This is a genomic window from Sinorhizobium terangae (genome assembly GCF_009601505.1).
GTDB classification, from domain to species: domain Bacteria; phylum Pseudomonadota; class Alphaproteobacteria; order Rhizobiales; family Rhizobiaceae; genus Sinorhizobium; species Sinorhizobium terangae.
Genome location: NZ_WITC01000100.1, coordinates 56,866 through 113,657 on the forward strand (window position 1 = coordinate 56,866; position 56,792 = coordinate 113,657).

A 56,792-nucleotide genomic window follows, 5' to 3' on the forward strand; every position below is an offset into this window, starting at 1 on the left:
ATCCGGAAGCTGAGTTCGAAGCCGAAGAAGAATAAGCTTCGCGGCAGACCCGAATCGAGAGGCCCGGATCCAGCGATCCGGGCCTCTGTCGTTTGTCGCGACTGCCTCTAGCAGATCACCACTATCTTTGTCGGATGCGCCGATCAGCTCGCGGATGCGAATGCCGCTCGCGGCTCTGCCGACTTGTCGACCTTCACGACGACTGAAAGTCCCGGCGCCAGCAAGGCCGCCAGCGGTTGACCCGGATCGACCGCGATACGAACGCCAAGGCGCTGGGCAACCTTGGTGAAATTGCCGGTCGCATTGTCGGGCCGGATGATGCTGAATTCCGATCCTGCGGCCGGAGAGAAGCGCTCGATATGGCCTTGCAGCACCTGCCGATTGAGGGCGTCCACGGAGATGGTCACCGCCTGGCCGATCTTCATGCCGTCAAGCTGTGTTTCCTTGAAATTGGCGACGACCCAGACGTCGCCCGGAACGATTGCGAGCAGACTAGTCCCGGCCGCGACATACTGACCGACGCGGGCGCCGATCTCGCCGAGCCTGCCGTCGCGCGGCGCCACGATCCGCGTATTGTCGAGATCGATCCGGGCTAGCTCGACCGCGGCCTGCGCGCCGGACACCGAGGCCTCCAGACCGGCGCGTGCCCCAAGCGTGGTCGCAAGTGACTGCCTCGACACTTCAAGATTCGCCTTGGCCTGATTGACGGCAGCCACTGCCTGCTCGAAGCCAGCGCGCGACTGGTCCGCGTCGCTGCGCGTGGCGACGCCCTTTTCGGCCAGGGGGCGAATGCGGTCCCACGACGCTTTCGCGGTAACCAGGGCTGCCTGAGCGCTGTCGAGTTGCGCTTCGCTGGCCTCGATCCCCGCCTTTGCCGACAGCTCCTGCTGGAACGAATTCGCGAGCGCCGCTCGCTGCGCCGCAAGCGTCGCCTTCGCCTGGGCGAGTTTTTGCGCGTAGATCCGATCATCGATCCTGACGAGAAGCTGGCCGGCCTTCACCTCCTCATAGTCCTTGACGGGCACTTCCGCCACGTAGCCGGAAAGCTGGGGGCTGACGATCGTCACATAGCCGCGGACATAGGCATTCTCGGTGGTTTCGACCGAGCTGTCGAAGGGCGGCAAACGCCAGGCGTAGAGAACGAGCGAGAGGCCGGCGAGGCCGGCAAGAAGGACGATAAGCGTGGTGGCAGAACGAAGATTTTTCAGCATGGTGGTGGTCTACTTGGTGGATCAGGATGTGGTCGCCGCCGCTGCAGGGAGGTTGCGTGCGGTGAGCCAATTGAAAGCGATATGCATGATGAGCACGACGAGCGCGCAAAGCGCGAGGATCGCCGTCAGCAGGAACGCGTCGTTATAGGCAAGAATATTGGCCTCGCGCGTAACCGTCTGCCCGAGCAGGGCCACGCCCTCCCCGTTGAGCAACGCCCTGTCGCCGATTGCCTTGGCATAGGCGCCCGACAGCTGGGCGAGGCGCTGGGAGACGAGAGGATTGGTGGCAACGATCTCATCGGCGAGGATGTTGGCGTGAAACTTCTCGCGGACCGTGACAAAGGTCCCGAAGGCTGCCGACCCCATCAGGCCGCCGATGCTCTGGGTGAAGAGAAAGACGACGATGAAGCTCACGATGTAGCTCGGTCCCTTGGCCAGCGCCGACCTGAACCCCCGGGCCATTGCCGGCGGCAGGAAAAGCGCCGTGCCGGCTGCTACCAGAGCCTGGCTGAGATACATCTGCTCCGGGCGCGTCAGGCTCGTCGCGTGACTGTCCATGTAGGCACCCGCGGCAAGCAGCGTCAAAGCAAGGACATGGACGGCGTCCGCATGGCCCGGCTGCATCAGAGCCGCACACAGCAGCCCGCCGCCGACGGATGCCGCCAGAATGATCCAGTAGAGCGTTGCGAGCTGATCGTACTGCAGGCCGAGCAGCTGGTAGAAGTTGGTAGCAATCGCCGACTGCTCCGACGCCACGAGGCGGAAGATCAGCAGCACGGTGGCAAAATGCAAGATCTCGCGCGACGCGAGCCAGCGCACGTCGATCAACGGCAACTCTCTGTTGAGCTCTATCAGCACGAAAGTGGTGAGAATCACGACCGAGGTCGCAAGCAAGACCCCGAGCCAAGGAGCTTCAAACCACCAGTAAAGCCTTCCCATCGTGAGGACGACCGCGATGCAACCGAATCCGGCGGCGAGCAGCAGATAGCTCACGATATCGGTGCGCTGGATGACCTTGGCATGAGGAACGGGTGTCAGCGGCAAAAGATAGATGATCGGCAACGCGATCAGCGCCAGCGCCATCTCGAGGGTATAGAGACCATGCCACTGGCCGTATTCGATGAGTTCCGGAGAGATCAGCCGCGTAATCGGCGCGGCGAGCGTCGTGCAAGTGAGCGCCAGCGCGAGCCCGACAGTCAGCTTGCGCGCGGGAGGAAAGGCTTCCAGCATGTAGAGGAAGCCGAGCGTCGACATCGGCGCGGCGGCAATGCCGCTGATGAAGCGCACGACGATCGCCGAGTGCAGGTCGGAAACGAAGACATTCAGCAGCGAGACGAAGACGAAACCGACGATGCCGATCTCCGCAAAGCGGCGCAGCCCATACTGTGCGCGGATCTTCACCAGAGCGGCCGAAAGGCTGACATTGGGCGCCATGTAGGCGGCCGACAGCCACGCGGCCTCCACCGACGTTGCCGATAGCGAACCTTGCAACTGCGTGAGATTGGCGAGCGCCAAGTTCATGCCGAGCCCCTGCGTCAGGAACAGGAGCACGGAGCAGGCAATATAGATGGCCGATTTGCCGAGGCCCATCGCCGGAGGCGCAGATGCGGACGCAGCCGGCTCGGGCCGTTCTTCGGCCGGTGTGCCTCTCGTCTCCGGCGGAGTGCCATGATTCTCATCGGCGGTGGGTTTGGCGAGCGCCTGCATCGGTCTTCATACCCTTGCGATCGACTGCACGTTGCTTGCGATTGTTGAGACGACCTTCAGCGCAACAGCGATTTCCTCCGGTTCAAGGCCGTCGAGGACGTCGTTTCGTATTTCGTCCGCAAGGTTCTGGATATCCCGGGCCACGGAGCGACCAAAGTCCGTCATGTGGATCTGCTTGGCGCGGCGGTCGGAGAGCTCCACACGGCGCTCGATGAAGCCTTGCTTTTCCATACCGTCCAGCAGACGCACGATGGTCGGCGTCTCGATCTCAAGTTCGTCTGCCAATTCGCGCTGGTTGATCCCGTCCTTCTTGGCGAGCATGAACAGCGCACGTGCACGCGGCAGCGTCAGTCCCCGCTCCTTCACCCGTGCGTCGAAGACCGCCCGCAGCTTGCGATTGACCATCGCCAGCGCGTCGAACAATTCGCGGTTTGCGTCTGAATCGCGCATTGGTATCTTTTCCATATTACTAGTATGCTAATTATTTTGCCCCTACTTAATGCAACTGCGGAGTTTTTTCAAGATGGCGAATGATGGGGGGGAAGCGACGGCGGGGTGCGAATCAGGTACCTTCGCCTTCGCTCGCGGCGTCAAACAAATTTGCCGGGGATGGAGCGCATTTCGACGCTTCGCTCCCGCCCCTGTGGATCAGTCGAACAACGGGCAAAGACGATCGGCACGTTTGGATGCCGCGGCACTGTTGCATGCCTACACTAGACTTGCCGGGTGACAGGAAGCAAATCGGGTAACTCACGGGATCACAGGCGGAAACGGAAAGACCATGAACGACGCAGCGCGCAAGCTCGCCCCCTTGGCCAAGGATCAGGCGGACCAGCACTACCGCGAAGCGCCGAACAACCTCGAGGCCGAGCAGGCGCTGCTTGGCGCAATCCTGGTCAACAACGATGCGTTCTACCGGGTTTCCGACTTCCTGAAGCCGGTACATCTGTTCGAGCCATTGCACCGCCGCATCTTCGAGGTTGCCGGCGAGATCATCCGCATGGGCAAGACCGCCAACCCGGTGACGATCAAGACCTTCCTCAAGGCGGACGAAAAAGTCGGCGACCTGACCGTTGCCCAGTACCTCGCGCGCCTTGCCGCCGAGGCCGTTTCGATCATCAATGCCGAGGATTATGGCCGCGCCATCTACGATCTTGCACTCCGCCGATCGCTGATCACCATCGGCGAGGACATGGTCAACATCGCCTATGACGCGCCGCTCGATATGCCGCCGCAGAGCCAGATCGAGGACGCGGAGCGGCGCCTTTTTGAGCTTGCCGAAACAGGACGCTATGACGGCGGCTTTCAGTCGTTCAGCGACGCCGTGACACTCGCCATCGACATGGCCGCGACGGCGAAGGACCGGGACGGCCATCTTTCCGGCATTTCGACCGGCATCCATTCGCTCGATGGAAAGATGGGCGGCCTGCAGCGTTCGGACCTGATCATCCTCGCCGGCCGCCCGGGAATGGGCAAAACATCGCTCGCAACCAACATCGCCTACAACATCGCCGCGGCTTACGAGCCCGAGGTGCAGCCCGATGGCTCCTTCAAGGCGAAGAACGGCGGTGTCGTCGGCTTCTATTCGCTCGAAATGTCGTCCGAGCAGCTCGCCACGCGTATCATCTCCGAGCAGACCGAGGTTTCGTCCTCGAAGATCCGCCGTGGCGACATTTCGGAAGCCGATTTCGAGAAGCTCGTCGCCTGCTCGATGATGATGCAGAAGGTGCCACTCTATATCGACCAGACCGGCGGCATCTCGATCGCCCAGCTCGCGGCACGCGCCCGTCGCCTCAAGCGTCAGCGTGGCCTCGACGTACTCGTGGTCGACTACGTCCAGCTCATGACCGGCTCCAAGAAATCAGGCGAGAACCGGGTGCAGGAAATCACCGAAATCACCACCGGCCTCAAGGCGCTCGGCAAGGAGCTGAATGTGCCGATCATCGCGCTCTCACAGCTCTCGCGCGCGGTGGAAAGCCGTGAGGACAAGCGCCCGCAGCTCTCGGACCTGCGTGAATCGGGATCGATCGAGCAGGACGCCGACGTGGTGCTCTTCGTGTTCCGCGAGGAATACTACGTGAAGAACATGGAGCCGCGCGACGAACTCGATCCGAAGTACGAAGAGTGGAAGATGCAGATGGACAAGGTCAAGGGCACGGCCGACGTGATCATCGCCAAGCAGCGCCACGGGCCGACCGGCACGGTGAAGCTCGCCTTCCAATCCGAATACACACGCTTCTCTGACCTGGCGGATCCGTCCTTCACACAGTACGAGCACTGAAACGCGGCTGTTCGCCACGCGTGAACTGCACGCCTCTGCCCCTCATCCCGCTGCCGCGACCTTCTCCCGTCTCGACGGGGAGAAGGGGCAAGCTGCACCCTCCCAGTCTCCTCGCCCTGCTTGCGTGGAGGGAGTGTAGTTGGCGCCGCTTGTCCCTTCTCCCCGTGCCCAAGGGGAGAAGATGGCGGCAGCCGGATGAGGGGCGGTAAAATCAGCCGACTGGAAGCGAAACACGTTTAATCCGGCAGTCACCCGGCACCAGCCGGCTCACGCTGCGATCACCACTCTCGCAGCGACCACAACGACGACGCCTGTCGCAACAGCGGGCATCCCGATCGCAGCAGATCGTTTGCGGCCTTCGCTGCTAGGATGTATTGCTGCTGTATCGTCCACTCAGAGCTTCCGGTATGCACGAACCAGAATTCCTCTCCGCCTCCAACAGGCTCACCATCGATCTTGCGGCGCTGGCCGACAATTGGCGCGCCATGAACGAGCGCTCCGGCACGGCTCGCGCGGCCGCCGTTCTGAAGGCAGATGCCTATGGGCTCGGCATTGCGCAGGCGGCCCCTGCCCTTTACGCCGCCGGTGCACGCGACTTCTTCGTCGCCAACGCGGAAGAAGGGGCGGAGCTCCGCCCTTTGGTTCCGGATGGGCGCATCTACATTCTGGCCGGCATGTGGCCAGGCAACGAGGAACTCTTCTTCGACTACGATCTAGTGCCGATCATCAACTCGGAGGAACAACTCGCCGTCTTCATGGCGTCGCTTTCCGAACGCGGCGACCACCCTTGCGTGCTTCACGTCGACACCGGCATGAACCGGCTCGGGCTATCGGTCGAGGAAGCCGTCACGCTTGCCAACGATCCTGCGCGTCCGGCAAGTTTCTCACCCGTGCTGATCATGAGCCATCTTGCCTGCGGTGATGATCCCAGACATCCGATGAACCTTTATCAGCTCGAGCGCTTCCGTGAGGCGGCCGCCGCCTTCGAGGGCGTCCCGGCGAGCCTTGCGAATTCCGGCGGTGTTTTCCTCGGCAAGGACTACCATTTCGACCTCACACGCCCCGGGATTGCAGTTTATGGCGGCGAGGCGGTGAACGGTGCGATCAATCCGATGAAGCCGGTGGTGACCGCCGAAGCGCGCATCATCCAGGTCCGCACAGTCCCCTCCGGCGCAACGGCGAGCTATGGCGCATCGGCACGCTTCGCCCGCGAAAGCCGCATCGCAACGGTCGCGATCGGCTATGCCGACGGATATCACCGCTCGGTATCCGGCGGCGGTGTGACGCTCAGGCAGGCGATGCCTTCCGGCGCCTATGGCTTCCTGCATGGCAGGAAGGTGCCGCATGTCGGCCGGGTCACCATGGACCTCAGCCTGTTCGACGTCACCGACCTGCCGGAAAAGGCCGTTCGCGCCGGCGACTATATCGAGCTTTTTGGGCGCAATGTCGCGATAGACGACGTCGCGCGCGCCGGCGGAACGATCGGCTACGAGCTGCTGACGAGCCTTGGCCATCGCTATCATCGAAGCTATATCGGCGGCGCTTGAACGCGGGGCCATTGCTGCTTCGACGGACAGTCGCCGAAAAACACCCTTTCGGGCAGCCTTTCGCGGCATTATGTGAACAGCGGCGGTGATTCTCGGAATCGCGGCCGTATTCACGCAGCCTCCCGCATATCCGAAAGCTAGTCTCGATGGCGAAAGCCCGCACCCAGTTCATCTGCCAGAATTGCGGCACCGTGCATTCCCGCTGGGCGGGCAAGTGCGATGGCTGCGGCGAGTGGAACACGATCATCGAGGAAGACCCGACGGCGGGCATCGGCGGCGGCCCATCGCGCGCGCCGAAGAAGGGTCGGCCTGTCGCGCTCACCACCCTTTCCGGCGAGATCGAGGACGCGCCGCGTATCGAGACGGGCATATCCGAACTCGACCGCGTCACCGGCGGCGGCTTCGTGCGCGGGTCGGCTTTGCTCGTCGGCGGCGATCCCGGCATCGGCAAGTCGACCGTGCTGATGCAGGCGGCAGCGGCCCTTTCCCGCCGCAAGCATCGCGTCATCTATGTCTCGGGCGAGGAGGCCGTCGCCCAGGTGCGTCTGCGTGCCCAGCGGCTCGGGGCGGCCGACAGCGACGTGCTTCTCGCCGCCGAGACCAATGTCGAAGACATCCTGGCGACGCTTGCGGACGGCAAGCGCCCTGATCTCGTCATCATCGATTCGATCCAGACGCTATGGAGCGACATCGTCGATTCGGCGCCCGGGACCGTGACCCAGGTACGCACCGGCGTCCAGGCGATGATCCGCTTCGCCAAGCAGACCGGCACGGCGGTCGTGCTCGTCGGCCATGTGACGAAGGAGGGCCAGATCGCCGGCCCGCGTGTCGTCGAGCACATGGTCGATGCTGTGCTCTATTTCGAGGGCGATCGCGGGCATCACTATCGCATCCTGAGGACGGTCAAGAACCGCTTCGGTCCGACCGACGAGATCGGCGTGTTCGAGATGTCGGACAGGGGCCTGCGCGAAGTCGCCAATCCGTCGGAGTTGTTTCTCGGGGAGCGCAACGAGAAGTCGCCGGGAGCCGCCGTCTTTGCCGGCATGGAAGGAACCCGGCCGGTGCTGGTGGAAGTGCAGGCGCTCGTCGCGCCGACGTCGCTTGGAACGCCGCGCCGTGCGGTCGTCGGCTGGGATTCCGCCCGCCTCTCGATGATCCTCGCCGTGCTCGAGGCCCATTGTGGCGTTCGCCTCGGCCAGCACGACGTTTATCTCAATATTGCCGGCGGTTACCGCATTTCCGAGCCTGCCGCCGACCTGGCGGTCGCTTCCGCGCTGGTTTCCTCGCTTGCCGGGCTTGCCCTTCCGGCCGATTGCGTCTATTTCGGCGAAGTCAGCTTGTCGGGCGCCATCCGGCCGGTTGCGCATACTGCCCAACGTCTCAAGGAAGCTGAGAAGCTCGGTTTCTCCCAGGCCGTATTGCCGTCTGCATCGACCGAGCTGCCGAAGAACGGCAACGGCCGCTGGAGCGAAATGGAGAGCCTGCCGGATCTCGTGGCGCGTATCGCCGGATCGCGGAGCGCTCTGAGGCAGACGGAAGGCGAAGACGAATGACCTCGGCGGGGATCGGCAAGAGCGTCCGCAGATGTGCGCCTTGACAATTGGTCGTGGAAAGACGTTCTGAGTGCGTGCAGACACGACCGACGGCGGATAAGCTTGGTGTGGCCCGGATCAAGACGGGGTCGGAGTAAAGACAACATGCCCATTACAATTCTCGATGGTATCGTTCTCGGCGTTGCGCTGTTTTCGGCCATCCTCGCCATGGTCCGCGGGTTCTCGCGCGAGGTCCTGTCGGTTGCGAGCTGGGTCGGCGCGGCGGCGGCCGCCTATTTCCTCTATCCCTTTCTGCTGCCCTATGCCTCGCAATACACCAGCAGCGACACGGTCGCGATGGCCGGCTCGGCCGCCGTGGTCTTCCTGGTGGCGCTGATCGTCATCTCCTTCATCACCATGCGGATCGCCGATTTCATCATCGACAGCCGCATCGGCGCGCTCGACCGGACCCTTGGCTTCCTGTTCGGCGCCGCCCGCGGCATCCTGCTCGTCGTCGTCGCGATGCTGTTCTTCAACTGGCTGGTGGCACCGCAGCAACAGCCGATCTGGGTTACCCAGGCGAAATCGAAACCGCTGCTTGACAATCTCGGCAACAAGCTGATCGCGCTTTTGCCGGAAGAGGCCGACGCCACGATCCTCGATCGCTTGCGCGGCAAGGACAACACGGGCGAAGGCGAACCGGAAACCCCGCCGGGCCCGGCCGAACAGCCCCCCGTCCAGGATGCGCCGACGAACGGCTGAGATAGAACATCAGTTTGCGACAAGGCCCGCTGCGCGGGCTTTGTCCATTTGGAAATAACGCTTGCTGCTGTTTTCGTTTAAGATCGCTTGAAGACGGGCAGCCTGATCACGATATGCGCACCGGCATGGAGCAAAAGGCGAACTTGTGATGACCGATCTTAGATCCCGTGAAATCCACGACGAACTCGATGGCGACACCCTGCACGAGGAATGCGGTGTCTTCGGCATTCTGGGACATCCGGATGCAGCCACACTGACGGCGCTCGGATTGCACGCGCTCCAGCATCGCGGCCAGGAAGCGGCCGGTATCGTCACCTTCGACGGCAAGCAGTTCTATACCGAAAAGCGCATGGGTCTCGTCGGAGATCACTATACCGACCCCGCCACGCTGGCCAAGCTGCCCGGCTTTATTTCCATCGGGCACACGCGCTACTCGACGACCGGCGAGGTGGCGCTGCGCAACGTCCAGCCGCTCTTTGCCGAACTCGAAGTCGGCGGCATCGCTATCGCCCATAACGGCAACTTCACCAACGGGCTGACGCTGCGTCGCCAGTTGATCGCCGACGGCGCGATATGCCAATCGACCTCGGACACGGAAGTCGTCCTTCACCTCATTGCCCGCTCCAAGCAGACCTCCTCCTCCGATCGCTTCATCGACGCCATCCGCCAGATGGAAGGCGGCTATTCGATGCTGGCGATGACGCGCACCAAGCTGATCGCCGCGCGCGACCCAATCGGTATCCGCCCCCTCGTCATGGGCGAACTCGACGGCAAGCCGATCTTCTGCTCGGAAACCTGCGCACTCGACATCATTGGCGCCAAATACATTCGTGATATCGAGAACGGCGAAGTGGTCATTTGCGAGATCCAGCCGGACGGCTCGATTTCGATCGACGCGCGCAAGCCGGAAGCACCGCAGCCGGAACGCCTCTGCCTCTTCGAATATGTCTACTTTGCACGCCCGGATTCGGTCGTCGGCGGTCGCAGCGTCTATGTGGCGCGCAAGAACATGGGCGTCAATCTCGCCAAGGAATCGCCCGTCGAGGCGGATGTGGTCGTACCTGTGCCCGACGGCGGCACGCCGGCTGCGCTCGGCTATGCACAGCAGAGCGGCATTCCCTTCGAATACGGCATCATCCGCAACCACTATGTCGGACGGACCTTCATCGAGCCGACGCAGCAGATCCGGGCGTTCGGCGTCAAGCTGAAGCATTCGGCCAACCGTGCCATGATCAAGGACAAGCGCGTGGTGCTCGTCGATGATTCCATCGTGCGCGGCACGACGTCGGTCAAGATCGTACAGATGATCCGCGATGCCGGCGCACGCGAGGTGCATATCCGTGTTGCTAGCCCGATGATCTTCCATCCGGACTTCTATGGTATCGATACGCCGGACCGCGACAAGTTGCTCGCCAACCAGCATCCCGATCTCGCGTCCATGTGCCGCTTCATCGGCGCTGACTCACTCGAATTCCTGTCGATCGACGGGCTCTACCGGGCTGTCGGGGGTGTAGCGCGCGACCCGCAAGCGCCGCAATTCACCGATCATTATTTCACCGGGGACTACCCGACGCGCCTGCTCGACCAGGATGGCGCAAGCAATGTCCGCAAACTCTCGGTTCTCGCCAGCAACGGATAAAAGACAATCAAATGACGCCCAATCTGAAAGACCGGGTCGCCCTGGTCACCGGCGCATCGCGCGGCATCGGCTATTTCACTGCCCTCGAATTGGCTAAGGCTGGCGCGCATGTCATCGCCTGCGCGCGCACGGTCGGTGGCCTTGAGGAACTGGACGATGCCATCAAGGCGGTCGGCGGTTCGGCGACGCTCGTCCCCTTCGATCTCGCGGACATGGCGGCAATCGACAAGCTCGGAGGAGCGGTCCACGAGCGTTGGGGCAAACTCGATATCCTCGTTGCCAATGCCGGTGTGCTCGGCACGATTTCGCCAATCGGCCATGTCGAGGCCAAGGTGTTCGAAAAGGTGATGACCATCAACGTCACCGCGACCTGGCGGCTGATCCGGTCGGTTGAGCCGCTGCTCGTCAAATCCGACGCGGGCCGGGCCCTCATTGTCTCATCGGGCGCAGCGCACAAGTGCAAGCCCTTCTGGGGCCCCTACTCCGCCTCCAAGGCGGCCGTCGAGGCGCTGGCACGCACCTGGGCGCACGAAACCCAGCGCCTGCCGCTCCGCATTCTCAGCGTCGATCCGGGGCCGACCCGCACGGCAATGCGGGCCCAGGCGGTACCCGGCGAAGATCCGGCAACCGTGCCGCATCCGTCCGAGGTCGCGGCCGCGCTGATGCCGCTTCTCGGGCCAGACCAGACCGAGACCGGCAAACTGTTCCTGGTTCGCGAAAACAGGATCGTCGACTATCGGATGCCGGAATAACCGGAGCAATTCCGGGAAATTCAAGCGAAAAAGAAAGCCACCACGGTCATCCGTGGTGGCTTCTTCTTTTATTACGAGGCCCTTTTTACGAGGCCTTCCTGTCAGTCGTTATCGCCCGGCAGTCCATCGCCCCCCTGCGCCGGGTGTGCCGGCCAGTCGCCATATTTGCGCTGCCAGGAGCGGGCGCCGAACGGCAGGCTGATCAGATAGGCGAGCGCCGTCACCACCATCGTTTCCCATGTATAGGTCATCAGCGTCGCGACATAGAAGACGACGACGAGGATCGCCGGCAGGACGAGATCGCGGCGCACGCGGTTCTCCGACTTGCCGGACCAGACCGGCAGGCGGCTGACCAGAAGGAAGGCGATCAGCACTGTATAGGCCGACGCGATAAGCGCAAACAGCCGATCCGGCGCAAGGCCGAGCAGACCGAGATAGACCGGCAGCAACACCAGCATGGCGCCGGCAGGTGCCGGAACGCCGACGAAGTATTCCGACTGCCAGGATGCCTTGACCTGGCGCTCGGCCATGACGTTGAAGCGTGCCAGCCGCAATCCGGTAGCAATCGCGTAGATCAGGGCGGCGATCCAGCCGATCGACCGCGCCTGATCCAGCACGAAGACATAAAGAACCAGTGCCGGCGCGACGCCGAAATTGATGATGTCCGCGAGTGAATCCATCTGGCCGCCGAAGCTCGACGTCGCCTTGAGCAGCCGCGCGACCCGTCCATCGATACCGTCGAGGAACGCTGCAAACAGCACCATGGCGACGGCCAGTTCGACGCGGTTCTCGAAAGCGAGCCGGATGCCGGAGAGGCCGGCGCAGATCGCGAGCACAGTGATCATGTTGGGGATCATCAGGCGCAGCGGAATTTCGCGCAGGCGCGGCCCGCGCGCCTTGTCGTTCGATCCGTCCGTCTCCCCGGACGGTTGCACTGTTTCCGTCGGCTTTTCCTGCTGGGGCTCTTCCATGACGGCTCCTTATGCGCGGCGGCTGACAACCGGCCCCTTCGCGGAGCCGAATTCAGCAAGCACCGTTTCGCCGGCGACGGCGGTCTGCCCGACGCTGACGCGCGGCTCGGCTCCTTCCGGCAGAAACACATCAAGCCGGGAACCGAACCGGATGAGACCGAAGCGCTCGCCCGCTTCGAGCGAGGCGTTTTGCGCGGTCCAGCAGAGAATACGCCGCGCGACCAGGCCGGCAATCTGGACCACGCCGATTTCGCCGTGCTTCGTCTCGATGACGAGGCCGTTGCGTTCGTTTTCGTGGCTGGCCTTGTCGAGCTCGGCGTTTACGAACTTACCGGCCCGATAGGCGATGTGGCGCACGGTTCCGCTCATCGGAGCGCGGTTCACATGGCAATTGAAGACGTTCATGAAAACCGAGATGCGCAGCATGGGCGTCGACCCCAGGCCCAATTCATCCGGCGGGGTCATCACGGCAATCGAGGAGACACGGCCGTCGGCCGGGCTAATCACGAGGTCGTCGTCGATCGGCGTCATGCGTTCGGGATCGCGGAAGAAGTAGGCGCACCAGGCGGTCAGCAGGAAGCCGAGCCACATCAGCGGTTCCCACAGTAAGCCAAGCACCAGCGACACAACGAAGAAGATCGCAATGAAGCGGTAGCCTTCCTTGTGCACCGGAACGAGCGTGTTTCGCACCGTGTTGACCAAGCTCATGAACTCTACTCCAGATTTGACGTGGCATGTGACCTAGCGCGAATCCCGGAGTCCGGCAACGTCGAAAGATTGGTGCCAGGCCGCGCATTCACCGTCCATCGTCACGCGGCTGGTTGGCCACGGTCGATGATGCCCAGATCGTCGCTCTCGCGCACCCGCTTCAGCTGCTCTTCCGCCTGAGTTGCTTCGCGCTGGCGGCTCCACATGGAAGCATAAAGGCCCTCGCGATCGATCAGTTCTCCATGCGTACCGCGCTCGGCGATCACGCCGTCCTTGAGGACGATGATTTCGTCCGCATGGATGACCGTCGACAGGCGGTGGGCGATGACGAGCGTCGTGCGGTTGCGGGACACGATGTCCAGTGCCGCCTGAATTTCCTGTTCCGTCTTGGTATCGAGCGCGGATGTCGCCTCGTCGAGGATCAGGATCGGCGGCGCCTTCAGGATCGTGCGCGCGATCGCCACGCGCTGCTTCTCGCCACCTGAAAGTTTCAGCCCGCGCTCACCCACCATGGCCCGGAAACCGTCCGGAAGACCGCGGATGAACTGCGCAATCTGCGCCGCCTCGGCAGCCGCCTCGACCTCAGAGTCGGATGCTTCGATGCGACCATAGCGGATGTTGTAGGCGATCGTATCGTTGAAGAGCACCGTGTCCTGCGGGACCATGCCGATCACCGAGCGCAGGCTTTTCTGCGTCACGTCGCGAACGTCCTGTCCATCGACGGTGATCGACCCATCCTGGACATCGTAGAAGCGGTAAAGCAGCCGCGACAACGTCGACTTGCCTGCCCCGGACGGTCCCACCACCGCCACCGTCTTGCCGGCGGGAACGTCGAAGGAAATGCCCTTGAGGATTGGCCGGGCGGAATCGTAGGCGAAGTGCACGTCCCTGAAGGAGATCGCGCCCTTGTCGATCGTCAGTTCCTTCGCGTCCGGCTGATCGACCACTTCGGCCTGAACATCGAGGAGATCGAACATGTGCTCGATGTCGGTCAGGCCCTGGCGGATTTCGCGGTAGACAAAACCGATGAAATTCAGCGGGATGGCAAGCTGGATCAGCATCGCATTGACGAAGACGAAATCACCGATCGTCTGATCGCCGCGCTGCACGGCAAGCGCCGATATCGTCATCATCACCGCGGTACCCGCGCCGAAGATCAGCGCCTGACCGAAGTTCAGCCAGCCGAGCGAAGTCCAGACCTGGGTCGCAGCGCGCTCGTAGCGCTCCATCGATTTGTCGAAGCGCTTCGCCTCCATCTCTTCGTTGCCGAAATATTTGACCGTCTCGAAATTGAGGAGCGAGTCGATCGCCTTGGTGTTCGCATCGGTGTCGCTGTCGTTCATCGAGCGGCGAATAGCGATGCGCCAGTCGCTGGCGCGCACCGTGAACCAGATGTACAGCCAAACCGTCACGGCCGTCACGAAGAGATAGCTGAAGCCGTAGCCCCACCAGAAGATCACCGCCGTCAGCAGGAATTCGATCAGCGTCGGCACGCTGTTCAGGATGGTAAACCGGACGATCGTCTCGATGCCTTTGGTTCCGCGCTCGATGATGCGCGAAAGCCCGCCCGTGCGCCGCTCGAGATGAAACCGGAGCGAGAGCTGATGCATGTGGACGAAGGTCCTGTAGGCAAGCTGCCGCACCGCATGCTGGCCGACGCTCGCAAAGAGTGCGTCACGCAGCTGGTTCAGACCCGCCTGCAGCAGACGCGCGAGGTTGTAGGCGAGCACCAGCATGACCGCGCCGGTCAGGAACTGCGGCAGCGAGGCCAGTGCGTCCGGCCTGCTGTTGAGCGCATCGGTGGCCCACTTGAAGAAATAGGGAACGAGAATAAGGACGACCTTCGCGACCACGAGGATCACCGTCGCCCACACCACCCGCAATTTCAGGTCGGCGCGATCGGCCGGCCACATATAGGGCCAGAGGTTCGCGATCGTCTCGAACGGATTGCTCGTATTGGCCGAAACCGTCTTTTTCTGGGTCTGGGGTGCCACGTCTCAGTCCGCTTCCAGTTCTGCTGCATGTTTCCTTAAATCGGAGCCGATTCAAGGATAAAACATGCGGCAATTCAAAGTGCCACAGCGTCGTTTGTGCGTCTGGAAAGACGCGCGGCGCTGTAGATCGTCAATGAAAAGCGGCGCCTTTGGGAGACGCCGCGTTTTCTGACAGATAGGTCCGCCTGCTTCTCGCCGCAATGGAATTGCCGGCAAAAGGCAGACTATTCTTCGTGCTTCACGTGCTTGCGGTGAATTTCCCGCGATTCGTCGTCGGACATAGCCTCATCCGGAACGCCGAACACCTGGCCCGGACGGATCAAGTCGGGATTTTCGATCTGCTCCCGGTTGGCAAGGTAAATTGTCGTGTAGCGAACCCCTGCCCCGTAGACCCGGCGCGAAATCTGCCAGAGCGTGTCACCGCGCCGGATGATGACCGAACTCTTGCTCTCCTTGAGCGGAGCCTGCTCGATCGTCGCGGGTTGCTCGGGTGTCTCGACCGGAGCCGCCGCCGCTGCGTGTTCGGAAGCAGGCGCTGCCGCAGCACTGCCGGCACCGTCGGCCACCGGCGGCGCCGCCGGCTTGGCTGCGTCCGCCGCCGTCGTCGTGGCCCCGGGCCTGATAACCGCCTCGGCGACAGCACTCGGCCGCGTCAGCGCAGAGCCTACCGTTGCCTCGACCTTTGCCAGTGCCGCGGCGACGCTTGCCGGGTCCTGCTGTGACGACTTGAGCACCGCCAGCGCATCAGCCGCGGCCTTGGATGCTGCGGCTGCGGCGGTCGCCTGCGCCTGGTCCGCATTGTCCGCCGGCTTGAAGTCGGCGAGCGACTGCAGCGCGATTTCCGTGGCGGAACGGGCCGCGGCAAGCTGCTCGGCGGAGGGCCGTTTGCCATCTGCGAAAAGCCCTTTCAGCAAGGCAATCGCCTTGCTCGCCTCGCTCCGCACGCGATCAAGCCCGTTGATCGCTGCCCCCGCCTGCGGGCCCGCGACGGCTGCCACCTGACTGCCTGCCGGACGGTCGAAGGGCACCGATGCGCGCATCGCCACCTTGCTTCCGTCCTCGTTCAGCATGTCGGCCCGGATGATGTGGCTGCCGACCGTCAGATCGATCGAGCCATCAACAACGAATTTGCCCTTGTCGTCGGCCTTCATCTCGCCGACGAACTTATCGTCGGCATAGATGCGCACCAGCGCGCCGGGCTTGGCGTTGCCGGCAACGTACATCGTCCCGCCCTCGATCTCGACGGCGGTGACCTGAAGACCTGGAACGCCAGCGGGTTTGGCCGGCGTCTCGGGCGCGCCCGCAGGCTCGCTGCCTTGCGCATTCGGCTGCACAGCAGCGCCCACCGGCTTTTCATCGACCTGGGGCGTGGTGATCAGGCGGCTCGCTTCGCCGGGTTTGGACACCATCGCCAGCAATTGGCCGGTCGAGTCCTTCGGGACGGAGACCGTCGCCACTTCTTCGGACGTCTTCGTCGCGCCGCCTGCACCGACACTGCGCAGGGTCAGCTGGTGGTCGCCGGCGACAAGCGGCTTGTCAAAGACGGCGGCGAAATCGCCGGCGGCGCCGACGTCGGTCGTTCCGATAACCGTGTTGCCGCTGAGGATTTCGAGTTTGGTGCCGGGCTGGGCGCGTCCCGCTATGACCGTCGATCCATCGGGTTCGACACGAAGGATGTCGAAGCCCGGGACCGTCCAGTTCGCTGGATTGGACGCGTCGGCAGTCGCCTTGCCCGCGACGTCCGGCGCAGCCGCCTGACCTTCCGGCGCGGCCGGGGCGGTTTCGACCTTGGCCGCCGGCTTCGTCTCGGCCGGCTGACCGCCACTCGCGGTCGGCTGTGCGGCCCGCTCCTTGTCGTCGTCACGCAGATTTGGCTGGACCACGAAAACCATTAAGGCGGTCGCGGCTGCCAAGACGCTCAGCGCCACCCAACCGGCTTTGTTCTTCATCATGCTACTCTCCACACGGGGCGGAGCAATACAACGCTCCGCGCATGTCCCTTTTATTGGTCCCCGGCGCGGACATTTTTTTGCCATTATAGCGCAACAGCCGCCCACCCGTCCTAATTCTTCAACGTATTACTGAAATTGCTAACGTTTCCTATAGTTTCATACAAGCGCCCAAGTCTCATGCAGGCCTCATTGCCGCTGCTTTTTCCCTCATTTTTCTTGACCGATGCTGCGCTGCAATGTCTTTTGGCCCCATGACCAAGCAAAACACCCCGATTCGATCGATCTGCGTCTATTGCGGCTCTCAGCCGGGACGGGACGCGGCCCACATCCAGGCGGGTCGCACGCTGGGAAAATCGATCGCCGATCATGGCCTCGGCCTCGTCTATGGCGGCGGCACGCGCGGCATCATGGGCGCGGTGGCAAGCGGCGTGCTTTCGGCGGGCGGCGAGGTTACCGGCATCATTCCGGAATTCCTCATGGACAAGGAAGCAACCCGCCACTCGCTGGGACAGCTCAGCGAACTCGTTGTCACCGCCGACATGCATGAGCGCAAGCACAAGATGTTCGAGCGTGCCGATGCATTCGTGGCGCTTCCAGGCGGCATAGGCACGCTTGAGGAAATCGTCGAGATCATGACCTGGGCACAGCTCGGCCGGCACAGAAAGCCGATGGTCTTCGGCAACATCAGCGGCTTCTGGAATCCGATGCTGGAACTGTTGCAGCATATGCGCGATCAGGGCTTCGTGCACACGGCCCATCTCGTCCAGCCGCTGGTTATCGACAGGGCCGAAGACATCGTCCCCGCAATTCTTGCCTCGGCCGCCGCGATGGGCCGCGAGGGCGAAGCCGAGATCATTTCCAAGCTCTAGAGCGGTTCCGGTTTTGACTGAATCGGAGGGGATTCCGTTTTAGTCCGTTTTGTGATTCAAGATGCTGGCTGGAGCGGAGGCCAGCATCCGATGACGCGACCTCTTTCGAACGATCTTCGTGAACGTGTTGTTGGCGCCATTTCGGCGGGGGAAAGCTGCCGATCGGTGGCGGCTCGTTTCGGCATTGCCGTATCGTCGGCGGTGAAGTGGTCTCAGCGCTATCGTTCGAACGGGTCCGTGGCGCCCGGCAAGATGGGCGGCCACCGCAAGCATGTGCTGGAGCCGCACCGTGCGTTCATCGCGGAGCGGATCAACCAGACGCCGCATTTGTCGCTGCACAGGCTGAAGGAAGAGCTGGCGGCGCGTGGGGTGAAGGTGTCGCACGATACGGTCTGGCGGTTCCTGCGCCGCGAGGGGTTGCGGTTTAAAAAAAACGCTGTTCGCCCTTGAGCAGGCCCGTGCCGATATTGCCCGCCGGCGGCAACGCTGGCGCTCCTGGCAGTCCGGTCTCGATCCGAGACGGCTGGTGTTCATTGACGAAACCTGGATCAAGACCAACATGGCGCCGCTCTATGGCTGGGGGCCACGAGGCAAGCGCCTGCGCGGCTTTGCCCCGCACGGCCACTGGCGCACGCTGACCTTTGTCGGCGCTTTGCGCCACGACCGGCTGGCAGCGCCTTGCGTCTTCGACGGACCGATCAACGGTCGGTGTTTCCGCGCCTATGTCGAACAACAGCTCGTGCCCGTGCTCGAACCCGGCGACATCGTCATCATGGACAATCTCGGCTCGCACAAGTCGGCGGCCATCCGGCAGATGATCCGAGCCGCCGGCGCGCGGCTCTGGTATCTCCCGCCATACTCGCCCGATCTCAATCCGATCGAGCAGGCCTTCGCCAAAATCAAACACTGGATGCGGGCGGCTCAGAAGCGAACCGTCGAGGAGACATGGAAATACCTCGGCAGCCTTGTCCCCTCACTCCAGCCCGACGAATGCAGCAACTACTTCGCCAACGCCGGATATGCTTCTGTCAAAACCTGAAACGCTCTAAAGCGCGTTTATGTATGTCGTTAACCCAAACCGCTGCTTCAGAAGCGTCGCGGTTCAAGCAACGTTGCGCGTCTGATGAGACGCGCAGTGCTGTTCTACTCAGCCGGAGCCGGCTGCGCCGCGCGACGGGCTCTGCTTTCGGCGAGCATCGCGCCCGAATAAACAAACAGCGCCGCCCAGATCAACGCAAAGGCGATGAGTTTCGCGGTCCCGAAAGGTTCGTGAAAGACGAAGACAGCGATGACGAAGATCATCGTCGGGGCGATATACTGCATGATGCCGATGGTGGAGAGCCGCAGGAGCTTCGCGCCATTGGCATAGATCATCAGCGGCACGGCCGTGACGATGCCGCAAGAGAGCAGCCACAGGACATCGGCAAGACCGGTATCGCCGAAGTGGCCTTGGCCGGTCGATTCCAGCCAAAGGATATAGCCGATTGCGGGAATGCTGAGCAGCAGCACCTCGAGGAAGAAACCCTGATTCGGCCCGATCGGCAGCGTCTTGCGGAAGAAGGCGTAGAACCCCCAGGAGATGCAAAGCCCGATCGAGACCCACGGCAGGCCGCCGGCATCGAAGGCGAGCACGGCAACCGCGATGACGGCGAGCGCGATCGCCACCATTTGTGCCGCGTTCGGCCTCTCCTTAAGCAGCACCGCCCCCAGGAAGATCGAAAACAGCGGATTGATGTAATAGCCAAGCGCCGTCTCGATCGCCCGGCCGGCGCCGATCGCCCAGACATAGATGCCCCAGTTGATCGTGACGAGCACAGCCGTCAGTGTTGCCATTCTCAGCATGCTCGGCGACCTGAGCGCAGTCTTGAGCTCTTGCGTGCGACCGAGCCACACCAGCACGAGGCCCGCAAGCGGGACCGACCAAACGATGCGATGGGCGACGACTTCCGCCGCCGGGATGTGCGCTACCGCCTTCATGAAGAAGGGCAGGAAGCCCCAGAGCAGATAGGCGGAAAGCGCAAAGGCGAAACCCTTGGCGGAATCGGTATTTTCGGCGGGGATCTTCGCGTTTGGGTCGGCCATGATCTTTTTCCTGAAACGTCACCGGAGCCGAACGAAGGTTCGCAACCGCTCCGCCATTGATCAACGGTCTGGCCTCAACGGACCGCCGTTCCTCCAGCGTCCTACTCCAATGAATGGTGATGCACCAATTCATTTCCGTGAAACGAAGAGTGAGAGCCACTTAATATCTAGCGAGAGATAGCCCCCTGCACCCCTTATTCGGCCGCAATCAATCCGATCTGATCGCGGTTCTTAAGCAGCTTGTAGACGATACTGTCCATGAGCGCCTGGAAGGATGCATCGATGATGTTGTCGGAAACGCCGACCGTCCACCAGCGCGCGCCGGTGCGGTCGGTCGATTCGATCAGAACGCGCGTGATCGCCTCGGTACCGCCGTTGAGAATGCGCACCTTGTAGTCGGCAAGCTCGAGATCGGCGATCTCCGACTGGTATTTGCCGAGGTCCTTGCGCAACGCAAGGTCGAGCGCATTGACCGGACCGTGGCCTTCGGCAACCGACATCATGACTTCCCCATCGACGACGACCTTGACCACCGCTTCCGAGACTGTCTTCAAGTTTCCGTTCGCATCGAAACGCCGTTCGACCATCACGCGGAAGCTCTCGACATGGAAGAAATCGGGAACGGTCCCGAGAATGCGGCTTGCGAGCAGGGCGAAACTCGCATCCGCGCCCTCGTAGGCATAGCCTGTCGCCTCGCGCTCCTTAACGATGGCAATCAGCTTGTCGAGCCTGGGGTCGTCCTTGGCGACACTGATGCCGCGCCGCTTGAGAGCGTTGATGAAATTGGCCTTGCCGCCCTGGTCCGAGACCATGACCTTGCGCAGATTGCCGACGCTTTCGGGCGCGACGTGCTCATAGGTTTTCGGGTCTTTCAACAGGGCTGAAGCGTGGATCCCCGCCTTGGTCGCAAAGGCCGATGCGCCGACATAGGGCGCCTGCGGATCCGGCGAGCGGTTCAAGAGCTCGTCGAACGCATGGGCGAGCGTCGTCAATTCCTGCAGTTTTTCGGAATCGATTCCGGTTTCGAAGCGGCTCGAATAGGTTTCCTTGAGTGCCAGCGTCGCGATCAGTGTCACCAGATTGGCATTGCCGCAGCGTTCGCCGATGCCGTTCAGCGTTCCCTGGATCTGGCGGACACCGGCCTCCACGGCGGCAAGCGAATTCGCCACCGCCTGGCCGGTGTCATTATGGGCATGGATGCCGAGATTGGCACCGGGCACGCCTCCGGCGATCACGGCGGCAACGATTGCGCGCACCTCCGGCGGCTGCGTGCCGCCGTTGGTGTCACACAGCACGACCCAGCGTGCTCCCGCCTCAAGCGCCGTCCTGGCGCAGGCAAGCGCATAGGCGGGGTTTGCCTTGTAGCCGTCGAAGAAATGCTCGCAATCGACCATGGCCTCGCGGCCGGAGGCGACGACGGCCTCGACCGAGGCGCGGATATTGTCGAGGTTCTCCTCGTTCGAGCAGCCAAGCGCTACCTCGACATGATAGTCCCAACTCTTGGCAACGAGACAGACCGCGTCGCTCTTGGCATCGAGCAAGGCGCGCAGGCCCGGGTCGTTGGAGGCGGAGACGCCGGCGCGCTTGGTCATGCCGAACGCCACAAACGATGCCTTATGCGTGCGCGTCCGCTTGAAGAACTCGGTGTCCGTCGGGTTGGCACCCGGGTAGCCGCCTTCGACATAGTCGATGCCGAATTCGTCGAGCATGGTCGCAATCGCAATCTTGTCCTCGACGGAAAAATCGATGCCGGGCGTCTGCTGCCCGTCCCGAAGCGTGGTGTCGAAGAGATAGATGCGTTCCGTGGTCATGGCTCAGTTCCAACCTGCTAATAAGTCAGCGCGGCATGCCTGCGAAATCCGCAGGCACTTCCGTGCTATTCCGTCTTGCCTGCAAACTTGTCCGTCGCGCGGATCAGGCAGTCGAGAATGCCCGGCTCCGAATAGGCGTGTCCCGCTCCCTCGATCAGATGGAATTCCGCCTCCGGCCAAGCCTTGTGCAACTGCCAGGCATATTTGGCCGGGCACGGCATGTCGTAGCGGCCGTGCACGATCAGGCCTGGAATTCCTTGGAGCTTGTGTGCGTCGCGCAGCAACTGCCCCTCCTCCAACCAGCCGGCATTGACGAAGAAATGGTTCTCGATCCGGGCAAAGGCGTGCGCATATTCCTCCTCCTCAAAGGGTTTGCTCGTCGCCGGTTCCGGCAATAGCGTGATCGTCTCGCCTTCCCAGATGCTCCAGGCCTTCGCTGCGGCGAGCCGCGTCGCGCGGTCCTCGCTTGTCAGCCGCCGATGATAGGCCAGCATCATCTCATGGCGTTCCTCCGGTGGGATCGGAGCAACGAAGCGTTCCCATTTGTCGGGGAACATTTCCGAGACGCCGAACTGGTAGTACCAGTCGAGCTCGGCCCTGGTCAGCGTATAGATGCCCCTGACAACGAGTTCGGAAACACGGTCCGGGTGCGTTTCGGCATAGGCAAGTGCCAGCGTCGAGCCCCAGGAGCCGCCGAAAACAAGCCAGTGTTCAACGCCGGCCAATTCACGCAGGCGTTCGATATCGGCAACGAGATGCCACGTCGTATTCGCCTCGATCTCCGCATGCGGCGTGGACTTGCCGCAGCCGCGCTGATCGAACAACGTCACGTCGTAAAGTGCTGGGTCGAAAAGGCGACGGTGGTTCGGCGAGATCGTGCCGCCCGGTCCGCCATGAAGGAAAACCGCCGGCTTTGCGCCGGGCGTGCCCACGCGTTCCCAATAGATCACATGGCCATCGCCCACATCGAGGCGACCTGAGGCATAGGGTTCGATTTCCGGATAAAGGGTACGCAATGTAACGCTCACGACAGGTCTTCCTCGGGTGGCCAATGCACGGTGTCGTAGTCGGGATGCTGGCGGTTCGTTTCAAGTACAATCAAGTGACGCTCAGCCGATTCTTCGCTGCCGTCGTCGGTCTCCTTTTCGCGAAGACGCGGCAGATGAGAAAACCAGAACACACGCGACTCGATTCCGGACTGATAGACCGGCTGTACGTCGTCCGGATCGTCGAGCGAGCCGAGCGCGATGTTCAAGAAATCCTCGTTCGGCATGTCGTAGAAGAGCGGTGTGCCGCAGTCGCGGCAAAAGCCGCGCCGGACGAGTTGCGACGACTGGAACCAGGACGGTTGTCCACGGGTAATCAGAAAGTCGTCCCGCTTGATATTGGCGAGCGGCAGGAAGTAGTTGCCCGCCGCCTTCTGGCACATGCGGCAATGGCAAATATGCGGATCGTCGAGCGTGCCCTCGGCGCGATAGCGCACCGCGCCGCACTGGCAGCCGCCGGTAAAGATTCGTCTGATCATGACTTCCAGTCCCCTGGGGCCGGCCACTGATCGGTCTCATGGTCAGGGTGCTGGAAAGAAATGATCTGTTCCTGCCTTGCATAATAGTCCGGGTCTTGGTGCACCGGCTGATCGAAAATCGTTTCGACCCAAGCCAGTCGCGAGGCGTAGTTGACCTGGATTTGCGGAGCAAGGTCCGAACGGTCATCAAACGTGCCGATCGCAATTTCGAGGCCGCCCGGATGTCGGTAGGTCAGCGGCGTGCCGCATTTCCGGCAGAAGCCGCGATCGATATTGACGGAGGACTGGAAGTAACTCGGTTCGTCGCGGGTCCACTCGACCCCGTCCTTTGGGGCTGTGACGAGCGCCGAAAAGAACGACCCGAACTGCTTCTGACACATGCGGCAGTGGCAGATCGAGGGGCGGCCGAGCTTTCCATGGATGCGGAAGCGCACGGCTCCGCATTGGCATCCTCCTGTGCGTACGGCATCGGTCATCGCTTTGCCTCCGGTGGCCAGGTTTCGGTGTCGTGATCGGGGTGCTGATACGAAACGAGATCGGCGAGGAACGAGCCCGCTGCCACATCCGCCATCGTATCTTCGCCCGGCAATTCGTGCACCCGGTCGACATAGGGCAGCTTTGCCTCGATACCCCACTGGACCGTCGGCACGATGCCTTGAGGCCTGTCGAAGGCTGCGATCGCCAGTGCCATGCCGTCCGGCGCCTCATAGGTCAGCGGCGTGCCGCAATCACCGCAGAAGCCGCGCCAGACGGCGTTCGACGACTGGAAGCGCCGGCGCTCGCCGCGCGTCCAGGTGACCGTCGCGCCGCGCACGGAGACGAGCGGCAGATAGAAGTTTCCGCTCGCCTTCTGACACATGCGGCAATGGCAAACCGAGGCGTCGCCAAGCTCTCCCTCGACGCGAAAGCGGATCGCGCCACATTGGCATCCGCCAGTATGGATCTCGTCCGTCATGTCACGCTCCTCTTCCTTCTGCCGGGTCGTCGCCGACCGGCAACGTCACGTCTGCGACCGCTTGACTTCCCAGGTTGTCACGCGCTCGCCGGTTTCCGGGTCCTTGCCGTCCTTGAGCTGGATTCCTCGTGCCTGAAGATCATCGCGAATGCTGTCCGCTTCGGCGAAGTTCTTCGCCCTGATGAGTTCGAGGCGCGCGCGCACGCGCTCGTCGATCTCATGCACGACTGCCTCGTCGAGCTCGATTTCCTTTGGCGCAACGCCGAGCAGAGCCGCACTTGCGGCAAAAACGCCGGCCTGACGCGAATCGACGGATGCCTTCTGGGCAAGCGCGTGCAGTGCCTGGACCGCGGCGACGGTGTTGAGGTCATCCGCAAGCGCCGCGACGACCGCAGGATCCGGTTCGTCGGCTGCCTCTCCGGGCACAGGCCATTTCGACAGCAGGTGCTCGGCCTCCTCCAGCCGCTTGATGGAGAAGTCGATCGGCTCGCGATAGTGGGTCATCAGCATTGCGAGCCGCAACACCTCGCCCGGCCATTTGCGGCCGCCGAACTTCTCGGTGTGGAGAAGTTCGTAGATCGTGACGAAATTGCCCTCCGACTTCGACATCTTGCGGCCTTCGACCTGCAGGAAGCCGTTGTGCATCCAGACGTTTGCCATCACCTCGGTGCCATGGGCGCAACGCGACTGGGCGATTTCGTTTTCATGGTGCGGGAAGATCAGATCCAGCCCGCCCCCGTGAATGTCGAACACCTCGCCGAGATAACGCCCGCTCATCGCCGAGCATTCGATGTGCCAGCCGGGGCGACCGCGTCCCCAGGGGCTCTCCCAGCCGGGTTCGTCGTCCTCGGAAAGCTTCCAGAGCACGAAATCGCCGGGATTTTTCTTGTGAGCATCGACTGCGATGCGGGCTCCGGCCTGCTGCTCGTCGAGGTTGCGCTTTGAAAGCTCGCCATAGTCAGCCATCGATTTCGTATCGAACAGCACTTCCCCGGCGGCTTGATAGGCGTGCCCCTTCGCGATCAGCTTCTCGATGATCTCGATCATCTGTGCGATATTCTCGGTCGCCCGCGGCTGCACGTCCGGGTCCACGCAGCCGAGCGTCGCGACATCCTCAAGGAACTGAGTCTCGGTTTTCTCTGTCACACGGCGGATCGCCTCGTTCAAGGGCAGACCCGGATAGTCGCGCAGCGCCCGTGCGTTGATCTTGTCGTCAACGTCGGTGATGTTGCGGACATAGGTGACATGGTTCGCGCCGTAGACAAGGCGCAGCAGTCGAAAAAGAACGTCGAAAACGATGTTCGGTCGCGCGTTGCCGATGTGGGCATAGTCGTAAACCGTGGGGCCGCAGACATACATACGAACGTTTTCCGGGTCGATGGGCCGGAAATCGGCCTTCTCCCGCGTCAGTGTGTTGTACAGCTTCAACGTCGGCATTCCGCCCATCCCAAATCTCCAAGCCTGCATGCAACCGTCGGAATATACAGCGTCCGGGCGGCCCGCACGTTTGTCATCTTGGATTTTAGGAGACGAAAACGGCCAGGCCAGCGGATCGCTAGCGAATAATCTTCCGGCAAATAATGCAGATAACCGTTTTCATGGCGACACTTATCGCGCTTCGCACCACGCCGGTCAAGAGGTCAACCACAGGCAAGCAAAGACCGGCATCTTCAAACGAAGGCGGCCATGGATTTGTCATCATTTGGCAATCTGGATCGCCGCAACGGGAGGGAGATTCGCGATTGCAGATTGGACCCCTGCATCCGATCCCTGTTTCCGGAGGAACAACGGGGAGCTTGGCTTTCGCGCACAACGGGAAAACCAAGTGTTTCCGGTAGGGGACTGCATCAAGGAGAGAATGCACAGTGAAGGCCGCCAAGATCACCGAAACGAAACCGCCCGCCGCCGACCTGGTAACGCTATATCGGCCGCTTGGCCTGAAGGCCGTGCTCGCCGCAGCACTGCAGGTCAAGGTCAAACCCGCAGGCAAGCTCGTCAAGCGCACCGCCTGACGACCACTCACGCGGCGCGCTGCTAAAACAGGGACATCTGCCGGTCGTCGCCGTTCCGGTCTTCAGCGCGTTTCCGCCCTGCCGTTTCCGGCGATTTGGCAGGGACGACCTCCTCCTGGATCTCGGGTCCGGTATTCGCGACCTTGTTGACCCTGTCCGATACAGCGATCGCCTCGAAATAGTCGTCCGGAGCCGGTCTCATGAGATCGGCTATTTCGCGCGGTTCCTGCGTTTTGCAATCCAGCCAGCGGGCGAAGTCTTCCGGCAGGATCACGACCGGCATGCGATCATGGATATGCCGAACCGCCCTGTTGGCACCGGTGGTGAGGACAGCCGCCGTATCGACCTCCGAGCCGTCTGCTGAAGACCAGGTCTCCATGAGGCCGGCAAAGGCGACGACCCCGCCCCTCTTCGGGCGGACCCAGTAGGCCTGCGACGCTTCGCCGGTGCCTTTTGCCGGGCGGTGCCACTCGTAAAAGCCGGAAGCCGGTACCAGAATACGGCGATGCCGCATCGCCGCGCGGAAGGCAGCCTTTCCGACCGCCGATTCGGAACGGGCGTTGATGAGTAGCGGGAACTTGCGAGGATCCCTCGCCCAGCCGGGTGTGAAGCCCCAGCGGACGAGCATGGCTTTGCGCTCCGGCAGATTGCTGCCCGGTTTCGCCCGATCCGAGGCGGTGACCACGATGATCGGCTGCGTTGGCGCGATGTTGTAGCGCGCCGGGAAGTCTTCCGCCTCCAGCAGGCCAAACAGTTCTATCAATTCTTCCGCCGTCGCTGTCAGCGCAAATCGTCCGCACATGACACCGATGTGGCACTTCACGTAGGATGGGTCAACGATCCAACGCCATTTTGATTCTGTGATGCGAAAGCAGCCCCAACTCGCTTCCTCCGCCATCCTCGAACGGGATGGACGCTATCTCCTCGTCCGGCGTGCCAACCCGCCGTCGGCCGACATGTACGCGTTTCCCGGCGGCCGGGCAGAGCCGGGCGAGACGCCCGCAGAGACCGCGCTGCGCGAGCTTGCCGAGGAGACCGGCATCAGCGGCCGCGACCCGGTGCTCTTCGAAACCTACGATCTGCCGGGTAAGGAATCGGAGGGGCGGCATTTCCTGCTTTCGGTTTTCAGGGTCCAGGCGGATAGCGAGGCCGTTGCGATCGCAAACGACGACGCCGCAGGCGTCGGCTGGTTTACGCCTGAGGAAATCTTCGAATTGCCGATTCCCGGGAGCGTTCGCCAATGCGTGGAAAGGCTATCCGGACTGCGATCAAGACCTCCGGTTTGCCATAAATCCGACGCTGATTCGGACTTGATGGGATCATGACCAGCGCCCCGCCCATCTTCCGACTTGCCTTGACCGGCGCCCTCCTCGTTTTCGCGGTCGGCGCCGCCGCCCAGCAAGAAGAGACACCACGACCGGACAAGGCGGCGCCTCCCGTGATTGGGCAAAACACGACACCCTATGACCAGCGACTGATTCGCCTCGCCGAAATTCTCGGATCGGTCCATTATCTGCGCAATCTCTGCCTCAAGGGCGGAGAGGACACGTGGCGACGTTCAACACAGGAGCTGATCGACAAGGAGACGGCCAACGAACCCCAACGTCGTGATCGTCTGACTGCCGCCTTCAACCGCGGGTATCGAACCTTCGCGTCCGTCTACACCACGTGCACCGAGCCCGCCACGCTCGCCGAGCAGCGGTACCGTGCCGAAGGTGCAACACTTGCGTCAGAAATCGTCGCTCGCTTTGGAAATTAGCAAGAAATTAACCTCTTTTCTCGGGACCCCGTGTCGTTTCGGGAAAAGGCTGCTAAGTTCGTTAAGAGAGTGGTAAGAAGTCACCGGCCTATCCGCCCCGTTCAGTCGCGGTTCAGCGGAACGGCGTTAGATTGAGCCAAGTGCACGTATTGGAAGTCGCATGGAACGAATGATGGAACCAAGCCTGTCCGACATCGACGACATGATCGTCCACGAGAAAATGCAGGCGGCCCTCGAACATCAGAACGAAGCCTGGGCGGACGGCATGGCGGACGGCATCGAGCCGGAGATCATCGCCGATGCCGCGATTGCGCTGGCCATGCGGGAAACCATCCGTCTCCATGGCGAAGAAGGTGCGGAAGCGATGCTGAATTCGCTTCGTGAGCGCATGCTGGCCGGAGAATTCTCGCCGCAGCGGACAATCCAATAAAATCGGGACTGCCTCAATGAGACGGAACCTTGCAAACCGGGTTTCCTCGGTTCGCCTTGCTACGCTGCTATTGGCCGGCGTGGCCGCATGCACGCCGATCATGGCTGCTCCCACCCTTGCGCTCAGCGAGCTTCAAGGTGTTCCCGGCCCCATCGCCAGCGATCAGAATACGGCGCCCTCCGACCAGCCTGACCAGGTCGAGTCAGAGAAGGCGCCTCTCGAAATTCCGATGCCTGACCCATTGATCGACAACGCTGCCGCCAAGGATGACGAAATCGGAACCTCGCAAATCGTTGACCCGGTCGAGGTGCTGACGGACGTCTCCAAGATTCCGGCGCCCGTTGCGCGCATGCGCGAACTGATCGTCGAAGCCGCCGCCTCGGGCGATATCGAGAGATTGCGGCCGCTGCTCGGCAAGGGACCGACCCAAACGCAAGTGACAGGTGTCAACAGCGACGAGGACCCGGTTGCAACACTCAAGGGTCTTTCCGGCGACCAGGACGGCGTCGAAATCCTGGCGATCCTTCTCGACGTTCTGTCGACCGGCTTCGTTCTCGCGGACAAGGGCACGCCGGAAGAAGCCTATGTGTGGCCCTACTTTGCCGAAAAGCCGCTGTCCTCGCTGACGGCGCCGGAAAAGGTGGACCTGTTCCGGCTCGTCACGGCCGGCGATTTCGCCGAGATGGAAGAATTCGGGAGCTACAACTTCTACCGCGTCGGCATCACGCCCGACGGCCGGTGGAAGTTTTTTGTCGCCGGCGACTGAGTGATCCAACGACCGGAACGGAGCACTTTTCTCGCACCGTTCCGGCGGTATGCTTGCCGATGACCTGAGAACATCCTACCTCTTCGACAAAGAGAACAGGATTCGAACCATGTCAAAGGTCTGCCTCGATGACCGCGCGATCCTCAGCGTGTCCGGCAAGGACGCCGAAGATCTTCTGCAAAACCTGATCACCACCGACCTCGGCGGGCTCGGTGCCGATGAAGCGCGTCCCGGCGCCTTGCTGACGCCGCAGGGCAAGATCCTGTTCGACTTCCTGATTTCCCGCGATGGCGACGCGCTTAGGCTGGAGACGACGAGCGACCAGGCCGAGCCGCTGCTGAAGCGGCTGACCATGTATAAATTGCGCTCCGCAGTCGAGCTCTCACTGCAGTCGCCGGCGCCGGTCACGGTCGTGTTCGGCGAGGAACCACCGGCGGAGAGTTACCGCGACCATCGATTTGAAAAGGCCGGACTTTCCGTTTTCCGCCTCTATCGCGAAATGGAGGGAGCGGATGCAACGGTCGCCGATATCGAGAGGCTTAGAATCGCGGGCGGTATTGCCGTTTCGGGCGCCGATTTCGCCTTGCAAGACGCCTTTCCGCACGATGTCCTGATGGATCTCAATGGCGGACTCTCCTTCCGGAAGGGCTGCTATGTCGGCCAGGAGGTCGTTTCCCGCATGCAGCACCGCGCCACAGCGCGCCGCCGCGTCGTGATCGTTACGGGTGAAGCGCCGCTTCCGCAGACGGGTGCGAGCATCTCCGTCAATGGCCGATCGATCGGCGCTCTTGGCACCGTACGCGATAGAGCCGCCCTTGCGATCGTCCGCATAGACAAGGCCGGCGAGGCGATCGCGAATGGGGACGCCATTCTCGCCGGTGACGTGCCCGTGACATTGACACTGCCCGGTTGGACTGGCCTGTCGTTCCCGACCGAGGCGGACGAGGCAAGCGCATGACGAATGCGCGCGCCTGGCAGCGTATGCTTTCCGGTCGGCGGCTCGATCTGCTCGATCCGTCGCCGCTCGACGTCGAGCTTTCCGACATTGCCCACGGACTTGCCCGCGTGGCGCGCTGGAACGGCCAGACCTCGGGCGACCACGCTTTTTCCGTTGCCCAGCATAGCCTGATCGTCGAGGATATCTTCCGTCGGACCAACCGCTGCAATGCGGACGAACGCCTGCTGGCGCTCCTTCACGATGCCCCGGAATATGTCATCGGCGACATGATCTCGCCGTTCAAAGCGGTCGTCGGCGGTGGCTACAAGTCCGTGGAAAAGCGTCTGGAAAGCGCCGTACACCTGCGCTTCGGCTTGCCGCCTCATACGCCCAAGGAACTGAAAGAGCGGATCAAGAAGGCCGATCATATCGCCGCCTACTTCGAGGCGACCGAGCTTGCGGGTTTCTCGGCGGAAGAGGCCCGCAAGTTCTTCGGCCAGCCGCGCGGCATTACGCGGGAGACCCTGCTGATCGATCCGCTGCCGGCGGTCGAAGCGCAGCGGCTCTTTGCCGAACGGTTCAATACGCTCGAAGGGGAGCGGGCCATGGCAAAGGCGGAAGCCTGAATGACCGGCATTGTCGTCTCGCCGCTTGCGCGCATCGCAGAAATGGCCGTTCGCCACGGTTGCCGCGAGATGGTGAGCCTGCTTGCCAAAGGACAGGATTTTCACCGTCCCGCCGTCATCGATCGGGCGAAACACCTGTCGATCGGTGTCAACGACATCAGCTTCGCGGGAACCGGCGACCTGATTGCGCCGCAGGAGGAACACGTCCGGCGGATTATTGATTTTGCCCGCAACTGGGACCGTACCCGGCCGCTCCTCATCCATTGCTGGATGGGCGTTTCTCGTTCGCCGGCGGCGGCGTTGATCGCGGCACTGGCGGTCGAGCCGGACCAGGACGATGCCGCCCTCGCTGCACGCCTGCGGCACGTCTCGCCATACGCCACGCCTAACCCACGGCTGGTGGAGATCGGCGACGAGGCACTATCGCGAAAGGGCAGGCTCGTTGATGCAGTGCGGTCCATCGGCCGCGGCGCCGACGCCGACGGCAATGCGCCATTCATGCTTCCCACTCGAGGCGGAGAGAGCGCGGCATGCTGACTGACTTGCCTGCCGTCACAGTCGAGATCGGCCTCAATGCGGCAATCGTCGCTGTCGTCAACCGCAGCCCGCATATTCTCGCCATCAGCGAGGCGGATGGCGACGCGCGCGACAGCCTGCCCTTCGGCCCGTTCGATCCGGCGCGTCACCGCACCTTCGAGAGCGGGCTGCGTGACCGCGTCGAAAAACGCATCGCTCTCAGGCTTGGATATATCGAACAGCTCTACACCTTCGGAGATCGTGGCCGCCAACGGCTGCCGGGCGAAGAAGGCAAGCACATGGTCTCCGTCGGTTATCTGGCGCTGACGCGCACCGACGCGGAGAACAATGAGCAGTTGGCGGAGGCCGGTGCTCACTGGCGGGACTGGTATGGCTATCTGCCGTGGGAGGACTGGCGCCGGGGGCGTCCCGCCCTCCTCGATCAGGTGATCCTGCCGGCGCTTGCGCGCTGGGAAAACAGCCCACCCTATGACGAACGATCGGCTTCGGCCGCGCAACGCCGCTCCCGCATTCGCCTCGCCTTCGGCCTTGACGATTTTCCCTGGGACGAGGAGCGCGTGCTCGAACGCTACGAGTTGCTTTACGAGGCCGGCCTTGTACGCGAGGCGGTGATCGACGGGCATTGCCGCTATCTCGACAATCCGGCCATCGGCTTGGCGATGCGCCACGACCACCGTCGCATTGTCGCCACGGCGGTCGCCAGATTGCGCGGCAAGATCAAATACCGGCCCGTCGTGTTCGAACTGATGCCACCGGAATTCACGCTCACCGATCTGCAGGCAACCGTCGAAGCGATCTCCGGCCGTCACTTGCACAAGCAGAACTTCCGGCGGTTGGTCGAAGGCGCAGAACTCGTCGAGCCGACCGGTGGAACGCTTGCCTCCACAGGCGGGCGGCCGGCCGCGCTTTTCCGCTTCCGCCGGCAGATCCTGGACGAGCGGCCTGCACCCGGCCTGAAAGTCGGCGGGCGGTAAAAAAAGCAGGCTACTTGATGATGGCACAAGCCAGCCGGTCACCCGAGTCGCCCGCCGGTTGGCTGCGGTTGTCATCGGAGTGCGCATGGATCATCAAGGCGCGGCCACGAATGGCGGTACCCTTGTCGTCGAGAGAGACGAAGCTGTTGAACACCTGCGCGCGCAGAGTCCCGTCGTCGCCGACATACTGGTTCGGCATATCGCCTGCATGCGGGCCTTTTGCCGCCAGGAATCCATGCTCGGCGTTCGCATCCTCGCCGGCAAAATGCTTGCCCGCCGACTCGAAGCCGCCGGCCGGGTCGCAGCTTCCGACTTCGTGAACATGGAAGGCAACCCAGGTGTCTTTTGGCAGGCCGGTGACCTCCATTTCGATCAGTACCCCTTTTCCGGCCGCCGTCAGCGCGGCTCGGCCCGTCTCCTTGCCGTCCTTGCCGATGAAATTCGCGACGGCTGTCTGCGATGACTCTTGCGCAGACGCGATCGCAGGCACAGTGCTTGCCGCACCGACGGCCAGCGCAACTACGGCTAATCTTCTGATCATCACCAAAATCCCTCCTCGCTCACGGGCAAAGAGAAATCAACGCGCGGATGGTAATGTCGTTCCACGCGAGCGCGGAAGAGTTGTGGTTGATGATTTCGGCGCATGCGGTGCCCGGCGGCGAACTGCGCGCTAACTTTTTGAACTTACACAACTCCGGACGGAAAACCGTTACACACTTTTCCTGGAATTGCTCAGATCGTCACGTCGAGCCCAATATCGAGCGTCGGAGCCGCCATGGTGATCTTCGAAGTCGAGATGTAGTCGACGCCTGTCTCGGCGATTGCCCTGATCGTGTCGATCTTGACATTGCCCGACGCCTCGAGCCGCGTACGGCGCGGGTCGGCGGCATAGTCGGCCGGGCCAAGCTTCCAGTGTTCGGAATTGACCGCAACGGCCTCGCGCAGCATCTCCGGTCCCATGTTGTCAAGCAGGATCACGTCCGGCGCAGCAGTCAGCGCCTCGCGCATCTGCGCAAGCCCATCGACCTCGACCTCCACCTTGACGAGATGGCCGCAATAGGCGCGTGCGGCACGAATCGCGCCGGCTACACCGCCGGAAACAGCGATGTGATTGTCCTTGATCAGCACAGCGTCGTCGAGGCCATAGCGATGATTAGAGCCGCCGCCGAGACGGACAGCGTATTTCTCCAGCGCACGCAGGCCGGGGATGGTCTTGCGGGTACAGCAGACCTTCGCGGTCGTATGCGCGATCTCATCGGCGAATTTCGCCGTGTAGCTGGCGATCCCGGAGAGATGCATGAGGAAATTGAGGGCAACGCGCTCAGCGGACAGCAGCCCCCTTGCACGGCCGGATATCCGCGCAATGGCGGCGCCGGGCGCGACGCGATCGCCGTCGGCAGCGAGCGCGTCGAAGCGGATCGATGGATCGACCAGCCGAAATGCCGTCCTTGCCAGGTCCAGCCCGGCGACGACACCCGCATCGCGAGCGCGCATGTCCGCCGATGCCGTCATATCCGGACCGATCGTCGATAGCGTCGTGATATCGCCGGCGCGGCCGAGATCCTCCAGGAGGGCGGCTCTCACCTGGTCTTCGACCATGAGTGCGGGCAGTTCCGGGCGTAGCGCGGCAGTCATGGGCTTGGCTCCTGTCGGGATGTCATCATAACGATATAACGATCGCGGATACCCGGCGTCACGCCGGCTCGGTCTCGGCCACTTCTGCGGCCAGGCGCTCGGCCTGCGCCAGCGTCAGATACGTGCGCCGCTGCCATTCCGGGCGTTCGGACGGGCAGTCGGCGCGGAAATGACCTCCGCGGCTCTCGGTGCGTTGAAGGGCTGCTACGGCGATGAGCTTGGCGGTGGTGATGATGTTAGCGAAGCGCAGGCGGTTGTTGGCGCGCTCCAGCGCCGCAATCTCGCGGATTGCCCGCGTCAGGCTCTCGCGCGTGCGGACAACGCCGACACACTCGCTCATCAGGCTGCGCAGGACCTTGAACGGAGGGCTGTCCTCGACCGTCACCGGATCGTCGTTCTCGCCGGCGTCGTCGCCCCACTCGGTGAGCTTCGGCGCCGGCAATGTGCCCTTGATGCTTTCCGCAATGCGCGCGGCGAAGACAACGGCCTCCAGCAACGAATTGGAAGCAAGGCGGTTGGCGCCGTGAACGCCGGTTGAGGTCACCTCGCCCGCTGCCCAGAGACCATCGATCGAGGTGCGGCCCTGGCCGTCGGTCAACACACCCCCCATGTGATAGTGAACTGCGGGGACGACCGGGATCGGTTGCGTCACCGGGTCGATACTGGCCGCAAGGCAGGAGGCGTATACGGTCGGGAACATCTCCGGGAAATGTTTGCCGACCGCCTTGGTGCAATCGAGGAAGGCGCCGCGTCCGGCCTGCACCTCGGCGAAAACGCCACGCGAGACGATATCCCGCGGCGCGAGCTCGCCGTCAGGATGAATGTCGAGCATGAAACGATGACCTGCGGAATTGACAAGCACGGCGCCATCGCCGCGCAGTGCTTCCGTAGCCAAGGGCGCCGGGTCCTTGCCGATATTGATCGCGGTAGGATGGAACTGGACGAATTCCGGGTCGGCGATGATGGCGCCTGCTCGTGCGGCCATGCCGACACCCTGGCCGCAGGCCTCCCATGGATTGGTCGTGACGGCGTAGAGATGCCCGATGCCGCCGGAGCAAAGAACGACGGCACGGGCCGGGAAGGAAACGCGGGTCTTCGACTGGCCGGCATCCGGCCTTGCGACGACACCCGAGATGAAGCGCCCCTCGCGCACCAGTTCCTCGACCACATAGCCTTCGATGATGCGGATCGACGGGGTCCTGCGCACGGCGGCGATCAGCGCTTCCATGATCGCCTTGCCGGCCATGTCGCCCCTGACGCGAACGATACGCCGCTCGGAATGCGCCGCCTCGCGCGAAAGCAGGAGCTTGCCTTCCAGGTCGCGATCGAAGGGTACGCCGTATTCGAGGAGGTCATGAATACGCGCCGGCCCCTCGGCGACCATCATCCGCGTCATCTTCTCGTCGACGATCCCGGCACCGGCCGTGACCGTATCGGCGACGTGCTTCTCGAATGTGTCGCCCGGGCTCATCGCGGCAGCGATGCCGCCTTGCGCCCAGGCAGACGAGGCGCCGTGGCCGATCGGGGCGGCGGCAAGGATGGTCACGGGACGCGGCGCCAGCTTCAGTGCGCAGAAGAGCCCGGCGAGCCCGCCGCCGACGATGACTATGTCATCGATGCCGTTGAAAGATTGCGGGCGAAAATGGTCTTTCAGCATGGTTCGGTAGCTCCTCCAACCGCATGCATGGGCGCCGGGCCGAGGCCCGGGCATCGATTACTGCTTGAGGTTCACCATGCGCTCGACCGCAAGGCGTGCGCGGCCGGCGATCGCCGGATCGACCAGAACCTCTTCCGTCATGGTGAGCAGGCTGTCGAGGATCTTCGGCAGCGTGATGCGCTTCATGTGCGGACAGAGGTTGCAGGGCTTGACGAAATTGACGCCCTCGACCTCCGCCTGGATATTGGAAGCCATGGAGCATTCGGTGACGAGAAGTACCTTTTGCGGCTGCTTGTCCTTGACGTAGTTGATCATGCCCGAGGTGGAGCCGGAGAAATCGCAAACGGCGATGACATCGGGGTGGCATTCCGGATGGCCGATGATCTCGATACCCGGATTGGCCTCTTTGTAAGCGAGGAGTTCCGCCGCGGTGAAACGTTCATGGACCTCGCAATGGCCCTTCCAGGTGAGGATCTTCTTGTTCGTCTGGCGCGCGACATTCATCGCGAGGTATTCGTCGGGAATGCAGAGGACAGTATCTGACTTCAGGCTCTCGACGACCGCCAGCACGTTGGATGAGGTGCAGCAGATGTCGGTCTCCGCCTTCACTTCGGCCGAGGTATTGACGTAGGTGACGACCGGCACACCGGGATAACGCTGCTTGAGCAGGCGTACATCCGCGCCGGTGATCGATTCGGACAACGAGCAGCCGGCCTTGGCATCCGGGATCAGTACGGTCTTTTCCGGGTTGAGCAGCTTCGAGGTCTCGGCCATGAAATGCACGCCGCACTGGACGATGATTTCGGCGTCCACCTTGGTGGCGTCGCGCGCGAGCTGCAGCGAATCCCCGACGATGTCGGCAACGCAATGGAAAATATCGGGCGTCTGGTAGTTGTGCGCCAGAATGACGGCGTTGCGCTCCTTCTTCAGCCGATTGATCGCGTGAACATAGGGCGCGTAGGCGGGCCACTCGATGGCCGGGATGAAATCCTTGACCTTCTCGTAAAGATGCGCGGTTTCGCGGGCGATCGCTGGCGTGTAGGCGAGGTCCGGCTTTTCGATGACACCGAAGCGCGCGGCCGCGCTGACGAATGCCGGGACTGGCGCTGCGTCCGCGCGGAGGTCGAGATTGCTCATCGGGCTTCTCCTCTCCCGCCGTTCCCGGCGGTTTCCAATTATGCTCATATTGAGCATAATTGGGTCAAAACAAAAGCGGCCAAGCCGCGGCGAATGATTTAGAAAGTTTTGTGACAGATTTCAAGGAGGATGCGCCCTTTTCGGACGCACCGGTATTGTCGCCGGTCAGGCCATCGCCGGTCTTGCGACGCCACGCTCCTCGATCGGCCAATGGACGATGGCCGCAAAAACACCGAGCGCGACGCCCAGCCACCAGACCGGGTCATAGGACCCGAAGCGGTCGTAGAGGTAGCCGCCCATCCAGACGCCGAGGAACGAACCGATCTGGTGGGAAAGGAAGACGATGCCGCCCAGCAGGCCGAGATGCCTCGTTCCGAACATGATCGCCACCAGGCCATTGGTCGGCGGCACGGTCGACAGCCACAGCAACCCCATGACGATGGCGAAGATGATGACCGAGGTCGGCGATTGCGGCAGCAGCAGGAAGGCGGTAACGGCGGCCGAGCGGGCAAGATAGATCAGCGCCAGGAAATAGGGCTTCGAATAGCGCTGACCGATGATGCCGGCCGAAAACGACCCGATGATGTTGAAGAAGCCGATCAGCGCAAGCGCAATCACCGCATAACGAGCATCGATGCCGATGTCGCCGATATAGGCGGGGAAATGGGCGGTGATGAAGGCGACCTGATAGCCGCAGACGAAGAAGCCCGAAACCAGCAGCAGATAGCTCCTGTGTCCCAATGCTTCTCTCAGGGCCTCGCCAACCGTCTGCTTGTAGTGCGTTTCCGACTGGCGGCCGGAAGATGCGTTGCCGCTTAAGGGAATTGCGACAAGCGGGACGAGCAGCATCAGCACGCCGAGATAGACCAGGCTGTCGGACCAGCCAAAGGTGGAAATCAGTCCCTGGCTCAACGGTGCGAACAGGAACATGCCGGCCGACCCTGCAGCCGTGCCAATGCCGAACGCGAGCGAACGCTGCTCCGGCGCGACATTGCGGGCGAAGGCGGAAAGCACGATGCCGAAGGAACCGGACGCTACGCCGAGACCGACCAGCACGCCGCCGCCGATATGCAGCCAGATCGGCGCATTGGCAAAGGCCATGATTGTGAGACCCGCCGCATAGATGAGCCCGGACAGCGCCAGCACGCGCCAGGTACCGAACTTGTCGGCTATCGCCCCGAAGAACGGCTGGCCAAGCCCCCAGCAGAGATTCTGGAGCGCCATTGCGAGGCCGAACGTCGTGCGATCCCACCCGGTGTCGGCAAGCATCGGCAACTGGAAGAAGCCCATGGCGGAGCGCGGACCGAAGGTGAGCATCGCGATCACGGAACCGGCGGCGATGATCAGCCACGGCAGGCTGCTGCGCTCGGAGACACGGGTTGCGGTGGCAGAAACGGCGGACATGGATGAGCTCCGATCGATGAGGGGCCATGGCTATGTCCCCTCAAACTGATGAGGGCGCATGCTATGGCGACGCTCAAATTGAGGAAAGCCAATTAATTTGACGATGAGATCACAGGAATTGATGCTGGAGCCGCAGGCAGCCGCTCGCGAATAGTGCGTCAATTGGTGGCGCGGATTTTCATCGGCCAGCGCTCGCCGCGCCGGCGAACAACCCTGGCCTCGTCGCCGAGCCTGACGGTGCCTTCGCCCCGCGGCACGGCATTCCAACCGAAGAGCACGCCCGCCACGCGCCGGTCAGCAGACATGCGCTTGTCCGCAAGACCTTGGATCGGATTGCCACCGATCCTCTCGCCTGTCAGCTGGTCCTGCGTGGTCATGATGCATCGGGCGCAGGGTTTGACGAGATCCAAGGTGATGCCCGCGATCTCCAGGCTTTCCCACCAATCTTCTTCCCAGGGGTCGTCGCAATCGATCAGGATGTTGGTGCGGAAACGCTCCATGCCGACTGGCTCCTGCCCCTTCTCGACCAGCGTGCGGTTGAGATCGGCAAGCGACCCGGTGGTCGTGATGAGGATCGGAAAGCCGTCGGCAAATCCAACCGGCGCTGCCGCGCCCGCCCATTCGGCGCCGACGAAGCGCTCCGCCTGTTCGTCCATGTGGACGAGCTTCACTGACCGCCCCAACCAGCCGGAAAGCGCGTCATTGGCCGCATCGTCGGCCACCGCGGCATCAACATCGCTCGACCAGACGCGGACATCGAGCCGACGATCCGGATCGAAGCGCACCGCCAATTCGTTGCCGTCCATTTTCAGGTGCACGCCGCCGTCGATGTGCGCCGCTTCGACCTGCGCCAGCGCCTGCAACTCGCGCTGGGTGATGAAATGGCCATCCGGTTCGACCACCATGAAGCGCCGGTCGCCGGCGAGCCCATCGACATTGACCGTCACTTCGGTTTGCGGAATGGCGCGGCCGCTCTTCAGGGGATGGATGTTAAGGCCGGTCACTTTCATGTCGATCTTCCCGAGCTCAGAAATTGATTCAGGCCGCTCGCAATCTGATTCACGGAGCGGCGCCAATCCGTTGAAAGATTTAGATTTCATCCAGCAGCATGGCAAGTACGCCACGCAGCCGTGCTTGCCGCTCCGCCGCCAGCCGACGCCCTGTCGCCGTCTGGAAGCCGTCCGCTAGACGAAATAGCTTCGTCTCGAAGTGATCGATCGCGAAGGCCTTGTCGTCGAGCGTTCGGTTCTCGGCCAACGGATCGAGCGGATCATAGAGCCCGCTGCCCATGCGTCCGGCGATGTAGAAGCAGCGCGCCGCACCGACCATGCCGATCGCGTCGAGCCGGTCTGCATCCTGCAAGATCTTCGCCTCCAGCGTTTCCGGCGGCAAGTTGGCGGAGAAGCTGTGCGTCAGAATCGCATGGGCGACCGGCGAAATGTCCGCCGTGCGCCAGCCGAGTCCGTCGAGAATTTGCCATGCCTTCTCGGCAGCAAGCCGGGAAGCCTCGGCGCGTTGCGGCGAATTCTTCTCGACCGAAACGCAATCGTGGAGCAGGACGGCGGCTGAGAGAATGCGCGGGTCGCCACCCTCCTCGGCCTGAATGCGCGCGGCATTCTTCCAGACGCGAATGAGGTGAGACGCATCGTGCGAACCGTCGCCGTCGGCGAAGGCATGCGGCAGGAGTTTCGCGGCAAGCTCGTAATGTGGTGCAAAGGCTGCGGCCAGTTCCGGAAGGCGTGTCATGCGCGGCTTGTCCTTTCGCCTGCCTCAGCCGCGGTTGCTGCAGCGCCGGCCGGGCCACCACTCCCCGTGTTGGACAGGATCTTCTGGTAGAAGAGGCCGATACCGATCAGCACGCCGCCGAGCCCGATGAAGGACAGGGCGCGCAGGAAGCCTTCCAGATTCGACATGTCGATGAGGAAGACCTTGAGCACGGCGATGAAGACGAGCGCGGCCGAGGCAATCCGGATGCTTTTCGCATTGAAGCGCGAGCCGGCGACCAGGAGCAGCACGCCGAGTACGAGCCAGACGACCGAATAGGTGTAGGTTTCCCCCTGAAGGAAGCCCCTCCAGTCCGCGACATTCTCCCCTTGCCAGAAGCGGCGAACGCTGAGGCTCGCCCAGGCAAAGGCGAGGACGGCGCCGCCTACCGCAAGCGCGGCCACATAAGGCCATGGGCGCTTGTCGCGCGCATACCAGGAGAGGCCGGCATAGGCGATGCCAGGCAGCAGATAGCCGATGAAGAGCAGATCGAAGAACGGGATACTGCCAAGCAGTTCGCCGCTGAAATACGGATTGAGGCTGAAAAGGTGCGCCGAAAGCACCGATAGCATCGAGAGCACGCCGAGCCCCATGCCGCCGTAACGGAACACCGGACTCGGCGACCTCGTATCCAGGGTCATGAAGATACCGGACGCGCCGATTGCGATGAGCGTATAGATAGACTGCTCCGCAAGCGTCGGAACAGAGCTATCCAATACGCCGCCGTTCATTGCGTGGCGAACAAGGATTGCCAGTGTCAGCAACACGAAAAGGCTCGCAAGCGCCTGCAGCAGATTGCGCACACGCGCCGACGGCGAGGCGCGAAGCAGATAGGCGGACGCCACCAGCAGCAATGCCGGAATGCCGTAGCCCGGCAGGAGGGCATTGAAGACGGGCGTCGTCGAGAGCTTGCCGGCGCCGACGATCGTCGGCTCCCAGCCGATCCGCGCCAGCACCACCAGGGCAGATCCGACGGTTATCCAGGGCAGAACGGGCCAGGAGCGGGCGCGTGCGGCGAAGGTGTCGCCGGCGCCGAGCAGAGCGATCGCAAGGGTGGTGACGAGGCCGTCCGTCCAGGCATGCAGGCCGAGGACGAAGAGGCCGAAGGAGCCCGCAACCGACAGCCCGCCGGCGATATGCAAATCCCTCGTGTCTGCGCTTCGGCGGTATAACCACTCCACGAGAGCAAGGAGAAGCAAGCCGCTGACGAAGGCTGCAAGCCCATGTGGCAGATCGAACGCGAATTTGCCGGTCATGAGGAAGGACATGGCCAAAAGCGCGTTCGGCGCGATGGCGGCGATGCCCGCCCACAGGACGGCAAACTGCGAACGGGTCTCGAGCCGCCTGGCGAGCACGAAGGAAGCCAAAAGGACGAAGACGGCCGACAGCACCATCGCGGTCAGCATCGCCGTGCCGCCGGAAACGACGATCTCGGGCTGCGCGCGAGACGGGTCGAGATAGGCAAGAACATTGCTGAGCGCAGTCAGGCTCCACGTGCCGGCAATCGCGCCGAAGGTGGCGAAGAGGGCCGGATAGATTGCCGTTGCCCTCAGTGCGCCGACCAGGGCCAGCGCTGCGATTAACGCGACAAATTCCTGGACCGGGAAACGTGCGGCGGTAACAGCCGGGCTGATGAGGAGGAGTGCCAGAACCGTTGCGGCGATTGCGGCCGAAACGGTGACTGCCGCGTGGGGCGGCGCGAACAGCCTTTCCCATCGGCCGGCCGCGGTCGCCGCAGCACGCCCTGTCCCCGGCCCGTCCTCTGCCGCTCGCTCGGCGGCGCCGGGCCAGACCAGTCCGACGCCCGCGATCATCACCAGGAGCGCGAAAGTGACGGGTGGAGCCTCGAAGGGCGTCACACCGACAACATAGGCGAGTCCCCAGAGGCCAAGCCCGACATTGGCAAGCGTCGGCACAACCGTCCAGCGGCGCAGGCGCGAGGCGCAGAGCGTTGCAAGCCAGGCAATCGAGAGGAAGCCGAACAGCACCCAGGGTCGAGGTTCTGCGCTCGATACAAACAGGGGTGTGAGCAATGAGGCGAGAAGCCCGAGTCCGGCAAGGGCCTGGCCATGCAGCAGCGACAAGGCCACAGTCACCAACGAAACCAGCGCCAGCAACGCGAAAGCGGTCGCGGTGCCGATGAATCCATAAATACCGTGGGCGGCGTATACGACACCGAACAGCGTGACCGCGCCGGCGGCCGTCAGCACGCCCGGGATCATTGCATGACGGAACCTGTCGGCAATCGTCGGCACCGCGCGGCGGCGGATCACTTCGCCGGCGATCCCAAGCACAAGACCGAAAGCCGCCGCGAGCGCCAGTCGAACGGCCGGGCTCAGCAGTCCTGCGTCGATCGAATATTGCACGAGGAAGTAACCACCGAGCGCCAGCGCCAGACCGCCGACCCACACGGGCCATTGGCCGCCAATTCGGCTCTCGAGGCTCTCCGTCGCGGCTGGCTCTACCGTGACCGCCGCAGCGACCTGTTCGTCCTGGCCCGCCTCCTCAACCTTCTCCCGCTCCGCAGTCTCCCCGCCGAAGATGCGCGCGCCTTCTCGCGCCGCCCGCGACCAGGGGCCTTCCTTTCCTTCGTCTTCAGAAGCGATCGCTTCCGTAGCCTGCGCCTCTTCAGCCGCCTGCGAGGGGGCAGATTCGGGCGCGGTCTGTCGCTCGCTCAATCGAGCGATTTCGGCCTTCAGCGAATTGATTTCGTTCTCCAGCCGCTCCGCGGTCTTTCGGCCACCGAGAAAGGCGGCAAGCGCCATGGCAAAGGCAACAAAGGCAATGACTTCCAGCATCTTTTCCCCGACCGGCAATCTCCGCAGGTTGCTCGCGACCATACAGGTTTTCGCACAAGCGCCAAATGCATTGACGGACGGCGCAGCAATCTCTTCACTGAACTGTCGCGGAACTGTCATGAACTTGCTGCTACAGCGGCAGGCGGACGTCGCAGAACAGGCGGCGGCTCTATCGTTCAATGAGGAGAACCGGCAATGGACAAGTATCTCGCCTCAACGGAAGAAACCGAATTCAAGACGCTGACGGAACGCAGGGAGGAACTGGAGGACATCGGCCAGAACTGTTCCACCAATCCGACCATGGGCGATATCATCAATCGCCGCTTCTCGCGCCGCTCCTTCATCGGCGGCTCGCTCGCCGTTGCCGCCATTTCGACGACGGTGAGCCCGCTCGCGCTTTTGACGGCCGATGAAGCGCGCGCCGACGACGCCTCGCGTTTCGACTTCGCTGAAGTCGAGGCCGGCGTCGACGAAAACCATCACGTCGCCGACGGCTACGATGCCGATATCCTCTTGCGCTGGGGAGACAAGGTTTTTGCCGGCAGCCCGGACTTCGACCCGAAGAACCAGACGGCTGCCGCCCAGGAAAAGCTCTTCGGCTATAACAACGACTATGTCGGCTTCATCCCGCTCGAAGGCAGTGCGGACCATGGTCTGCTGGTCGTCAACCACGAATACACCAACGCGGAACTGATGTTCCCGGCCTTCGCCTCGATCGTGAAGGAGAAGGTGACCAAGGACGGCAAGGAAGTCGAGGAGGAAAAGGTTACCCTTGGCGAATACACCAAGGACCTCGTCGACATCGAAATGGCCGCCCACGGCGGCACGATCATCGAAATCCGCAAGGTGGACGGAAAGTGGCAACCGGTGCTCGACGGCAAATACAACCGCCGCATCACGCTCAATACCGAAATGCAGCTCTCCGGGCCGGTCGCCGGACATGACCGTGTGAAGACGGCGTCCGACCCGACTGGCAAGAAAGTCTTCGGCACCGTCAACAATTGCGCCGGCGGCGTCACCGCCTGGGGCACCTACATGATGGCCGAGGAAAACTTCAACGGCTATTTCGGCGGCGAAATCGCCGATGACCATCCGGAGTTCAAGCAGTTGAAGCGTCTCGGGGCGCCGGGCGGACAATACGAGTGGTCGAAATTCTACGACCGATTCGATGTGTCCAAGGAGCCGACAGAGGCCAACCGCTTCGGCTGGATCGTCGAAGTGGATGCCCTCGACCCGACCTCCGTCCCGAAGAAGCGCACGGCGCTTGGCCGCTTCAAGCATGAAGGTTGCGAATCCATCGTCAACAAGGACGGACGCGTCGTGCTCTATACCGGCGACGACGAGCGTTATGATTACGTCTACAAGTTCGTGACCAAGGGCACCTACAACCCGAACGACCGCGCCGCCAACATGGACCTCTTCGACGAAGGCACGCTCTATGTGGCGAAGTTCGACGAAGATGGCACCGTCACCTGGATGCCGCTCGTCCATGGCGAGGGGCCGCTCACCGCTGAAAACGGTTTCGCTTCGCAGGCCGACGTGCTGATCGACACCCGGCTTGCCGCCGATGCGCTCGGCGCCACCAAGATGGACCGCCCGGAGGACATTCAGCCCAACCCGAAGACCGGCAAGGTCTACGTGATGCTGACCAACAACACCAAGCGCAAGGCGGAAGAGATCAACGCCGCCAATCCGCGCGCCAAGAACGCCTTCGGCCACATCATCGAAATCACCGAGACCGATGGTGACTTCGCCTCGCTCACCAGCCGGTGGGACGTTCTTCTGAAATGCGGCGATCCGAGCGTTGCCGAAGTCGGTGCGTCGTTCTCGACGGCAACGACCAAGAACGGCTGGTTCGGCATGCCGGACAACTGCACGATCGACGCGGACGGCAGGCTCTGGGTGTCGACGGACGGCAACAACGAAAAGGAAACCGGCCGCACCGATGGCGTCTGGGCGATCGACACCGAGGGCGGAGCACGCGGAACCTCCAAGCTGTTCTTCCGTGTTCCCGTCGGTGCCGAGATGTGCGGACCCTGCTTCAATCCGACATCCGACACGTTCTTCCTCGCCGTGCAGCACCCGGGCGACGCCGGCCTTGCCACTTATGAGACGCCGGCAACGCGTTGGCCGGATTTCAAGGACGACATGCCGGTGCGTCCCGCCGTGGTGGCCGTTACCAAGCGCGGCGGCGGTCGGATCGGCTGAACCCCATAGGCAACGGACGCCGCGAAAACGCGGCGTCCGAATCCATCGCGGCAAGTTGTCGATAGGCGCCGATCACGCCGCGGACGGTGGAGACGATTTCAATGCCTTCAGCGCCGCGTGCACAAAGGCGTCACGCACGGAAGCGGCGTCGAGACCGCGCGGCTCGTAGACATGGCGGTTGAGAAAATAGGCGGTCAGTCGGAACGCGGCCGCAAGACTGTCGTGGTCGGCCGCCTGATGCCCGCCGGGAGACAGGAAATCCGGAAGGGCGAGCATGCGTTCGGCATACCGCGCGCCCGCCTCCCGGCTGACGGCGCGGCCGGACTTGGGAGAGACGTAGACGAGATCCTGACGTACGCCGGTCGCCGCACATTCCGACAGATCCAGACCGAAGCCGAGGTCGTTCAAGACGGCAAGCTCGAAGCGCACGAACAGTTCGCCGGCATCCGCCGGATCCTGTAGATGGTCGACGATGACGGCAAGCGCCTCGTAGAGATGCGGGTGCGGATCGCGCTCCGGCAGCAGCCGCAACAGCGCGCCGAGGGCCTGGATGCCATAGACGGATGTCGCCGCCTCCATCAACCTTGCGGCGCGCAATTGAAGCGGCTCCACCCGAAACTCGCCGAGATGCTCGTCCAGCCGCGCCCGCCAGATCACCTCGACGGAATTGCCGGGCTGCAGCACCGGCTGCATCGTGCGCGACCGACCGGAGCGCACGAGGCCGAGATGCCGCCCGTGCGCGGCGGTCATGACTTCGGCAATCACGGAGCTTTCGCCGTGCCGCCGGATGCCGAGTATGATGGCTTGATCGCTCCACTGCATGGAAGAGGCATACACCCGGGCCTGAAAGCGGATCAAGCACAGATGCTTGGCCTCGGACGAGCCGACGTGAACGGGTCCCGACGCCACTGTCACCTTTTCGCGACACCGGCCGCCGGCCACATTTCCGCCCTTCTCTTGCCTCTTCTCAGACACTTTTGGCGCTCAAGCCGAACTGGTCGTTGGAATGCCTCCCGAGTCCAAGAATTTGCAGTCAGCAGGATCAACTATGTGTGTGTCCCGGAACAGCGCCGTTAGCTCCGCGCAGCTCTTCGCCGTTCTCCTCGTTTCGTCATTTCTCGCCGGCTGCGCGACAAGCGGCCAAAACGCCAAGCTGAAGGGCCCGGATCCCTATTACGTCGCAATGTACGGGCCGAAACCGGAAGAGAAGTTCCCGCTTGCCGCCATCGACATCAGCAAGGTCGAGCCTCGCTTTCTGCGGCAGCAGGTGGCCTATCCCACCTCGGAACCCCCGGGCACGATCGTTGTCGACACCCAGAATCGCTTCCTTTATCTCGTGCAGGACGGCGGGATGGCGTTGCGCTATGGAATCGGTGTCGGCAAGGCGGGGCTGGAATTCCAGGGCGAGGCGCGCGTCGGACGCAAGGCCGAGTGGCCGCGCTGGACGCCGACGTCGGACATGGTCGCACGCGAACCGGAACGCTATGGGCCGCTCGCCGGCGGAATGGAGCCGGGAATTCGCAACCCGCTCGGTCCGCGCGCGCTCTATCTTTACCAGGGCAACCGCGACACGCTGTTTCGGATCCACGGCACCACCGAGGCCTGGTCGATCGGCAAGGCCGTTTCGAGCGGCTGCATCCGGCTTTTCAATCCGGACATCATCGATCTTTACAGCCGCGTGCCGACGGATACGCGCGTCGTCGTACTGCAGTCCGAGCCACCTGTGGCCGGACCGCTCCAAGCGCCCATGTCGACAGCCACCAGTGCGGGGCAACCGCTTCCCATGTGACGCCTCACCAGGCGTCCGGCTCGCGTACCATGTGCACGATGTTCGCAGGGTTCATGATCCAGCCGCCGCGAAAGCCTTCACCCAATTCCTCGACCGCGTCGCAGCGGACAGCTCCGTTCGTCGCGAGATGGTCGAGCGCCTTCTCGTGGTCGTTGGTGAAAAGCTCCAGCCAGATTTCCGCCTGACTGTAGTTCGGTGCCTCATCTATCCAGAGGCGGTTTGGGCCGAAAATGAACCCCTTCGCAGGCATCTTCTCGTCGAAGGGCGGGAGCCCGACGACGTCACGGTAGAAGGCAATCACCGCCTCGTATTGATGGCTCGGAACCTTCATGGCGATGTTGAGCCCGCCCTTGATCTCCTTCGACATCGCACGACCTCCTAGGCGTCCGGCTCGAGCGCCGGGTTGCCCGAGAGTTCGCTGACGTAATAACCCTCACGCAGGTTGATGCCGTATTCGACCCAGGCCTTCATGCAGGCGAGCATCTGCGACCAGCCTTCGCAGTTCATATAGGAGCTCTTCTGCCCCTGCTCGTTCTCTCGCCAACCGGTTTCGGCAATGGTGACCATCGTTGCGCCGTCGTCGAGAGACTTGAAGCGCATCTCCACCGTTGTCCGATAGGGTGCCTCGCCCTCGGCCACCTTGGCGTCCCAACGGAATACGATTCTTTCATTCGGCTCGACGGTTTCCACGTCCACCGGCACCTCGCCCCACCAGGTCACGGTCGTGCCGGCAACCAGTGGCGCGCTGACACCGCCAAGCGTCACGAAATAACGGCTGAGTTGGTCCGGATTGACGACAGCGTCGAACACTTCGTCGACAGGACGGGCGATCCGACCGTTCACGCGAAATTCCAAGGTCATGTCTTCCTCCTCGCCATTGTGTCGCACAATAATATGTTATAAAAATATAACATGTCAACCGATTCGAAGGACGATGCCGTTTTCAAGGCGCTGGCCAATGGCCTGCGCCGGCAGATGCTGGACGCCCTGAAAGCCGCACCCCAGACGACCGGCATGCTTTGCGAACAATTCTCGCAGCTCGACCGCTGCACCGTGATGCAGCACCTGAAGGTTCTGGAGGATGCGAGCCTGATCCTGGTCCACCGCGAGGGACGCGAGCGGTGGAACCATTTGAATGCGCTACCAATCCAGGCCATTCATGATCGCTGGATCAGCCAGTATGCGGCCCACGCGATGTCTGTCCTCACGGCCATGCATCGCGGGCTCGAAAGCCCGTCCGAGTGACGGATTCGGCTTTCCATCGCTCTGCTTTCTTCGTATGAACTGTCCGACTACAGCGCCGCGCGTCTTGTCAGACGCGCAAAGGACGCTGTAGCACTTTGATTTGCTGCATGTTCTTATCCTTAATCGACTACGATTTAAGGGAACATGCAGTAGGCAATTTGGGGATACCGTAGTGCGCTACCTCATTACTGGCACGGCAGGCTTCATCGGTTTTCACGTCGCCAAGCGGTTGATCGACGAGGGCCATTTCGTGGTCGGCTTCGATGGCATGACGCCCTATTACGACGTGACGCTCAAGGAGCAGCGCCACGCGATCCTGAAGCGCTCCAATGGCTTCAAGGCAGTGACCGCGATGCTTGAGGACCGGCGGGCACTCGACCAAGCTGCCGAGCTTGCCGAGCCCGAGGTGATCATTCATCTCGCGGCGCAGGCGGGCGTTCGCTACAGCCTCGAAAATCCCAAGGCCTATGTCGACTCGAACCTCCTCGGCACCTGGAACATACTGGAACTTGCGCGCGCGATTGGCCCCAAACACCTGATGCTCGCCTCAACTTCCTCGATCTACGGCGCCAACGAAAAGATTCCCTTTTCCGAGATGGACCGGACCGACGAGCCGCTGACGCTCTATGCGGCAACGAAAAAATCGATGGAACTGATGGCGCATAGCTACGCCCATCTCTACAAGGTGCCTACGACGGCGTTCCGCTTCTTCACGGTTTACGGCCCATGGGGACGCCCGGACATGGCGCTGTTCAAGTTCGTGGACGCGATTTTCAACGATCGGCCGATCGACATCTACGGTGAGGGCCGGATGAGCCGGGACTTCACCTATATCGATGATCTCGTCGAAGGTATCCTCAGGCTTTCGCATGTTGCACCGGCGGAGGAAAATCGCGTCGTAACGGCGAAGGCGAAGGACACGCTCTCCCATCAGGCGCCGTTCCGCGTCGTCAATATCGGCGGCGGCCAGCCAGTCGAATTGATGACCTTCGTCGAAACGGTCGAAAAGGCAGTCGGCCGGCCCGCCATCCGCAACATGCTTCCGATGCAACAGGGCGACGTACCCCGCACCTACGCTTCACCGGATCTGCTCGAAGCGTTGACTGATTTCAAGCCGTCGATTTCGGTCGAGGAGGGTATCGCGCGCTTTGCGGAATGGTATCAGACATATTATCGTAAGACCGGCCAGATCGCGTGACCCGGTCAACCAACGAAGCTGCGGCAAAACCTCAGATCGGGCCCAAAATGGTCGCAAATAGGTCTATTTCGCCTTTAATACACAAAGTTATTTAACCGACATCCTCAAGAAATACCCATCAAACAAAGGAAGAACCGATGAAAATCACGATGATCGGCGCCGGCTATGTCGGCCTTGTTTCGGGCGTCTGTTTTGCGGATTTTGGCCACGACGTGATCTGCCTCGACAAGGACGAAGGCAAGATCGAGGCGCTGAAGCAGGGGCAAATCCCGATCTTCGAACCGGGCCTCGACCATCTTGTCGCCAGCAATGTCGCGTCGGGACGCCTGAGCTTTACGACCGACCTCAAGTCCGCCGTCGCGGAAAGCGATGTGATCTTCATCGCCGTCGGCACGCCGTCGCGGCGCGGTGACGGGCATGCCGATCTCTCCTACGTTTATGCCGCCGCCCGGGAGATTGCGACCAACCTCACCGGCTTCACCGTTGTCGTGACGAAGTCGACGGTTCCGGTCGGAACGGGCGACGAGGTCGAGCGCATCATCCGCGAAACCAATCCGCAAGCCGATGTCGCCGTCGTCTCCAATCCGGAGTTCCTGCGCGAGGGCGCAGCGATCGAGGATTTCAAGCGGCCGGATCGTATTGTCGTCGGCCTCAACGGCAATGACCAGCGGGCACGCGAAGTCATGACCGAGGTCTACCGCCCGCTTTACCTCAACCAGTCGCCGCTTGTCTTTACCACGCGCCGCACCTCCGAACTGATCAAGTATGCGGGCAACGCCTTCCTGGCGATGAAGATCACCTTCATCAACGAAATGGCCGATCTGTGCGAAAAGGTCGGTGCCGATGTCCAGGATGTCGCCCGCGGCATTGGCCTCGACGGCCGCATAGGCTCGAAGTTCCTCCACGCCGGGCCGGGTTATGGCGGCTCGTGCTTCCCCAAGGATACGCTGGCACTCGTCAAGACCGCCCAGGACTATGACAGCCCTGTTCGCCTCGTCGAGACGACCGTCGCGATCAACGACAACCGCAAGCGTGCCATGGGCCGCAAGGTAATTGCCGCCGCAGGTGGCGATGTGCGCGGGCGCAAAGTCGCCGTCCTCGGCCTCACCTTCAAGCCGAACACCGACGACATGCGCGACAGCCCCGCGATCGCGATCGTACAGACCCTGCAGGATGTCGGCGCCAAGGTCGTCGGATACGATCCGGAGGGTGTCGAGAACGCCCGCAAGTTGATCGACGGCATGGATTATGCAAACGACCCCTACGACGCGGCGGCCGATGCCGACGCACTGGTCATCGTGACCGAGTGGAACGAATTCCGGGCGCTCGATTTCGCACGGCTCAAGAACGTCATGAAAACGCCGTTGCTCGTCGACCTGCGCAACATCTACCGCAAGGACGAGGTGACCAGGCACGGTTTCAGCTATGCCAGCATCGGCCGGCCCGATTGACCGATAGAGTACGTTCCGGAAAACCGGGATAGGAAATTTCACGTGACGGCGGATTTATCACGCCGTCACGTGACAGCGCGGCTGCAGTCGGAAGCTCTCCGTCCTCACGCCTTCGGGCCCACCTGTGGCATCGAGTCCCAGCTTTTTCCTGCGAGGATGACGCAGCTTCGGCCCGAAACATCCGTCACGATCAGCGTCCAACTGCCGTTGTCGGCGGCAAAGACTTCCATCACGGCCTGCGGATTGATCAAGCCGACAGCCGCAGGCTTCTCATCATACTTCTGCGCAAGAAACTCAATCACCTGGGAACGCTCGGCACAATTCGCGATCGCCTGCGAGTCCGCCGGATAGGGATGCGCCGTCACTGCTACAGCCAATATGATGGCTCTCGTGAGGCCGCGGATCACATTGCCTGCCATGAGGCACCTCCTTTCGCCGGGGGCTCCCGGCGGAAGAGGATTTCCGCTGACCTGTTCCGCCGTGGACCGGCATTCTATGGTCGACACCTGCTCGCGACCCGAGACCGGTGTCGCCACGAGAGGAGTATGACGGAAAGCAGGTTATATTTCAATTAACTAATATATAGACCGTTCACCTGAAAGCCGCCATGCCAACGTCGATGTTGAACAAACGATCATTGGCACTGGGCCGTTCCACTTTCCCGATCACTTTTCTTTCAAGGCCGCCATCAATGCGGCGCCAAGCGCGCCCTGAGCAGGCGCTTGCGATCGCGGCTGACGCTCGGCTGCATTGCGGGTGCCGGCACCACTCGATGCAGGCCCCCTCGCCTCGCGGCCCCTATCCGGCCGCCGTCCTTGCGCATCGAAAGACCTATACGCTTGCGGGCGACGTCGACTTCGGTGACACGCACCTGCACGACATCGCCCGCCTTCACAACCTCATGCGGGTCCTTGACGAAGCGGTCGGCCAATTGCGACACATGGACGAGGCCATCCTGATGCACGCCGATGTCGACGAATGCCCCGAAGGCGGCGACGTTCGTGACGGTACCCTCGAGTTGCATCCCGACTTTCAGATCCTTGATGTCATCGATGCCCTCGGCAAAGGTCGCCGTCTTGAAGCTCGGGCGCGGATCGCGGCCCGGCTTTTCGAGCTCGGCAAGAATATCCTTGACCGTCGGCAGGCCGAAACGATCGTCGACAAAGGCGCGCGGATCGAGCTTCTTCAGGGCAGCGCTGTCGCCCATCAGTGACCGGACGTCGCGACCGCAAGCAGCGACGATCTTTTTCGCGACACCATAGGCCTCCGGGTGCACCGAGGACGCATCGAGCGGCTCGGTTCCGTTCGGTATTCGCAGAAAGCCGGCGCATTGCTCGAAGGTCCGGGCACCAAGGCGCGACACCTTCAATAGCTGCTGACGGCTGGAAAAAGGGCCAGTCGCGTCGCGGTGCGCGACGATCGCTTCCGCAGAGGATTTGCCGAGACCAGATACGCGCGCCAGCAGCGATGCCGAGGCGGTGTTGAGATCGACGCCGACGGCGTTCACCGCATCTTCGACGACCGCGTCGAGCGAGCGGCTGAGCTTCGACTGGTCGACGTCGTGCTGGTATTGACCGACGCCGATCGATTTCGGCTCGATCTTGACGAGCTCGGCGAGCGGATCCTGCAATCTCCGGGCGATCGAAACGGCACCGCGCAGCGAGACGTCGAGGGTGGGAAATTCGGCCGCCGCCGTTTCGGACGCGGAATATACCGAGGCGCCTGCCTCGGAGACGATGACCTTTGTGGGTTTCGGCGCCGGCAGCTGCGCAAGCATGTCGGCCACGAGCTTCTCGGTCTCGCGGCTGCCGGTGCCGTTGCCGATGGCAACAAGTTCGACCTTGTGCTTGCGGATGAGCGAAGCGAGTTCCGCCTGGGTGCCGCGAATGTCGTTCTTCGGTGGGAACGGATAGACCGTTGTCGTGTCGAGCAATTTGCCTGTGCCGTCTACTACCGCGACCTTGACCCCGGTGCGGATGCCCGGATCAAGCCCCATCGTCGCCCGCGAGCCGGCGGGTGCGGCAAGCAGCAGATCCTTTAGATTGCGCGCGAAGACGCGGATTGCCTCTTCTTCCGCCCGTTCCCGCAACTCACGCATCAGGTCCAGCGAGAGCGACATGGAAAGCTTCACCCGCCAAGTCCAGCCGATCACGTCCGCGAGCCATTTGTCGCCCGGCAGGTGCGCGCCGACATTGTAGGCGGCCGCAATCATGCGCTCGACCGGTTTCATCGGCGACGCGTCGTCTTGGTCGACGACGATATCGACCGAGAGGACCTCCTCGTTCCAGCCGCGCAGCATCGCAAGCGCGCGATGGCCGGGTGCGGTCGCCCACCGTTCCGAATGATCGAAATAGTCCGAGAATTTCGCACCCGCTTCCTGTTTGCCGTCGACCACTCTGGCGCGCAGGTAGGCCGCATCCTTCATGTAGTTGCGCAGACGCCCCAAAAGGTCGGCATTTTCGGTCATGCCTTCGGCAATGATGTCGCGGGCGCCGTCGAGCGCCGCCTTGATGTCCGCCACATCGGCCGACAGGAACGCTCCGGCCCGGTCAGACGGCGCGACCGACCGATCTGCAAGAATTGCCTCCGCCAGCGGTCCAAGGCCCCGCTCCCGGGCGATTTCGGCTTTGGTCCGCCGTTTCGGCTTATAGGGCAGATAGATGTCTTCGAGCTCCGCCTTGGTGACGGCGCCGGCGATCTTGCGCTCGAGATCATCGGTGAGCTTGTCCTGGCCGCGGATCGACTCGAGGATCGAGTTCCGACGCGCCTCGAGTTCGCGCAGATAGGTGAGCCGTTCCGAAAGCACGCGCAACTGCGTGTCGTCGAGGCCGCCGGTGACCTCCTTGCGATAGCGGGCAATGAAGGGCACCGTTGCTCCCGCGTCGAGCAGATCGACGGCAGCGGCAACCTGTGCGGCTGTTGCCCTGATCTCGCTGGCGATGATGGCGGCAATGGGCTTTGCGGTCATTCTGCGTTCCGTATGCTGTTTCGAAGCGGACCATACTGACGCAGATCATCAAGGCCAAGTGAAGGCCGATGCTCTGTCACCGAACTCCACAGAAGATGGCAGGGGGATGCCTGGCGCTCTGCTCACCGGAGGCGCTCTGCCTCCGCTTCTCCCAGGCTGGAGGAGAAGGGGCGGCAGGATGAGCGGCGCCCATGCCCGCTCTAGACTGCGACCAGTTCCAATCGCCGGCGGGTTCTCTCGAATTCGAGCAGTTCGCGTTCCTTCTGAGCGATATAGTCCCGCGAGACCGGCACCGATCCCAGCGACGGTGAGAGCTGCAACTGAAAGACGAAATGCTTGTCGTAGAGAAAGGCAGTTTCCGAAGCTGCGAGATAAAATTCCCACATCCGGAAGAAGCGTTCGTCGTAGAGCCGGATCGCCTCCTCGCGTTTCGCCACGAAGCGCTCACGCCAGGCTCGCAGCGTCCAGGCGTAGTGCATCGGCAGAATCTCGATATCCTTGACGAGCAACCGGGTGCTCTCGACGGACGGCAGCACTTCGGAGAGAGCCGGGATGTAACCGCCTGGGAAGATGTACTTCTCGATCCAGGGATTGGTGGCCCAGGGCTTGTAGATCTGGCCGATAGAGTGAAGCAGCATCACACCTTCGGGTTTCAGCAGTTCCTTCATCTTGCGGAAAAAGTTGCCGTAGTTGCCGATGCCCACGTGCTCGAACATGCCGACGGAGACGATGCGGTCGAATTGCCGCCCCTCCATCGTACGGTAGTCCTGAAGCTCGAAGCGCACGCGATCGGCCAGTCCGCGTCGCTCCGCGCGCTCGCGCGAAACCTTCAGTTGCTCCTCGCTCAGCGTGATGCCGGTGACCTCGACGCCGGACGATTCGGCGAGATACATCGCCATGCCGCCCCAGCCGGAACCGACCTCGAGCACCTTCTGGCCGGGCTCGAGCAAGAGCTTCGCCGCGATGTGCCGCTTCTTGGCGCGCTGGGCCTCATCGAGCGAAATTCCCGGCGGATGGAAATAGGCGCAGGAATATTGCCAATCCTCATCGAGGAAGAGATTGAAGAGCTTCCCGTCGAGATCGTAGTGATGGGCGACGTTGCGACGATTGCGGTTGACGGGAAGCCGGCTCTTGAGTTGCTGACGCAGTACATGCAGCAGCGCCACGATCGAATTCCGGAAGGTCGCGGCGTTTGCGAGGTCATTGCTCTTGGCAATGGACAGCACATCGAAGATATCGCCTTCCTCGATGAGGACGCGACCGTCCATATACATTTCACCGAACTTAAGACCGGGGTCGCGCGCGATCGCTTTTTCAGCCCTGGCATCGGCGATCCGTATGGTGGCAGGTTTCCCCGTGCCATCGCCGAGGACAACCTCTTCACCTGATGAGAAAACAACCGTCAGCTTGCCCTTTTGGACAAGGCGGCGGAGCATGTTCAACAATGCCGCATTCATATCCTACCTCAGCATCAGACCTACACGGACATTACGTCCTTCCGCACAGGAGACGCTTGGGCGGTTCGATCGGCTTTTGGAGGATATGCGTGCAGGCATGCACTTCAAGAAACGGCGCCGACGCATCCTGAAAAGCTAGAACCGACTTGGCTGCAGCCCCACGGCTTCCGGCAGGCAGGGCACCGCAGGGTCACCACACGCCGGGAATTTCGTCAGGCTGGCCCCACCGGGCTCCTATCCATCAGAACTTCCATTAACTTAGCGGCGTTCCACAGTTTATCAATGGGGTTCTTTGTGGCCCCTCAAAGATTTGCTTCCTTAGTAAATTCGAAGAAAAGCGGCTTTGCGCTCCCCGCGTCAGTCGGGAGTGCGTCGGCGACAGACCGCCGCTCGCTTTAACTGCCGAACACACCGAGGCCGCGGAGACGTGTGCGATCGTGCGGGCGATCGAGATCGAGCATCGGTCCCGCCGGAACGATTCCGGTCGGATTGACATGGCGGATGCCGTAGTAACCACGCTTGATGTGATCGATGCGCACAGACTCGCGAATGCCCGGCCACTGATAGATCTCACGCATATAGTTCGACAGCGACGGGTAATCCTCGATCCGGCGGATGTTGCACTTGAAGGCGCCGTGATACGCGACATCGAAGCGGATCAGCGTGACGAAGAGCCGGATATCCGCCTCAGTGAGGTAGGCGCCGGCAACATATCGGTTCTGAGCAAGATGCTGCTCGAGTTCGTCGAGCATGTCGAACAGGCCGAAAACCGCCTCGTCATAGGCTGCCTGCGTCTTGGCGAAACCGGCGCGATAGACGCCATTGTTGACGCGGGCATAGATCGGCTCGTTCCAACGATCGATCTCCGCGCGCAGGGCGGCCGGATAGAAATCCAGGCGATGGCCGGTCAGATGGTCGAATGCCGAATTGAGGATGCGAATGATGTCGGCCGATTCGTTGTTGACGATGCGACCTTCCTTCATGTCCCACAACACCGGTACCGAGACCTTGCCGGTGTAATGCGGATCGCTCGCCGTATAGAGCTGATGATGGTATCGAATCTCTCCGACCCGCACGCCGGCGTCGACAGGCTGGTCATAGGTCCAACCATCTTCACCCAGAACGGGGTCGGCGACTGTCAAGCCGACTATGGCTTCGAGGCCCTTGAGGTTGCGCATGGCGATCGTGCGTGAAGCCCAGGGGCACAGATAAGAAACGAACAGCCGGTAGCGCCCGGCCTCCGCGGTCAGCGCCGGTTGCCCATCCGGACCGGCCCGTCCGTCGGGCGTGAGCCAGTTGTGGAACCGCGTCGGTTCACGATGGAAGGCACCGTCCTTCATCTCGCTCGCGGCGACGTCACCCTTGACCCACTTTCCATCGACGAGCTGCGGCATGAGAGTCCTCCTGCAGGCGTTGCCAAAACCGGCACCGATGGCTTAGGTTCCACAGGGTTGATTTCCGGTCAATCGCGCGCGGAGGAGACAGATCGTTCGCATTCCATGTGCCTGCGTTCGCTTCATCCTCCGGCCACGTTGCCGGGTGAAGCGGCTGCCAGAGGAGAAGTCACGATGAAGAAGCTCATCGTTGCGGTGTTTGCCATTGCTGCCGCCCTCTGGTTTCTAAATACATCCACGTTGGTGACGCCGCCGTCAGGCGCTGTGAAAATCCTTGCGCATCGCGGCATTCATCAGGTGTTCCAACCGGACGGAGTGGAAAACGATACGTGTACGGCCAAGCGGATC

Annotated in this window: 53 protein-coding genes and 1 pseudogene (2 of these 54 only partly in view); 24 read left to right on the forward strand and 30 right to left on the reverse strand. The window is 62.3% G+C overall.

The features are described 5' to 3' along the window. Positions 1-35: the end of a 50S ribosomal protein L9 gene (gene rplI, locus GHK62_RS23710; RefSeq protein WP_153441502.1), read on the forward strand. Its footprint begins 541 nt before the window's first position; the window shows 35 of its 576 coding nt (coding positions 542-576); the start codon falls outside the window, past its left edge; its stop codon occupies positions 33-35. A gap of 108 nt (positions 36-143) precedes the next feature. Here rplI and GHK62_RS23715 read toward each other — a convergent pair whose 3' ends face one another. The 3 genes from GHK62_RS23715 to GHK62_RS23725 form a co-directional block, all read right to left on the reverse strand. Then, the gene (locus GHK62_RS23715) at positions 144-1,211 is read right to left on the reverse strand and encodes an HlyD family secretion protein (RefSeq protein WP_153441503.1); all 1,068 of its coding nucleotides are present in this window, start codon (positions 1,209-1,211) and stop codon (positions 144-146) included. A 21-nt stretch (positions 1,212-1,232) separates the two neighbouring features. Further along, complete coding sequence (locus tag GHK62_RS23720) at positions 1,233-2,801, reverse strand: MFS transporter (RefSeq protein WP_153441561.1); 1,569 nt, start codon at positions 2,799-2,801, stop codon at positions 1,233-1,235. A 123-nt stretch (positions 2,802-2,924) separates the two neighbouring features. Then, positions 2,925-3,368, reverse strand: coding sequence for a MarR family winged helix-turn-helix transcriptional regulator (locus GHK62_RS23725; protein ID WP_153441504.1), 444 nt, complete (start codon positions 3,366-3,368; stop codon positions 2,925-2,927). Between the two features lie 331 nt (positions 3,369-3,699). On the opposite strand from GHK62_RS23725, the gene GHK62_RS23730 reads away from it, so the two are divergent. From GHK62_RS23730 to GHK62_RS23755, 6 genes are all read left to right on the forward strand, one after another. Next, the gene (locus tag GHK62_RS23730) at positions 3,700-5,199 is read left to right on the forward strand and encodes a replicative DNA helicase (protein WP_153441505.1); all 1,500 of its coding nucleotides are present in this window, start codon (positions 3,700-3,702) and stop codon (positions 5,197-5,199) included. Positions 5,200-5,606: 407 nt separating this feature from the next. Beyond that, entirely contained in the window at positions 5,607-6,746 is a 1,140-nt protein-coding gene (gene alr / locus GHK62_RS23735; protein WP_153441506.1) for an alanine racemase, read from the forward strand. A gap of 146 nt (positions 6,747-6,892) precedes the next feature. After that, a complete protein-coding gene (gene radA, locus GHK62_RS23740; RefSeq protein WP_153441507.1) occupies positions 6,893-8,299 on the forward strand; it encodes a DNA repair protein RadA in 1,407 nt (468 codons plus the stop codon). Positions 8,300-8,443: 144 nt separating this feature from the next. Next, positions 8,444-9,040 (forward strand): CvpA family protein, encoded by a 597-nt coding sequence (locus GHK62_RS23745; RefSeq protein WP_153441508.1) that lies wholly within the window; start codon positions 8,444-8,446, stop codon positions 9,038-9,040. Positions 9,041-9,188: 148 nt separating this feature from the next. After that, positions 9,189-10,679, forward strand: coding sequence for an amidophosphoribosyltransferase (gene purF / locus GHK62_RS23750; protein WP_153441509.1), 1,491 nt, complete (start codon positions 9,189-9,191; stop codon positions 10,677-10,679). An 11-nt stretch (positions 10,680-10,690) separates the two neighbouring features. Further along, positions 10,691-11,431, forward strand: coding sequence for an SDR family NAD(P)-dependent oxidoreductase (locus GHK62_RS23755; RefSeq protein WP_153441510.1), 741 nt, complete (start codon positions 10,691-10,693; stop codon positions 11,429-11,431). Positions 11,432-11,532: 101 nt separating this feature from the next. Here GHK62_RS23755 and GHK62_RS23760 read toward each other — a convergent pair whose 3' ends face one another. The 4 genes from GHK62_RS23760 to GHK62_RS23775 form a co-directional block, all read right to left on the reverse strand. Beyond that, on the reverse strand, positions 11,533-12,402 hold the full coding sequence (locus GHK62_RS23760; protein ID WP_153441511.1) for a CDP-alcohol phosphatidyltransferase family protein: 870 nt from the start codon (positions 12,400-12,402) through the stop codon (positions 11,533-11,535). A 9-nt stretch (positions 12,403-12,411) separates the two neighbouring features. Then, positions 12,412-13,110, reverse strand: a complete 699-nt coding sequence (locus tag GHK62_RS23765; protein WP_153441512.1) for a phosphatidylserine decarboxylase — start codon at positions 13,108-13,110, stop codon at positions 12,412-12,414. A 101-nt stretch (positions 13,111-13,211) separates the two neighbouring features. Next, complete coding sequence (locus GHK62_RS23770; protein ID WP_184108521.1) at positions 13,212-15,104, reverse strand: ABCB family ABC transporter ATP-binding protein/permease; 1,893 nt, start codon at positions 15,102-15,104, stop codon at positions 13,212-13,214. A 224-nt stretch (positions 15,105-15,328) separates the two neighbouring features. Further along, positions 15,329-17,056 (reverse strand): LysM peptidoglycan-binding domain-containing protein, encoded by a 1,728-nt coding sequence (locus GHK62_RS23775; protein WP_153441513.1) that lies wholly within the window; start codon positions 17,054-17,056, stop codon positions 15,329-15,331. Positions 17,057-17,307: 251 nt separating this feature from the next. On the opposite strand from GHK62_RS23775, the gene GHK62_RS23780 reads away from it, so the two are divergent. Then, on the forward strand, positions 17,308-17,925 hold the full coding sequence (locus tag GHK62_RS23780) for an LOG family protein (protein ID WP_153441514.1): 618 nt from the start codon (positions 17,308-17,310) through the stop codon (positions 17,923-17,925). A gap of 90 nt (positions 17,926-18,015) precedes the next feature. Then, a protein-coding gene (locus GHK62_RS23785) for an IS630 family transposase (protein WP_153441515.1) occupies positions 18,016-18,964 on the forward strand; the annotation gives its coding sequence in 2 pieces (ribosomal slippage) (positions 18,016-18,351 and positions 18,353-18,964; 948 coding nt in all). 104 nt (positions 18,965-19,068) lie between these two features. Here GHK62_RS23785 and rarD read toward each other — a convergent pair. The 7 genes from rarD to cysS all read right to left on the reverse strand — a co-directional run bounded on the left by rarD (position 19,069) and on the right by cysS (position 25,744). After that, entirely contained in the window at positions 19,069-20,007 is a 939-nt protein-coding gene (rarD, locus tag GHK62_RS23790; RefSeq protein ID WP_153441516.1) for an EamA family transporter RarD, read from the reverse strand. Positions 20,008-20,201: 194 nt separating this feature from the next. Continuing rightward, complete coding sequence (gene cimA / locus GHK62_RS23795; RefSeq protein WP_153441517.1) at positions 20,202-21,818, reverse strand: citramalate synthase; 1,617 nt, start codon at positions 21,816-21,818, stop codon at positions 20,202-20,204. 65 nt (positions 21,819-21,883) lie between these two features. Further along, positions 21,884-22,846, reverse strand: a complete 963-nt coding sequence (pip, locus tag GHK62_RS23800; RefSeq protein WP_184108520.1) for a prolyl aminopeptidase — start codon at positions 22,844-22,846, stop codon at positions 21,884-21,886. Next, positions 22,843-23,343 (reverse strand): GFA family protein, encoded by a 501-nt coding sequence (locus tag GHK62_RS23805; RefSeq protein WP_153441519.1) that lies wholly within the window; start codon positions 23,341-23,343, stop codon positions 22,843-22,845. Before GHK62_RS23805 ends, pip begins: the two co-directional genes overlap by 4 nt. After that, on the reverse strand, positions 23,340-23,819 hold the full coding sequence (locus tag GHK62_RS23810) for a GFA family protein (RefSeq protein ID WP_153441520.1): 480 nt from the start codon (positions 23,817-23,819) through the stop codon (positions 23,340-23,342). Before GHK62_RS23810 ends, GHK62_RS23805 begins: the two co-directional genes overlap by 4 nt. Next, the gene (locus GHK62_RS23815; RefSeq protein WP_153441521.1) at positions 23,816-24,298 is read right to left on the reverse strand and encodes a GFA family protein; all 483 of its coding nucleotides are present in this window, start codon (positions 24,296-24,298) and stop codon (positions 23,816-23,818) included. Before GHK62_RS23815 ends, GHK62_RS23810 begins: the two co-directional genes overlap by 4 nt. A gap of 45 nt (positions 24,299-24,343) precedes the next feature. Then, a complete protein-coding gene (cysS, locus tag GHK62_RS23820; RefSeq protein WP_153441522.1) occupies positions 24,344-25,744 on the reverse strand; it encodes a cysteine--tRNA ligase in 1,401 nt (466 codons plus the stop codon). Between the two features lie 419 nt (positions 25,745-26,163). Between cysS and GHK62_RS23825 the strand changes: the two genes are divergently transcribed. Beyond that, complete coding sequence (locus tag GHK62_RS23825; protein ID WP_153441523.1) at positions 26,164-26,310, forward strand: hypothetical protein; 147 nt, start codon at positions 26,164-26,166, stop codon at positions 26,308-26,310. 22 nt (positions 26,311-26,332) lie between these two features. Here GHK62_RS23825 and GHK62_RS23830 read toward each other — a convergent pair whose 3' ends face one another. Then, positions 26,333-27,112, reverse strand: a complete 780-nt coding sequence (locus tag GHK62_RS23830; RefSeq protein WP_153441524.1) for an SOS response-associated peptidase — start codon at positions 27,110-27,112, stop codon at positions 26,333-26,335. Between the two features lie 58 nt (positions 27,113-27,170). Here GHK62_RS23830 and GHK62_RS23835 point away from each other — a divergent pair, with 58 nt between their 5' ends. The 8 genes from GHK62_RS23835 (at position 27,171) to GHK62_RS23870 (ending at position 32,339) form a co-directional block, all read left to right on the forward strand. Beyond that, complete coding sequence (locus GHK62_RS23835) at positions 27,171-27,635, forward strand: NUDIX hydrolase (protein ID WP_184108519.1); 465 nt, start codon at positions 27,171-27,173, stop codon at positions 27,633-27,635. After that, positions 27,632-28,069, forward strand: a complete 438-nt coding sequence (locus GHK62_RS23840) for a TIGR02301 family protein (RefSeq protein WP_153441526.1) — start codon at positions 27,632-27,634, stop codon at positions 28,067-28,069. The genes GHK62_RS23835 and GHK62_RS23840 overlap by 4 nt, the downstream gene beginning before the upstream one ends. Before the next feature lie 160 nt (positions 28,070-28,229). Further along, positions 28,230-28,499: a hypothetical protein gene (locus GHK62_RS23845; RefSeq protein WP_153441527.1), complete on the forward strand. Its 270-nt coding sequence runs from the start codon at positions 28,230-28,232 to the stop codon at positions 28,497-28,499. A gap of 16 nt (positions 28,500-28,515) precedes the next feature. After that, positions 28,516-29,265, forward strand: coding sequence for a hypothetical protein (locus tag GHK62_RS23850; RefSeq protein ID WP_153441528.1), 750 nt, complete (start codon positions 28,516-28,518; stop codon positions 29,263-29,265). A gap of 109 nt (positions 29,266-29,374) precedes the next feature. Then, the gene (gene ygfZ / locus GHK62_RS23855) at positions 29,375-30,223 is read left to right on the forward strand and encodes a CAF17-like 4Fe-4S cluster assembly/insertion protein YgfZ (protein WP_153441529.1); all 849 of its coding nucleotides are present in this window, start codon (positions 29,375-29,377) and stop codon (positions 30,221-30,223) included. Beyond that, positions 30,220-30,828, forward strand: a complete 609-nt coding sequence (locus GHK62_RS23860; RefSeq protein ID WP_153441530.1) for a YfbR-like 5'-deoxynucleotidase — start codon at positions 30,220-30,222, stop codon at positions 30,826-30,828. The genes ygfZ and GHK62_RS23860 overlap by 4 nt, the downstream gene beginning before the upstream one ends. Continuing rightward, entirely contained in the window at positions 30,829-31,365 is a 537-nt protein-coding gene (locus GHK62_RS23865; RefSeq protein WP_153441531.1) for a tyrosine phosphatase family protein, read from the forward strand. It abuts the gene before it with no gap. Further along, positions 31,359-32,339, forward strand: coding sequence for an NUDIX hydrolase (locus GHK62_RS23870; RefSeq protein ID WP_153441532.1), 981 nt, complete (start codon positions 31,359-31,361; stop codon positions 32,337-32,339). Before GHK62_RS23865 ends, GHK62_RS23870 begins: the two co-directional genes overlap by 7 nt. A 10-nt stretch (positions 32,340-32,349) precedes the next feature. On the opposite strand, the gene GHK62_RS23875 is transcribed toward GHK62_RS23870, so the two are convergent. The 8 genes from GHK62_RS23875 to GHK62_RS23910 form a co-directional block, all read right to left on the reverse strand. Beyond that, on the reverse strand, positions 32,350-32,880 hold the full coding sequence (locus GHK62_RS23875; RefSeq protein WP_153441533.1) for a superoxide dismutase family protein: 531 nt from the start codon (positions 32,878-32,880) through the stop codon (positions 32,350-32,352). 191 nt (positions 32,881-33,071) lie between these two features. Further along, the gene (gene nadC / locus GHK62_RS23880; protein ID WP_153441534.1) at positions 33,072-33,974 is read right to left on the reverse strand and encodes a carboxylating nicotinate-nucleotide diphosphorylase; all 903 of its coding nucleotides are present in this window, start codon (positions 33,972-33,974) and stop codon (positions 33,072-33,074) included. A gap of 58 nt (positions 33,975-34,032) precedes the next feature. Continuing rightward, a complete protein-coding gene (locus GHK62_RS23885; RefSeq protein ID WP_153441535.1) occupies positions 34,033-35,631 on the reverse strand; it encodes an L-aspartate oxidase in 1,599 nt (532 codons plus the stop codon). 57 nt (positions 35,632-35,688) lie between these two features. Continuing rightward, the gene (nadA, locus tag GHK62_RS23890; protein WP_153441536.1) at positions 35,689-36,768 is read right to left on the reverse strand and encodes a quinolinate synthase NadA; all 1,080 of its coding nucleotides are present in this window, start codon (positions 36,766-36,768) and stop codon (positions 35,689-35,691) included. A gap of 165 nt (positions 36,769-36,933) precedes the next feature. Further along, complete coding sequence (locus tag GHK62_RS23895) at positions 36,934-38,172, reverse strand: MFS transporter (protein ID WP_153441537.1); 1,239 nt, start codon at positions 38,170-38,172, stop codon at positions 36,934-36,936. Between the two features lie 158 nt (positions 38,173-38,330). After that, positions 38,331-39,182 (reverse strand): MOSC domain-containing protein, encoded by an 852-nt coding sequence (locus GHK62_RS23900; protein WP_153441538.1) that lies wholly within the window; start codon positions 39,180-39,182, stop codon positions 38,331-38,333. Between the two features lie 79 nt (positions 39,183-39,261). Then, positions 39,262-39,918: an HD domain-containing protein gene (locus GHK62_RS23905; protein WP_153441539.1), complete on the reverse strand. Its 657-nt coding sequence runs from the start codon at positions 39,916-39,918 to the stop codon at positions 39,262-39,264. Beyond that, entirely contained in the window at positions 39,915-42,734 is a 2,820-nt protein-coding gene (locus tag GHK62_RS23910; protein ID WP_153441562.1) for a DUF2339 domain-containing protein, read from the reverse strand. The genes GHK62_RS23905 and GHK62_RS23910 overlap by 4 nt, the downstream gene beginning before the upstream one ends. Positions 42,735-42,929: 195 nt before the next feature. Here GHK62_RS23910 and GHK62_RS23915 point away from each other — a divergent pair, with 195 nt between their 5' ends. Then, positions 42,930-44,942, forward strand: a complete 2,013-nt coding sequence (locus tag GHK62_RS23915) for a PhoX family protein (protein ID WP_153441540.1) — start codon at positions 42,930-42,932, stop codon at positions 44,940-44,942. Between the two features lie 72 nt (positions 44,943-45,014). Here the strand turns inward: GHK62_RS23915 and recO are convergent, their stop codons facing one another. After that, positions 45,015-45,764: a DNA repair protein RecO gene (recO, locus tag GHK62_RS23920; RefSeq protein WP_153441541.1), complete on the reverse strand. Its 750-nt coding sequence runs from the start codon at positions 45,762-45,764 to the stop codon at positions 45,015-45,017. 226 nt (positions 45,765-45,990) lie between these two features. Here recO and GHK62_RS23925 point away from each other — a divergent pair, with 226 nt between their 5' ends. Further along, a complete protein-coding gene (locus GHK62_RS23925; RefSeq protein WP_167528344.1) occupies positions 45,991-46,731 on the forward strand; it encodes a L,D-transpeptidase in 741 nt (246 codons plus the stop codon). A gap of 4 nt (positions 46,732-46,735) precedes the next feature. Here the strand turns inward: GHK62_RS23925 and GHK62_RS23930 are convergent, their stop codons facing one another. Together GHK62_RS23930 and GHK62_RS23935 are read right to left on the reverse strand one after the other, a co-directional pair. Next, a complete protein-coding gene (locus GHK62_RS23930) occupies positions 46,736-47,098 on the reverse strand; it encodes a hypothetical protein (protein ID WP_153441542.1) in 363 nt (120 codons plus the stop codon). 11 nt (positions 47,099-47,109) lie between these two features. Next, positions 47,110-47,592 (reverse strand): SRPBCC domain-containing protein, encoded by a 483-nt coding sequence (locus GHK62_RS23935; protein ID WP_153441543.1) that lies wholly within the window; start codon positions 47,590-47,592, stop codon positions 47,110-47,112. A gap of 51 nt (positions 47,593-47,643) precedes the next feature. Between GHK62_RS23935 and GHK62_RS23940 the strand changes: the two genes are divergently transcribed. From GHK62_RS23940 to rkpK, 3 genes are all read left to right on the forward strand, one after another. Beyond that, entirely contained in the window at positions 47,644-47,976 is a 333-nt protein-coding gene (locus GHK62_RS23940) for an ArsR/SmtB family transcription factor (RefSeq protein ID WP_153441544.1), read from the forward strand. A gap of 172 nt (positions 47,977-48,148) precedes the next feature. Then, entirely contained in the window at positions 48,149-49,174 is a 1,026-nt protein-coding gene (locus tag GHK62_RS23945; RefSeq protein ID WP_184108518.1) for an NAD-dependent epimerase, read from the forward strand. 137 nt (positions 49,175-49,311) lie between these two features. Continuing rightward, positions 49,312-50,625, forward strand: coding sequence for a UDP-glucose 6-dehydrogenase (gene rkpK / locus GHK62_RS23950; protein WP_153441545.1), 1,314 nt, complete (start codon positions 49,312-49,314; stop codon positions 50,623-50,625). A 104-nt stretch (positions 50,626-50,729) separates the two neighbouring features. Here the strand turns inward: rkpK and GHK62_RS23955 are convergent, their stop codons facing one another. The 4 genes and pseudogenes from GHK62_RS23955 to GHK62_RS23970 form a co-directional block, all read right to left on the reverse strand. Further along, on the reverse strand, positions 50,730-51,044 hold the full coding sequence (locus GHK62_RS23955) for a hypothetical protein (RefSeq protein WP_153441546.1): 315 nt from the start codon (positions 51,042-51,044) through the stop codon (positions 50,730-50,732). Between the two features lie 246 nt (positions 51,045-51,290). Continuing rightward, positions 51,291-53,593 (reverse strand): annotated as a pseudogene (locus GHK62_RS23960) (Tex family protein). A gap of 200 nt (positions 53,594-53,793) precedes the next feature. Continuing rightward, on the reverse strand, positions 53,794-55,050 hold the full coding sequence (locus GHK62_RS23965; RefSeq protein ID WP_153441547.1) for an SAM-dependent methyltransferase: 1,257 nt from the start codon (positions 55,048-55,050) through the stop codon (positions 53,794-53,796). 395 nt (positions 55,051-55,445) lie between these two features. Continuing rightward, complete coding sequence (locus tag GHK62_RS23970) at positions 55,446-56,444, reverse strand: glutathione S-transferase family protein (RefSeq protein WP_153441548.1); 999 nt, start codon at positions 56,442-56,444, stop codon at positions 55,446-55,448. A 174-nt stretch (positions 56,445-56,618) separates the two neighbouring features. On the opposite strand from GHK62_RS23970, the gene GHK62_RS23975 reads away from it, so the two are divergent. Then, positions 56,619-56,792: the beginning of a glycerophosphodiester phosphodiesterase family protein gene (locus GHK62_RS23975; protein ID WP_153441549.1), read on the forward strand. 825 nt of this gene lie beyond the right edge of the window; the window shows 174 of its 999 coding nt (coding positions 1-174); it begins with the start codon at positions 56,619-56,621; its stop codon lies off the right edge, out of view.

Excerpts from the sequence above, each read along its gene's own strand:
- GHK62_RS23715 (WP_153441503.1), bottom strand. The coding sequence starts at position 1,211 with ATGCTGAAAAATCTTCGTTCTGCCACCACGCTTATCGTCCTTCTTGCC.
- GHK62_RS23720 (WP_153441561.1), bottom strand. The coding sequence starts at position 2,801 with ATGGGCCTCGGCAAATCGGCCATCTATATTGCCTGCTCCGTGCTCCTG.
- GHK62_RS23725 (WP_153441504.1), bottom strand. The coding sequence starts at position 3,368 with ATGCGCGATTCAGACGCAAACCGCGAATTGTTCGACGCGCTGGCGATG.
- GHK62_RS23730 (WP_153441505.1), top strand. The coding sequence starts at position 3,700 with ATGAACGACGCAGCGCGCAAGCTCGCCCCCTTGGCCAAGGATCAGGCG.
- alr (WP_153441506.1), top strand. The coding sequence starts at position 5,607 with ATGCACGAACCAGAATTCCTCTCCGCCTCCAACAGGCTCACCATCGAT.
- radA (WP_153441507.1), top strand. The coding sequence starts at position 6,893 with ATGGCGAAAGCCCGCACCCAGTTCATCTGCCAGAATTGCGGCACCGTG.
- GHK62_RS23745 (WP_153441508.1), top strand. The coding sequence starts at position 8,444 with ATGCCCATTACAATTCTCGATGGTATCGTTCTCGGCGTTGCGCTGTTT.
- purF (WP_153441509.1), top strand. The coding sequence starts at position 9,189 with ATGACCGATCTTAGATCCCGTGAAATCCACGACGAACTCGATGGCGAC.
- GHK62_RS23755 (WP_153441510.1), top strand. The coding sequence starts at position 10,691 with ATGACGCCCAATCTGAAAGACCGGGTCGCCCTGGTCACCGGCGCATCG.
- GHK62_RS23760 (WP_153441511.1), bottom strand. The coding sequence starts at position 12,402 with ATGGAAGAGCCCCAGCAGGAAAAGCCGACGGAAACAGTGCAACCGTCC.
- GHK62_RS23765 (WP_153441512.1), bottom strand. The coding sequence starts at position 13,110 with ATGAGCTTGGTCAACACGGTGCGAAACACGCTCGTTCCGGTGCACAAG.
- GHK62_RS23775 (WP_153441513.1), bottom strand. The coding sequence starts at position 17,056 with ATGATGAAGAACAAAGCCGGTTGGGTGGCGCTGAGCGTCTTGGCAGCC.
- GHK62_RS23780 (WP_153441514.1), top strand. The coding sequence starts at position 17,308 with ATGACCAAGCAAAACACCCCGATTCGATCGATCTGCGTCTATTGCGGC.
- rarD (WP_153441516.1), bottom strand. The coding sequence starts at position 20,007 with ATGGCCGACCCAAACGCGAAGATCCCCGCCGAAAATACCGATTCCGCC.
- cimA (WP_153441517.1), bottom strand. The coding sequence starts at position 21,818 with ATGACCACGGAACGCATCTATCTCTTCGACACCACGCTTCGGGACGGG.
- GHK62_RS23805 (WP_153441519.1), bottom strand. The coding sequence starts at position 23,343 with ATGATCAGACGAATCTTTACCGGCGGCTGCCAGTGCGGCGCGGTGCGC.
- GHK62_RS23810 (WP_153441520.1), bottom strand. The coding sequence starts at position 23,819 with ATGACCGATGCCGTACGCACAGGAGGATGCCAATGCGGAGCCGTGCGC.
- GHK62_RS23815 (WP_153441521.1), bottom strand. The coding sequence starts at position 24,298 with ATGACGGACGAGATCCATACTGGCGGATGCCAATGTGGCGCGATCCGC.
- cysS (WP_153441522.1), bottom strand. The coding sequence starts at position 25,744 with ATGGGCGGAATGCCGACGTTGAAGCTGTACAACACACTGACGCGGGAG.
- GHK62_RS23830 (WP_153441524.1), bottom strand. The coding sequence starts at position 27,112 with ATGTGCGGACGATTTGCGCTGACAGCGACGGCGGAAGAATTGATAGAA.
- GHK62_RS23840 (WP_153441526.1), top strand. The coding sequence starts at position 27,632 with ATGACCAGCGCCCCGCCCATCTTCCGACTTGCCTTGACCGGCGCCCTC.
- GHK62_RS23845 (WP_153441527.1), top strand. The coding sequence starts at position 28,230 with ATGGAACGAATGATGGAACCAAGCCTGTCCGACATCGACGACATGATC.
- GHK62_RS23850 (WP_153441528.1), top strand. The coding sequence starts at position 28,516 with ATGAGACGGAACCTTGCAAACCGGGTTTCCTCGGTTCGCCTTGCTACG.
- ygfZ (WP_153441529.1), top strand. The coding sequence starts at position 29,375 with ATGTCAAAGGTCTGCCTCGATGACCGCGCGATCCTCAGCGTGTCCGGC.
- GHK62_RS23860 (WP_153441530.1), top strand. The coding sequence starts at position 30,220 with ATGACGAATGCGCGCGCCTGGCAGCGTATGCTTTCCGGTCGGCGGCTC.
- GHK62_RS23865 (WP_153441531.1), top strand. The coding sequence starts at position 30,829 with ATGACCGGCATTGTCGTCTCGCCGCTTGCGCGCATCGCAGAAATGGCC.
- GHK62_RS23870 (WP_153441532.1), top strand. The coding sequence starts at position 31,359 with ATGCTGACTGACTTGCCTGCCGTCACAGTCGAGATCGGCCTCAATGCG.
- GHK62_RS23875 (WP_153441533.1), bottom strand. The coding sequence starts at position 32,880 with ATGATCAGAAGATTAGCCGTAGTTGCGCTGGCCGTCGGTGCGGCAAGC.
- nadC (WP_153441534.1), bottom strand. The coding sequence starts at position 33,974 with ATGACTGCCGCGCTACGCCCGGAACTGCCCGCACTCATGGTCGAAGAC.
- GHK62_RS23885 (WP_153441535.1), bottom strand. The coding sequence starts at position 35,631 with ATGCTGAAAGACCATTTTCGCCCGCAATCTTTCAACGGCATCGATGAC.
- nadA (WP_153441536.1), bottom strand. The coding sequence starts at position 36,768 with ATGAGCAATCTCGACCTCCGCGCGGACGCAGCGCCAGTCCCGGCATTC.
- GHK62_RS23895 (WP_153441537.1), bottom strand. The coding sequence starts at position 38,172 with ATGTCCGCCGTTTCTGCCACCGCAACCCGTGTCTCCGAGCGCAGCAGC.
- GHK62_RS23900 (WP_153441538.1), bottom strand. The coding sequence starts at position 39,182 with ATGAAAGTGACCGGCCTTAACATCCATCCCCTGAAGAGCGGCCGCGCC.
- GHK62_RS23905 (WP_153441539.1), bottom strand. The coding sequence starts at position 39,918 with ATGACACGCCTTCCGGAACTGGCCGCAGCCTTTGCACCACATTACGAG.
- GHK62_RS23910 (WP_153441562.1), bottom strand. The coding sequence starts at position 42,734 with ATGCTGGAAGTCATTGCCTTTGTTGCCTTTGCCATGGCGCTTGCCGCC.
- GHK62_RS23915 (WP_153441540.1), top strand. The coding sequence starts at position 42,930 with ATGGACAAGTATCTCGCCTCAACGGAAGAAACCGAATTCAAGACGCTG.
- recO (WP_153441541.1), bottom strand. The coding sequence starts at position 45,764 with ATGCAGTGGAGCGATCAAGCCATCATACTCGGCATCCGGCGGCACGGC.
- GHK62_RS23925 (WP_167528344.1), top strand. The coding sequence starts at position 45,991 with ATGTGTGTGTCCCGGAACAGCGCCGTTAGCTCCGCGCAGCTCTTCGCC.
- GHK62_RS23930 (WP_153441542.1), bottom strand. The coding sequence starts at position 47,098 with ATGTCGAAGGAGATCAAGGGCGGGCTCAACATCGCCATGAAGGTTCCG.
- GHK62_RS23935 (WP_153441543.1), bottom strand. The coding sequence starts at position 47,592 with ATGACCTTGGAATTTCGCGTGAACGGTCGGATCGCCCGTCCTGTCGAC.
- GHK62_RS23940 (WP_153441544.1), top strand. The coding sequence starts at position 47,644 with ATGTCAACCGATTCGAAGGACGATGCCGTTTTCAAGGCGCTGGCCAAT.
- rkpK (WP_153441545.1), top strand. The coding sequence starts at position 49,312 with ATGAAAATCACGATGATCGGCGCCGGCTATGTCGGCCTTGTTTCGGGC.
- GHK62_RS23955 (WP_153441546.1), bottom strand. The coding sequence starts at position 51,044 with ATGGCAGGCAATGTGATCCGCGGCCTCACGAGAGCCATCATATTGGCT.
- GHK62_RS23965 (WP_153441547.1), bottom strand. The coding sequence starts at position 55,050 with ATGAATGCGGCATTGTTGAACATGCTCCGCCGCCTTGTCCAAAAGGGC.
- GHK62_RS23970 (WP_153441548.1), bottom strand. The coding sequence starts at position 56,444 with ATGCCGCAGCTCGTCGATGGAAAGTGGGTCAAGGGTGACGTCGCCGCG.